This is a genomic window from uncultured Allobosea sp. (assembly GCF_945956895.1).
Lineage (GTDB): Bacteria > Pseudomonadota > Alphaproteobacteria > Rhizobiales > Beijerinckiaceae > Allobosea.
Genome location: NZ_CAMFJF010000001.1, coordinates 110,475 through 166,357, shown reverse-complemented (window position 1 = coordinate 166,357; position 55,883 = coordinate 110,475). Strand labels below are relative to the sequence as shown.

The window sequence follows — 55,883 nt, the reverse complement described above, 5'->3', positions numbered from 1 at the left end:
CGCTCTCATGGACGCGCAGCACCAGATGCGGCGCCGTTCGGGCGTGGCTCAGGCACTCGCGGATGGCCCCTTCCAGAGCCGCCAGCGGCTTCTCGGCGAGCGCCGCCCCGGCCAGCGCCTTCGCCGTCGCGATCGCGACATGCGCCGCATGTTCCTCGATTGCGGCGGCGCGAGCCGCCTCCTGCGCGAACAGCCGCTCGGCCGAACGCGCGAGCTGTCCGGTCAGGCCAGCGAGCTGGCCTTGCGCCTCGCGATGCGCCTGCTCGACCCCGGCATGAAAGCCCTCCGCGCGGGCGGCAGCGAGTTCGGCCTCGCCGGCCGCCTTGCGGCTGCCTTCGCGAAAATCCGTGCCGAACATGAATTTTGTCGCGGAAGCCATCTCAGTACACCAACTCGTCGTCGGCGCTGCCCTTGGACAGCACGATCTCGCCCCTGTCGGCCAGGTCCTTGGTCAGTTGCACGAGCTTGGTCTGCGCCTCGTCGACTTCCTTGAGCCGCAAGGGGCCAAGGCCTTCCATATCGTCCTGCATGACCTTGGAGGCGCGCTGCGACATCGCCCCGAAGAAGAACTCCCGCATCGACTGGCTGGCGCCCTTGAGCGCGCGCGCCAGCGTGTCCTTGTCGGCCTGGCTCACCAGCGTCTGGAGGCCAGCCGGATCGAGCTTGGCAAGGTCCTCGAAGGTGAACATCAGGGCGCGGATGCGCTCGGCCGACTCCTGGTTCGAGGCATCCAGCGCCGAAAGGAAGCGTATCTCGGTTTGCCGGTCGAAGCCGTTGAAGATCTCGGCCATCATCTCGTGCGGGTCGCGCCGGCGCGTCTGGGTCAGCGTCGAGACGAATTCGGTACGCAGCGTGTTCTCGATATGGTCGAGCGCTTCCTTCTGCACCGATTCCAGCCGCAGCATGCGCCCGACGACCTCGATCGAGAGCTCGTTCGGCAGGTTGCGCAAAACGTTGGCGGCATGCTCGGCCCGGATCTTCGACAGGATGACCGCGATGGTTTGCGGATACTCGTTCTTGAGGAAGTTCGCGAGCACGACAGCGTCGATATTGCCGAGCTTCTGCCACATGTTGCGGCCGGCAGGCCCGCGGATCTCCTCCATGATCAGCGCGACCTGATCGGTCGGCAGGATCTTCTCGAGCAGCGAGATCGTGCGGTCGAACGAACCCGTGATCGCGCCGGCGCTGGAAAGCTTGCCGACGAAATCGAGCATCAGGCGTTCGACCTCGTCGGCATCGACGGTGCCGAGCTCGGCCATGGCGCGCGTGATGATGCGGATCTCGTCGTCGTCGAATTCCTTCCAGATCGCGCGGCCGTGATCTTCGCCCAGCACGAGCAGGATGACGGCAGCGCGCTGCGGGCCAGTCATCTCGGCGACACTGGTCACGCCGAAGCCGCCGCCCTCGATGGCATCCGGCAAGCCAGGGTTCCGCGTCGCGATGGATCGGGTCTCGGCCATGTCTCAGCGCCCCGTCACGCGGCGGACTTCTCGTGGATCCAGCTCCGCAGCACCGCGACCGAGTCGGCCGGATTCTGTGAGACCAGAGCCCCGATCTTTTCCACGGACTGCGCCTTGAGCTGCCCCTTGACCTGCGCGATTGCCAGCATCCGCTCGGAAGCGGGGGCGTCCACATCGACAGGTAGCGGCTCGCCATCGGGACCGACCGTCAACGCCCGCGTGCTGCCGGCCGGGTCGCCGGTCGCACCAGCGGGACCGGCCAAGGCAACGCCGCCGTTGAGCATGAAGGAGGGGATCGCCCGGATATTGCTGTTGTCGGAAGCCAGAACCTGCTTCAGCAGCGGGCGCACCACCGTCATCAGCACGATCACGGTCAGCAGCGAGATGACGGCGAGCTCGGCGAAGCGAACGAGGTCCTCCCTGGTGAAGGAGGTGAGCTGCTGCAGCAGCGTCTGCTCGGCGAGATCGGCCGGCGGCGGCGGCGCCTCGGCGAAGCGCAGGTTGACGACCTCGACCTTGTCGCCACGGCCCTGGTCGAAGCCGACGGCGGTGCGCACGAGCTCGCCGATGCGCTCCAGTTCCTCGTTGTTACGCGGCTGATAGGACAATTCGCCGGCCGGGCTGCGGGTATAGTTGCCGTCGACGAGGACCGCGACCGAGAGCTTCTTGACCCGCCCGCCCTCCAGCACCTCGGTGCGGGTGGTGCGCGAGATCTCGTAATTGGCGACCTCCTCGTTCTTCGAGGAGTTCTCGCGCTGGTTCTGCTGGGCGCCTTGCGTCTGCTGGGCGCCCGGCAGTTCGTTGCCGACGGTGACCGTGCCGTTGCCGCCTTCGGTCGTGGTCGAAGCCTCCGTGCGGTTCTGGCTGGAGCGCAGGACCCGGCTTTCCGGATCGTAGCTCTCGGAACGGCTCTCGACGCGGTTGGTGTCGAGCGCGGCCGAGACCTGCACCCGCGCCCGGCCATAGCCGACGACGCTGGCGACGATATCCTCGACCTGAGACTTGATGCGCTTCTCGATCGCGGTCTGGCGCTCCTCGATGCCGAGCCCGATCAAGCCCTGGTCGCTCTGCGCGCCGTCCGCCAGGAGCCGGCCGCGCTCGTCGACGATCGAGACCCGCTCCGGCTTCAGTCCGTCGACGGCCGAGGCGACGAGATGGCGCACGGCCCGGACCTGCGCGGCATCGAGATCGCCGGCGAGCTTGAGCGCGATCGAGGCGCGCGGCGGCTCGCGGTCGCGCTCGAACAGGCGCCGCTCGGGAATGACGAGATGGACGCGCGCCGACTGCACCCGGCCGATCGAGCGGATGGTGCGCGACAGTTCGCCCTCGAGCGCGCGGAGATGATTGATGTTCTGGACGAAGCTGGTCGAGGAGAAGGCGTCGCCCTTGTCGAAGATCTCGTAGCCGACGCCTCCGCCGGCCGGGATGCCCTTGCCCGCGAGGTCGAGGCGCAACCGCGGCACATCGGCCTTCGGCACCAGGACCGTCTGGCCGTCGCCGCGCAATTCGTACTTGATGCCGCGCGCGTCGAGATCCTTGAGGATGGCGCTGACGTCCTGGCTGCCCAGATCCGAGAACAGCACGCTCATCGCCGGCTGGGACATCCGCAGCATCACGAAGCCGAAGAAGCCGACGAGCACCAGTGTGACGGCCAGCATGGCCGCCAGGCGCGCCGCTCCGAATTTGGCAAACTGCTCGATCAGGCCGTTCACGCCGCCATCCGTCCCACAGAATCGCAGGGGGCGGCACACCTGCCCGCCCCACTAGGCAAGTTTTTCCCAGTCCATGGTTAGCGGCTGGTTAATTTTTGGGGACGCTTCGTTAAACTTTCTGGCCGACCCTGCCGCGCAAACGCCAAAGGCGCCGGCCCTGTTCGGGCCGACGCCTTTGAAAAGAAACGAGAATATCTGCTTCTTACTGGCGGTAGTGCTGGATCCGGGTCGTCCGCAGGCCGGCGAGGCCGTGCTGGTCGATCGACATCTGCCAGCTCAGGAACTCGTCGACGGTCAGCGTATAGCGCTGGCACGCCTCTTCGAGGCTGAGCAGCCCGCCGCGCACGGCAGCCACCACCTCGGCCTTCCGCCGGATGACCCAGCGCCTGGTATTCATCGGGGGCAGGTCCGCGATCGTCAGCGGACTTCCGTCCGGTCCGATCACGTACTTCACCCGCGGTCGCAATGGCTCGGTCATGGTACTCTCACACAACTCAACAGAGCTACTGAGGGCAGCATAGGCGGGCGGCTTTAAGAATTGGCTAAAAAGATCGCCTCGGATGTCCACGACTGATTCGCCCGCGCTCAATCGCTGCGCACCACGCTCTTGACCTTGTCGATCGGCACCGTGATCGAGCCGATCTTGAGCATCGGGATCGACGAGGTGAAATCGACGCCGTCGACCACGCCGCTGACCTGCGTCTTTGCCGTGATGCTCTCGCCCAGGACGTTCTTGGCATCGATCGAAATGCTGTACTCGCCATCCGGCGCCGCGGTGCCGAGCGAGGTCGAGCCGTCCCAGCTGAAGGTCTGGTCGCCAGCGGTCAGCGTCCGGGTCATCGTCTGGACGACGCTGCCGCTGGAATTCTTGATGGTGATCGTGGCGGTGCCGGCCGAGGCCATGCTGACCTTCCAGTCGGCCTTGCCGTTGGCGAGCCGGGTCGTGGTGCCGTCGGCCGTGATCGTGGAGCCGATGAAGCCGACCGCGTTCGTCGCCGTCCCCGCCGCGCTGAGGCTGAGCAGGGAGCCCAGCGTCTCATTGGTCTTGAGCTGCTGCTCGACGCCGGCGAACTGCACGAGCTGCTGGGTGAACTGGTTGGTGTCGAGCGGGTCCAGCGGCGACTGGTTCTTGAGCTGCGTCGTCAGCAGCGTCAGGAACTGGTCGAAATTGTTGGCAATGCCGCTCGTGGAGCCTGTCACCGTACTGTTGCTGGTGCCGGATGTGCCGGAAGTGCCTGATGTGCCGGAAACCGCCATGGCGCTTGTCCTCGTTCAGATGCTGAGATCGACGCCGCCGAGCCGGATGAGGCGGCGCTGCGGCACGGGGTCGATCGAAAGGGGGGCGTCTTCGGTGAGCTCGATACCGCCCGGTTGGCGCGGGCGCTGCGGCGCCTCGTCCTGCTGGCGGTTCTGGCGGAAGGCCGATTGATCGGACGGGTCGCGCAGGGTGATGTCCACGCCGCCGTCGGACGGCTTCAAGCCCGCCTGCTCGAAGGCGCGCTCCAGCGTGCGCGCATCGCGCTGGAGGAGATGCAGGGTTTCGACGCGGTCCACCACCAGCTTGGCGCTGACCTCGCCCTTGTCGGAGATCGACAGATTGACGTCGACACGGCCGAGTTCCTCGGGGTCGAGCCGGATGTCGAACTGCCGCGAGCCCGACATAGCGCGCAGGCCGATCTCGATCGGCACGACATGGATCGGCGTCGGCTGGCCACTCGCCGTACCTTGCCCCGGGGCGCCGGGAGCGCCGCCCGTCGCCGCATTTAGGTCGAGCGGCTGGAGCAAACGGTCATGCCCGGCCTTCCCGGAGACCTGTTGCAGCAAGGTCGACAGGTCGAACGGCGTCGTCGGCTGCTGGAGGGCGTCGAGCGCCTTTGCGTCGGCGGGAGCCGGCGCGCCGCTGGCCGCAGCCGACTGGTCGGCCTTCGCCACGATATCCGCGAAGTCCTGCCCGGCTGCCCCGACAGCATGGACGCCGCCTTGCCCCCCCTTGCCGTCGGCAGCCAGGGCGGTTTCCGGCCGCGGCTGCTCCGGCGCCGACGTCGTGATGAGCGGTAGCCCTGCGGTCGCAGCGGCAAGCGCCGGCTTCGCGGCTTCCTTCTTGGCTCCGCCCTCGGCCGACACGGTGCCGACGGCCTCACCGGCAGCCGCATCGACCGCCAGCAGCGGCCCCTGCGACAAGACCACCGGAGGCACGAGCACGACTGGCACCGGTGTCGTCACAACCTGATTTTCAGCCCCGGGAGCGGATACCGCCGCGGCGGCCTCGCCTTTGTCCTCTGAGGTTGTCTTGCCGTCTTTCTTCGCCGCGCCCTCGCGGACCTCGCCTGCGACCTCTCCCGACTCCGTCGCCTTCCCCTCGCCGGTCACTTCGGCCTGGGTGCCAGTCTGGGCAGCGGCCATTGCGATCAGGAAGGCGATCCCGGTCGCATCCGGAGCAGGCTTGCCACTCGCAGCGGGCGCCGCGACGGGCACAGCCGCCACGATGGCCGTTTGAGATGCATTCCCTTGCGCCTGAATCTTGGCGGGATCGGCAACCGGCTCGGCAGCGTCCTTGGCCGCCCCGGCCTCGCCCGAAGCAGCCACCTTCCCCGCCGTGCCAGCCTTGTTCGCTCCGGCGGCAGAGGTCTCGGTCTCGGGCAGCGTGAAGACTTCCCCGCCCTCGCGCTGCTCGGTTTGAGCGGCGCGCGACCGGGCGGCCGGTGCGTCGGCAGTGGCCTGACTGGTGAACGCAGACTGAATCGACATGAACGGTCCCGTGACGCGGGCAGCAACGCGCCCGGCCCTGTCCAGCAAGTTGCAAGCCAGACACGACCCTTTCTGAATCAATGCTTTAGCGCTTGCAGCACCTGAACGACGGGCAATATAAGCCCGGTTCGGCAGCCCAGGCCGGCAGGATTTGCCGATCCTGCTGGCGGCATCGGAGCAAAGCCGGTATAGAGCCGGCAGACGCGCCGACGCCGCCTTTCGAACCTCCAGAGCCAGCCACGACACAGCCGAGAATGACCGCGCCCTTCCGCAATTCCCTCGACATCGCCAAGCCGCCCGCGGCGACACGCGTCGTCGCGGCGATGTCCGGCGGCGTCGATTCCTCGGTGGTCGCGGCCCTGCTGAAGCGCGAAGGCTACGATGTCGTCGGCGTCACGCTCCAGCTCTACGACCATGGCGCGGCCGTGCATCGTGCCGGCGCCTGCTGTGCCGGGCAGGATATCCACGACGCCCGCCGCGTCGCGGAAACCATCGGCATCCCGCATTACGTGCTGGATTACGAAAGCCGCTTTCGCGATGCCGTGATCGAGCGCTTCGCCGAGAGCTATCTCGCCGGCGAGACGCCGATCCCCTGCGTCGAGTGCAACCGGACCGTAAAGTTCCGCGACCTGCTCGATCTTGCCAAGGAGCTCGGCGCCGACGCGCTGGCGACCGGCCATTACGTGCTCAGCCGCGATCTCGGCAACGGCCATCGTGGCCTGTTCCGCGCGGCCGACATGAGCCGCGACCAGAGCTATTTCCTCTATGCCACGACGCAGGAGCAACTCGACCTGTTGCGCTTCCCGCTCGGCCATATCGACAAGTCGCAGACCCGCGCGCTCGCGGCCGAACTCGGCCTCGCCATTGCCGACAAGCCGGACAGCCAGGATATCTGCTTCGTGCCGAACGGCCGCTATGCCGACGTCATCGAGCGGCTCAAGCCCGGCGCGGCCCGGCCCGGCGATATCGTCCATCTCGATGGCCGCATCCTCGGCCATCATGATGGCGTGCTCCATTACACGATCGGCCAGCGCAAGGGTCTCGGCATCAGCGCGAGCGAGCCGCTCTATGTGCTCCGGCTCGATGCCGACGCCGCCCGCGTCATCGTCGGCCCGCGCGAGGCGCTCAGCGTCCGCGAGATCCGCCTGCGCGACCTCAACTGGCTCGGCGAGATGTCGCTCGATGCCCTGCCGCCCGAAGGGCTCGACGTCGCCGTGCGCGTCCGTTCGACCCGCGCCCCGCGCGAGGCCCGGCTCTTCCGCGACGCGGACGACCTGCGCATCGAGCTCGCCAGCGACGAGGAAGGCGTTTCGCCCGGCCAGGCCTGCGCGATCTATGCCGATGCCGGCCCGGGCTCCCGCGTGCTGGGCGGCGGCACCATCCTGCGGCGCCCGCTCGCCCTGCCGGCCGCGTCCGCGCCGGCCGCCCTCGCCCTGTCCTGACCGCTCAGGCTCAAGACCTCCCGCTCGGACCCAGACCATGTCGGTGACCTACGACCTCGACGGCCAGAAGCGCGTCTACGCGACCTGGGCCAAGTTCTACGACCGGATCTATCAGCGCATGCTGGCGCGCCCGCAGCGCGAGGCGGTGGAAGCGGCCTGCGCCTGTGGACCCGACATCCTTGAGATCGGCGTCGGCACCGGGCTCACCCTGCCCTATTTCACGCGGGAGTCGCGCGTCTTCGGCGCCGACCTCTCGCTCGACATGCTCAGGGTCGCCCATCGTAAGGTCGAGAGCCAGAAGCTCGACCATGTCCACGGGTTGATGGTGATGGATGCCTGCCGCCTCGGCTTCGGCGACGAGCGCTTCGACGCGGTGACCGCGCAATTCGTGATCACGCTCGTGCCGAATCCCGAGCAGGCGCTGGCCGAGATGGACCGTGTCCTGAAGCCCGGCGGCGAGATCGTCATCTCCAGCCGCCTCGTCGACGATGGCGGCCTGCTGGCGCCGTTCTGGAGCGCGGTCGCGCCGCTGTCGAAGGCGATCGGCTGGAGCTCCGACTTCAAGGTCAGCCGCCTGACGGACTGGGCGAAGGCGACCGGCCGCTACGAGACCGTCCATATCGGGCGCGGCTATTTCAAGGTCGTCCGGCTGCGCAAGCGCGCTTCTGCCGATAACGCGCAATCCAAGGCTTGACGGCCCCCCGCTGCGCCGCCTATATCGCGCCTCGAAGACGAGCCGGCTTGCCGGCTCCGACCCTGTGGCGGGGTAGCTCAGCTGGTTAGAGCAGCGGAATCATAATCCGCGTGTCGGGGGTTCAAGTCCCTCTCCCGCTACCACTTTACCCCCCAAGCTTTGCGCGCGGGGAAATGGTCGCCACCAATCATCTTCGTCAGGTGGCCTTCGATCGAAATCTCTGGAGCTGATCCGGTTTCCGCCGGGTGAACCGTCATTGTCGCGACCAGATCGCGCAGGGCGGTTTTTGATTCCGCGCCGAATTCATCGCCGGCCTTGACGGTCTGCACGAGAACCTCGACCGTCGCGAGGGCGTGGTTCACAGCGGCCGGGTGCAGCGCGACCAGCTTCAGCGTCGCGTCCAGCACGACGAGCGTGTTCCCAGGCAAGAAAGTCGAACTGCCCGGTTTTCTCAGGTCCGCCCGGAGGCGTTACAGGTCCGAACAGTCATAGCGGAACTGCACCGGGTCAACGCCTCGGTTCAAGGTGCCCTCGGCGCTCGCGGCACACGTCTCACCAGCGGCGGTGGACCTCTTCGGCCCAACCGAAGATGCGCTCGACCTTGTAGCGTTTGCCGCTTTCGCTGACGACGGAGCCGTCAAAATAGCCGAAGCATTGATGCTCCTTGCTGCAAACGATGAGCCGGTCGAAATTCGAGTAGCGATCGTAGACCGGCGTGAACACGAGGTCGACGCGATCTCCACGGATGCGCCACGGCTTCATCCAGTCGTCGCGGTCATAGATCCACTCGTGTTCCTGGCTGATCTTCTCGATCCGCCCATCGAGCCGCAGCGCATTCTCGGTGGATGGTGTCCCGTCCGTCCATTTGGCGCCGAATTGCAGTCCGATCTCATGGCCGTCGCTGCGGCCGCTCCCCGAGGCCCAGTTCCAGGTGATCCAGTAGGGCCAGCGCCCGCGACCATGATCGAGCGTCGCGTAGGCGGTCGCCGTATCGACCTCGTAGGCGACGCCGTCCGCGACGACCCGCCCGCGCACGGGCAGGCAGTTGTCCTTTCGTGTGTATTGGAAGCGGCGATCGTCCCAGGGCACGACGACACCCATCGACTCGTGCCCGTCCGGCTCGATGACCTCGAGATCGACGGTGAGGCGCGGCGTGGTCGCGCGCAATCTGGTCCCGGTCGCGGTCGGAAGCATCTCGATCAGCATCGCGTCGCCCCGCCCGATCGTGGCGCCGCTGCCCGACCGCTCCGGCATGGCATCGATGCGCCCGCGCGGCAGCCAATGGATTTCCGCCTGCGAAAAGGCCTGGACGGTCGTCAGGTCGAGAAAGAAGGTCGCCAGCGTCACCCGGTAGTCGCTATGCGACACGTTGATGGCGACCGTGATCTCCGGCGTCGTGATGCACCAGTATTCGAACCGTTTGTTGCGTCCCCAGCCCCGCAGATTGGCGCGATGCAAGGGTCGCCGCGTCCATCCGACGGCAGCGGGATTGAGCCGTCCGTTGGGCAGGCACAGGTCGACCTCGGCGGTCAGCTCGGGCTCGGTCTTGTTCACGCCGCCTACCATCTGCGATGTACCTCTTCCGCCAGTCCGAACACATTGGCGACGCGCACCCTCTCGCCCGCGTCGGAAACGATTTCACCGTCGAAATGCCCGAAACATTGATCGGCATGCGCGCTGATCACCCAGCGGTCGAAGGCATGGCGGTGATAGAGCGTCGGGGTGAACATGAGATCGACCCGCTCGCCGCGGATCGACCAGGGCGCCATCCAGTCCGAGCGATCATAGGTCCAGATCAGCTCCTGGCTGATCTTGTGCAGCCGGCCATCGATGCGCACCGCGTTTTCGGTCGACGGCGTTCCGGCCGTCCATTTGGCGCCGAACTGCAAACCGATCTGGCGGCCGTCGGTGTCGCCGCTGGCCGCGGCCCAGTTCCAGCGCGTATCGTAGGGCCAGCGCCCTCGGCCATGATCGTGAATGGCGTAGCCGCGTCCACGCGTGATGCGTCGCTCGACGCCGTCGACGACGACGCTGCCCTGGACCTGCATGCAATTGTTCTTGCATGTGTACTGGAACAGCCGATCGCTCCAGGGAACGAGCACGCCCATCGACTCGCGACCGGGCTCGTCGAATACCTGTAGCGCGACGGTCGATCGCCGTGTGGTGACGTCGATCGCGACGCCAGCCGCATTCGGCGTCAGCCTGACCGTGATCGTCTGTCCGACTGCCTCCATCGCAGCACGCCTGTCGAGGCCTGACAGGATTCCGCGCGGGGGGAGCCATCGGTTCTCGCGCGTCGCACAGACGTCCCCGGTCTTGAGGTCGATGAAGGTCGACGCGATCATCGCGCGATAATCGTGATGAGAAATATTGGCGGTCAGCACGAAATCATCCGTGATGATGCACCAGAACTCGAAGCGCTTGTTGCGCCCCCAGCCCCGCAGATTAGCCCGGTGCAGCGGCTGCCGGCTCCATCCGACCGCCGCAGGATTCAGGCGCCCGCTTGGCAGGCAGAGATCGACAGGGGTGGTGAGCTCACGTTCGGTTCGTGTCGCGGTGTCGCGATTGAGCTTGGCCAGGTCCAGCATCAGTCGTTACGTCCGCTTGTCGTCGCCGCGCTCGCGGCTCAGTTCCGCGATCAGCGCGTCCCCCGCGATGCGCTCGTGCTCGATCACCAGCTCGGCGCCGCGCTCGAAGTCGCCCATGCCGATCGCTTCACGGATCGCCTTGTGCTCATCGAGCGAGCCCCGCAATCGGGCCGGCACCGCCTCGAAACCACGATGCATCGCCGAAGTCTGCGCCCACAGGTTGTTCAGGAGCTTGAACGTCCATTCCGTGGCCGGCGTATCGGCCAGGATGCAATGGAATTCGCGATTGAGACGCCCGTAGCGAACCGCATCATTGGCGGCGACGGCAGTCTCGGAGGAGGCGATATTGCGATCTATCTCGGCCAGTGTCTTCGCCGTGTAGGCGGGGCCGCCCAGCCTGATCGCAATCGCCTCCAGCGCACCGCGGATGGCATAGACCTCCACGAGTTGCTCGCGCTTGATCGAGGCGACGACGACCCCGAGATGAGCGTGGAAATCGAGCCAACCCTCGGCCGAGAGGCTGCGGATCGCTTCCCGGATTGGCGTTTCGCTGATGCCGAGTGCTTCCGACACCTCGCGCGAAGTGATGCGGTCGCCGGCCCGCGCGCTGCCCGACAGGATCATCTCCTGGATATGCTGGCGCGCCAGATCCGACTTCGTCAGATAGACGGCGACCGGGCCGGGTTCTTCCCCCCGCCCCCGGCCACCGATCCGCTGCAACCGCGCGTCAGCCCTTGGTCGCGCCATCGGCCAGCCCCTTGATCAGCCATTTCTGAACGAGCAACGCGAAGATCACGACGGGAATGACGGTCAGCGTTCCGACGGCCGTCAGCGCCCCCCAATTCGCCCCGTTGACGCTATCGCCGGCAATGCCGGCGATCGCCACCGGGATCGTGGTCGCGAAGCGGTTCGTGAGCACCAGCGCGAACAGCAGCTCTTCCCAGGCGAGGATGATGCTGAAGATCAAGGTCGACAGCAGCCCCGGCATCGAGATCGGCACGATGATCCTCACAAAGGCGCCGAAGCGCGTGCAACCGTCCAGCATCGCGGATTCCTCGAGCTCCGGCGGCAGGGACTTGAAGAAGCTGCGCATCAGCCACATCACGTAGGGGATCAGGAAGGTGCAGTAGGCGAGGATCAGCGTGATGTGCTGGTCGGCGATGCCGAGCCGCCGCGCGACGAGAAACATCGGCACGGCCAGCGCGATCGGCGGCACGCCGCGCGACAGCAGGATCAGCGCACCGATCGTTGCCGCGCCGCGCAGCTTCACCCGCGCCAGCGCATAGCCCGCCATCGAGCCCGCGACGATCGAGAGCAGCCCGGCACCGCAGGCGACGATGACCGTGTTCAGCATGCGGCGCGGCACGTCCGCATGCCAGATATAGCTTGTGTAGGTCTCGATCGTCGGCGTGAAGAAGAGGGTCGGCGGGGTCGTGAAGATATCGCGCGGCATCTTGAACGATGTCAGCACCATCCAGAACACCGGGAACAGGAAGAAGGCGCAGGCGATGACGCCGCCAGCGATGCGCAGATAGTGGCCCGTCGGGAACTTCCCGCGGCGAACGGCCGTGGAGGAGGCGGCGGTCAATACATGTCCTCCAGCTTCTTCGCCCCGCGCAGGAAGATCGCGGTCAATGCCATGGTGAGGATGAGGACGATCACGGCCATCGCCGAGGATTCCGCGAATTTCAGCGAGCGGAACGCTTCCTCGTAGATGAAGAGATTGATCACGCTGGTCGCATGGCCCGGGCCGCCATTGGTCGTCGCCAGCGCGATATCGAACATCTTCACGGCGCCCAGCCAGCGCACGATGAAGGTCGCCGCGATGACCGGCATGAGAAGCGGAATGGCGATCGACTTGAACTTGATCCACCAATTGGCGCCATCGATCTCCGCCGCCTCGAACACGTCCTGCGGCAGGGCGAGCAGCGCCGCGGTGGCGATCAGCGTCACGAAAGGCGTCCAGCGCCAGGTGTCGACCAGAACCAGCGTCACCATCGCGAGCACGGGATCGCCGAGCCAGTCCACAGGGCCTGCCCCGATCAGGCCGAGCAGATAATTGACGACGCCCCAGAGCGGGTCGAGCAGCATGCGCCACACGCCGCCGGCGACAACCGGCGCCACGACCATCGGAATGATGAAAAGTGCGCGCACGACGCCGCGCCAGCGCCACTCGGCATTGATGAGATAGGCGATGCCGAAGCCGAGGGCCATCTGCAACGGCAGCGCCAGCACGAGATAGATGCCGGTCACCCGCAGCGCATTCCAGAAGCGATCGTCCTCGAGCACCGTCAGATAATTGTCCCAGCCGACGAAGCCGGACGGCGTGAACGAACCCAGATCGAGCTCCGAGAAGCTGATCTGGATCGTGTAGAGGATCGGGTAGGCCAGCGTCGCCAGCAGCAGGAGGGCCGCCGGCGTCATGAACGTCCACCGGCTGAGAAAATCCTTGATCCCCAGCCACATCCGCGACGTCTTCGGTCTCGCGGCCTCGTCCGTCGACATCGCGCGGGTGCGTGTCATCGCAGCAGGCGTTCGATGCGGGTCGCGGCGTTCTTCAGCGCCTGGTCCGCGGGAATCTGGCCGGAGACGGCCCGCGCGGTCTCGTCCGCCAGCACCTGCTGCACCGCGTCGGACTTCGGCATGCGCGGGCGCCACATCTCGCCGGCCTGTGCCGCATCGTAACCCTGCTGGAGTGCGACATAGACGGGGGTAAGCCAGGCACTCTCGGGCTTTGTCGCCAGCGTCGACTTGCGCGCCGGGAACACGCCGAGCGCATTCGCCTGCCACACTTCGCCCTCTTTCGAGCTCAGCCATTGCAGCAGCGCCCAGGCGGCACGCTGCTGCTTGCTCTTGTTGGTCACCGCGCCGCTCCAGATGCCGCGATGGGCACCCGGGCCGCTCGATCCAACCGGCATGACCTGTATGCCGACCTGCTCGGGTGTCAGCGTCGTGGTTGCCGCGTCGACCGCCGTTCCCCTGAAAACGCTGCCCCACATGAACATGGTCGCGACCTGGCCCTGGCGGAACGCCTGCAGCGACTCGTTGAAGCCGTGACTGATCGCTCCGGGCGGCGCGTATTTCAGCAGATCGATATGCATCTGCAGGGCCTTCACGCCCTTTTCGTTGTTGAAGGCCGGCTTGTTGTTTTGGTCGAGCAGCGCGCCGCCATTCGAATTCAGGATCGTCTGCCAGATGGTCGGCGTCAGCGCATCGCGCGCGAAATAGGTATCGATCGCCCAGGCACTGGGCTTGCCGCCATTGTTGGTGTCCTGGACCAGCTTGGGTGCCTGCGCGAAATATTCGTCCCAGGTCAGCTTCGGTGTCGGCTCGGGCAGCCCGGCCTTCTTGTAGAGCGTCTTGTTGACGAACATCAGCAGCAGGTTCGAGCGCAACGGCACGCCATATTGCGCGCCGCGCCATTCGCCGGCTGCGAGCGGCGCCGTGTTGAAATCGCTCCAGTCGTAGTCCTTCGCCGTCCAGGCGGCCGCGTCCTTCTTGAGATCGAGCAGCGCGCCGGTTTGCGCAAGCTGGGGAATCCAGGGGTCGTCGGCGATGATGATGTCATAGGTCGGGCTCGGCCCGGTGACGTCGAGCAGGCTCTTCGCGAGCAGTTCCGCGTAAGGCACGCCGTCGATGGTGACCTTGATATGCGGGAAGCGCTTGTTGAATTCCGGCACCATATTGGTCTGCCATTGCTTGGCGAAGGCCTCGTTGGCGATCATCCGCACATTCACGGGCGCGGCCGCGGTTCCGAGAGCCGCATCGGCCTCTTGCGCCCAGGCGCCGCCCGTCACGGCAAGAGCCGCCAGGACCGTTGCACCGCCGATCGCCAACGCCCGGCGCGTCGAACCCATGCCATCTTCGTCGCGTGTCATCCCTGCCTCCCGATCGCCGTGGTCGCTTGAAATTATCGCGCCGCTACCTTGCGAAGCATCGGCCCCCACGGAGGCACTATTTCTCTACATTCTATAGAATGTCTAGATCGATATAATAAAAACAACGAGTTATGAGATTTATATCAAGGCAACTGAGGCAGAGGGTCGGTTTCCGGCCTGTTCGGCAGGAGGCGACACGCCGAAGGTTGCCCCTACGTCCCGCTTCGATCAGACCGCGTCGGGGCTAGCGACGAAGGGCGCGAGGCTCGCAAGCGTCCCTTATGCCTCCGGCGTCACTCCACCATGCCCCGGAACCGCGCCCCGTCGAACATCGCGTCCCCCGCGCTGCCCGCGACCAGTTGTGGAAGCAGCGCCTTCCAGGCCTCGATCATGTCGATGAAATAATCGGGGTCCTGGCGCAGCACGCTCTGCACGCCCATGCCGCGCACCAGGCAGACCGTCAGGTTCAGAATGATGCGGGCCTGGCGGGCCGAGCGCGTCTGCGGGTCGCAGAACTCGACCCAGGTCGCATCGAGCGCCTCGTGGAAGCGCTTGACGACGGGGATCATGCGCTGCCGCAGGTCGGCATCGTTGCGCGCCTCGGTGATCATCTCCAGCGACAGATAGAAGAAGCGGCCGGAAAACAGCTCCCAGAGGAAGCCGACGAAGCCTTCGAGCGACAATTCGCCCTTCTGCACGCGCAGGGCGACGGCGCGGATCTCGGCCGTGCCGTCGTCGAGCAGCCGCTCCATCGCGGCCAGGATGATGTCGGCCCGGGCGGGGAAGTGATAGAGCAGCGCCCCGCGCGAGACCTTGGCGCGCGCGGCGATCTCCTGCGTGGTGGCCGCGTGATAGCCGACATCGTGGATGACATCGAGCGTGGCCTCGATCAGCCGCTCATAGGTTGCGACGCTACGCGCCTGCTGCTGACGCTCGGAGCGTGAGACCTTCGTCATCCCTGTCCCACCTTGATGCTGCGCCAGCTCTGCCTGCTAAGTGAAGCCGGCTCTCCGGGCATCCGACGCACGAACCGGGAAACCGGCGCGCACTACGCCCTCACTCCTTATCGCCTCGCCCAGTCGGCGTGTCGACGCTATAAAAAACAATCTTGCCTGATTTTTTCGCGGAACTACCGTGCCCGGACCGCGACGATGTTCGCTCACGCAGGAGGGATGAGCCCATGACGGACGACGACTACAGGAACAGGAGCTATGGCGAGATCCCGGTCGGCTTCGGCATGAAGCCCGGCATCGTCGTCGTCGATTTCCAGACCGGCTTCACCGATGCCCAATATCCTCTCGGCGGGGCGCCGCTCGTCATGCGCGCCGTGGAGAACACGGCGAAATTGCTGGAGGTCGCGCGCCGCTACAACGTGCCGGTCGCGAACTGCAACACGGCCTATATGAACGAGCGCGAGATGCCGTATTGGAAGATCACCGCCGTGCGCGAGACCTTCCGGCACGACCATCCGAGCGCCGCCTTCGACCCGCGCATCTACGACCCCGACTACGATCTCACGATCTGCAAGAAGGCTCCGTCGATCTTCTTCAACACCGGCGTCAGCGACTATTTCAACAAGGAGCGCGTCGACACGGTGATCGTCACCGGCTGCAACACCTCGGGCTGTATCCGCGCAACCTCGATCGACAGCTTCAGCTACCGCTACCGGACCATCGTTCCCGAGGATTGCGTCGGCGATATCGAGGAGCAGCCGCATCGCGACAACCTCCGCGATCTCGGCCGCCGCTATGTCGACATCTCCGACCTGAAGACCGTGCTGGCCTATCTGGAAGACTGGCACCAGCAGAACGCCGCCTGAGGCACCAGCCGCGCACCGCAACGCAGCCGCTTGCGGCGGTGCGCGGTATCCAAGGACGCGCGACGGCCCCGCCATCGGCCGTCGCCCTGCGGCGCAAGCCGCGCCGCTGCGCGATACTTCGACAACGCGAATCAGTCCGCTGATCCCCTGCGGCAGAAACGCCGCGCCTTCGGGGCGCAAGCGCCACTTAAGTCATTCGAACTTCATCGAAATTGGCGAGCGCTTGCCGTACCCCGATCTCCGGCTATGCTGAAAAACCGCATAAATTCGGGAGGGACGATGATTATCTGGTCGATGATTATCTGGCTGGCCTGCGCCGCCATCTTTCTCGAACTGGTCGAGCGGGCTCCGTCCATCGACAATTGACCGACAGGCCGGCACTGGTCGTCGCCAATGCCGGTCCACCGCACTTCAAGCCGCCCCGGCAGCCGTGAGAGCCTGCCCGACGATGCGGCGTGCCTCCTCCTGGATCGCGGCGAGATGTGCCTCGTCCCGGAAGCTCTCCGCATAGATCTTGTAGACTTCCTCGGTGCCGGAAGGCCGTGCCGCGAACCAGCCATCCGCCGCCGTCACCTTGAGGCCGCCGATCGGTGCGCCATTCCCCGGAGCATTGCTCAGGACCGCCGTGATCGGCTGGCCCGCCAGTTCCTTCGTCGCGATCTGTTCGGCCGAGAGATTCTTCAGGACCGCCTTCTGGCTGGCGCTCGCCGGCGCATCGACGCGCGCATAGCAGGGCTCGCCGAGTTCAGCCGTGAGCTGGCGATAGAGCACGCCGGGATCGCTGCCGGTCTTGGCGGTGATCTCGGCGGCGAGCAGGCCGAGAATGATGCCGTCCTTGTCGGTGGTCCAGGCCGTCCCATCCATGCGCAGGAAGGAGGCGCCTGCGCTCTCCTCGCCCGCGAAGCCGAAGCTGCCCGAGATCAGCCCGTCGACGAACCATTTAAAGCCGACCGGCACCTCGACGAGGCGCCGCCCGAGCTTGGCGGCGACGCGGTCGATGATCGCGCTTGAGACTGCCGTCTTGCCGATCGCCGCATCCGCCCGCCAGCCCGGCCGGTTGGCGAAGAGGTAGGCGCTGGCCGTCGCGAGATAATGGTTCGGGTTCATCAGCCCGCTGCTGCGCGTCACGATGCCGTGCCGGTCGGCATCGGTATCGTTGGCGAAGGCGACGTCGAAGCGGTCGCGCATGCCGATCAGGCTCGCCATCGCATAGGGCGAGGAGCAATCCATCCGGATCTTGCCGTCCCAGTCCGCCGTCATGAAGCCGAAGGTCGGGTCGACCTCCTTGCTGACGATCGTCGCGTTGAGCCCATAGCGGTCGATGATCGGCTGGTAGTAGTCGAGCCCGGCCCCGCCGAGCGGATCGATGCCGATGACGACGCCGGCCTGCCGGATCGCCTCCATGTCCACGACACTGGCGAGGTCGGAGACATAACCGGTGATGTAATCGTGGCGGTGGACATGCTCGCTCTTCAACGCGCGCTCGTAGGGCACCCGCTGGATGCCGGCGAGCTTATCGGCGAGGAAGGCATTGGCGCGCTTCTCGATCCAGCCGGTTGCGTCGGTATCGGCCGGCCCGCCATGGGGGGGATTATATTTCAGGCCGCCATCGGCCGGCGGATTATGCGAGGGCGAGATCACAACGCCATCGGCGAGCCCGGCCGTCCGGCCGCGATTATGCGCGATGATGGCATGCGAGATCACCGGGGTCGGCGTGAAGCCGAGCTTCTCGTCGATGATTGTGGCGACGCCATTGGCGGCGAAGACCTCCAGCACGGTCTCGAAGGCATTGCGCGACAGCGCATGGGTATCGATGCCGAGGAAAAGCGGCCCGTCGATGCCCTGCTCGCGGCGATAGAGGCAGAGCGCCTGCGCGATCGCCAGGATATGCGCCTCGTTGAAAGAACGCAGCAGCGCCGAGCCGCGATGACCGGAGGTGCCGAAGGCGACCTGCTGCGAACGCTGCGCGGGATCGGGTTGCTCGTAATAGGCTTTGGTGAGGGCCGCCACATCGACAAGTTGGCCGGGCTCAAGTCGCTTGCCGGCCAGGGGACTCACGGAATCGCTCATGAAGGGTCTCGTTGTAGGCAAGTCAGGATGCGACATCCCTTATAGACGCCGGCATGAACAGAGTTGCAACGGAATGCGACAGGGTCGCGGCACGTCACGTCACGATCGCAGAAGCTCCCCGCATCGATTCACGCGCCCCCTGAAAAAGCCGCTTTTTTCTCGCGCTTGTTGCAAAGGCGGGCTAGTACGCGCCCCTGCATTATCGTCTCGCGGACGGGAGCTATCGATGAAGATCGTGATGGTGGGCTCGGGCTATGTCGGGCTTGTCTCCGGCGCCTGCTTTGCCGATTTCGGCCACGAGGTCGTCTGCGTCGACAAGGTCGAGGCCAAGGTCGCGGCGCTGAAGCGTGGCGAGATCCCAATCTTCGAGCCCGGCCTGTCGGAGTTGGTGCGGACGAATGCGGCAGCGGGCCGGCTGTCCTTCACCACCGATCTCGCCGGCCCTGTCGCCGAGGCCGATGCGGTCTTCATCGCGGTCGGCACGCCCTCGCGCCGCGGCGACGGCTTCGCCGACCTGTCCTATGTCTATGCCGCGACCCGCGAGATCGCCCGGGCGCTCGACGGCTACACGGTGATCGTGACCAAGTCGACGGTCCCGGTCGGCACCGGCGACGAGGTCGAACGCATCATCCGGGAACTACGGCCCGATGCCGATTTCGCCGTCGTCTCCAACCCCGAGTTCCTGCGCGAGGGCGCCGCGATCGAGGATTTCAAGCGGCCGGACCGTATCGTCGTCGGCACCGAGGACGAGCAGGCGCGCACCGTGATGGCCGATATCTACCGGCCGCTCTATCTCAACAACGCGCCGATCCTGAACACCGGCCGGCGCACGGCGGAGCTGACGAAATACGCCGCCAACGCCTTCCTGGCGACGAAGATCACCTTCATCAACGAGATCGCCGATCTCTGCGAGCAGGTCGGCGCCAATGTCCAGGATGTCGCCCGCGGCATGGGTCTCGACAACCGCATCGGCTCGAAATTCCTGCATGCGGGGCCGGGCTATGGCGGCTCCTGCTTCCCGAAGGACACGCTCGCGCTGATCAAGACGGCGCAGGATTACGGCGCGCCGTCGCGCATCGTCGAGACGGTCGCGGCCGTGAACGACCAGCGCAAGCGGGCGATGGGGCGCAAGGTGATCGCGGCCTGCGGCGGCTCCGTGCGCAGCAAGACGATCGCGATACTCGGCCTCACCTTCAAGCCGAACACCGACGACATGCGTGACGCGCCCTCGATCGCCGTGGTCACGGCACTCATCGACGGCGGCGCCACGATCCGTGCCTATGATCCCGAGGGCATGGAGCAGGCCAAGGCCGTCCTGCCGGCCGGCGTCGCCTATTGCAGTGACGCCTATGAGTGCGTGACGGGCGCTGACGCCGCGGTGATCGTGACAGAGTGGAACATCTTCCGCGCGCTCGATCTCGACCGGGTCAAGGCGGCGATGACGGCTCCGATCCTCGTCGACCTGCGCAATGTCTACCGAGCCGAGCAGGTCCGGGCGAAGGGCTTCACCTATGCGGATGTCGGGCGCGGCCTCGCGGCGCCCGAAGGCAAGGAAGCCGATACGGCTGCCTGAGCAAAGGGCGCAAGGCTCGCGTCATGGGAGCGTGATTACGCAAGGAAACACGTCGTCATCCCGGGCTTGACCCGGGATCCATGCCGGAGCGTTTCCGATCAAGGTTCGGGAATGGATCCCGGATCTCCGCTTCGCTGCGTCCGGGATGACCGCGTTTCCATCAAGGCAGCATACCCTGACCCGCCGCGCGTTCTTTCGCCGCCCGCTCCCGCATCAGCGCCCGTTCCCGGGCGTTCTGCGTGAGAGCCACCGCGCTTTCGAAAGCCTCCGCCGCCTCCTGGTGGCGGCCGAGCTTGGCGAGCAGATCGCCGCGCACGCCCGGCAGCAGGTGATAGCGCTTGAGCGCGGGCTCGCCGGCCAGCGCTTCGACCAGGGCGAGCCCCGCCTCCGGCCCCTCCGCCATGCTGACCGCCACGGCGCGATTGAGCGCGACGACCGGCGACGGCGTCACATGCCCGAGCACCGTATAGAGCGCGACGATCCGCTTCCAGTCGGTCTCGTCGGCGGTTCGGGCACGCGCATGACAGGCGGCCAACGCCGCCTGCAGCAGATAGGGCCCCGGCGCCGCGCCGGCGAGCTGCTGCGCTCGCTCCAATCCCGTAAGGCCGCGCCCGATCAGCAATCGGTCCCAGCGGGCGCGGTTCTGATCGAGCAGCAGGATCGGCTCGCCATCAGGACCGACCCGCGCCCGGAGTCGCGACGCCTGCAATTCCATCAGCGCAACGAGGCCGTGGACCTCGGGCTCGTCAGGCGCCCGCGCCGCCAGGATGCGCCCCAACCGCAGCGCCTCTTCGCACAAGCCCGGCCTGACCCAGTCCTCGCCGGCGGTCGCGGAATACCCTTCGTTGAAGATCAGGTAGACGACCTCCAGCACCGAGGCGAGGCGCTCGCCGAGTTCGGCACCGGCCGGGACCTCATAAGGCACCTTCGCGTCGCTCAGCGTCTTCTTCGCCCGCACGATGCGCTGCGCCATCGTCGGTTCCGGCACCAGGAAGGCGCGCGCGATCTCGTCGGTCGTCAGCCCGCCGAGCAGCCTGAGCGTCAGCGCGATCCGCGCCTCCTTGGGCAGGACCGGATGGCAGGCGGTGAAGATCAGGCGCAACAGGTCGTCACCGACCTCGTCGTCGAGCGCCTCGTCGAGATCGGGCATCGCCGACCCTTCACTGTCGATATCGCGGCCGATCTCGTCCTGCTTGCGCCGGGCCATGATCTCGTGGCGAGCAGCGTCCGCGGCGCGATGCTTGGCGACCTGCATCAGCCAGGCCGCTGGATTGCGCGGAACGCCCTCTTCGGGCCATTGCTTCAGCGCGGCGACCAGCGCATCCTGCGCCAGCTCCTCGGCCCGGCCGACATCGCGGGTCAGACGCGCAAGCCCCGCGATCAGCCGGGGCGACTCCATGCGCCAGACCGTCTCGATGGTGCGGTGTGCATCGCTGCCCGACATGGGAAGCGATACACACCATCAGCCCACCGGCTGGCAAGCGGTGCCGCGATCGCTCAGCCCTGGCCCTCGGACTCGGCCTTGAGCCGGTCCCACTGCGCCGCGGTCTCCGGCCTGACGATCTCACCGAAATCGGCCAGCTCGAACAGTGGCCGGATCTCGATCTCGGACGGGCCGGGCATCGGGTTGGGGCAGCGCTTGACCCAGGCGATCGCCTCGTCGAGCGAGGCGCATTCCCAGAGCCAGTAGCCGGCGACCAGTTCCTTGGTCTCAGCGAAGGGCCCGTCGACGACGGAGCGCTTGGCGCCATCGAACTGGACGCGGGCGCCCTTCGAGCTGGGCTGCAGACCGTCGCCGCCCTTCATGATGCCGGCTTTCACCAGCTCTTCGTTATAGGCCATCATCGCCTCGAGCAGCTCCTGGGTCGGCGGAGCGCCGGCTTCGCTGTCCTTGGTCGCCTTGACCATCACCATGAAACGCATCGGTTTTCTCCTGTAAGAGACGGGCGCATCGCCTGCACCGTCCATTGAGTTGGATTTGGGGTATCGGGCCGGCTCAGCCGGGGCGCTTCTCGAATTCCGCGCGCAGCTGTTCCTTCCGTTCGCGCCGCTCCGGCGTCACCATTTCTCCGAAATCCTCCATCTCGAAGACGGGCCGGAGCTCGATCTCGGTGTTGCCGTCGAAGGGCGCGCGCTTCAGCCACTCGACCGCCTCGTCGAAGGACTTCACCTGCCAGAGCCAGAAACCGGCGAGCAGCTCCTTGGTCTCGGCGAAAGGGCCGTCCGTGATAGCCCGCTCGCTGCCAGAGAAGCGCATGCGGATGCCCTTCGACGTCGGGTGCAAGCCTTCCGCAGCCAGCAGGATGCCGGCCTTGATCAGCTCTTCGTTATAGACGCCCATCTTCGCGAAGACGTCCGGATCCGGCATCACGCCGGCTTCGCTGTCCTTGCTGGCCTTGACCAGAACCATCACGCGCATCGGTCTTCTCCTCGGGTTTGGGAGAACCGGGCGGCTCCGGCGCGGACCGCCGAAACCCGTTCTCTGACTGCACGTCGAACGGGCGCGACCGGAATCGACAACGCCGGGAATCTTTTTTCGTTTTTTTGCGGAGCCGCCCGCGCCTCCACGGATCAAGCAGGAACGCACGCGGCTCCAGCGGGTTTCGACATCCCCGTGATCGATCCTTCAGCCCTCATCCTGAGGAGGCCCGCAAGGGCCGTCTCGAAGGATGGTCCAGATTGCCCTCGAACCTCCTGGAGCATCCTTCGAGACGCAGCCTTCGGCCGCTCCTCAGGATGAGGGCTGGTCAAGACAAGGCGGCGTCAGGCGCCGCGCGGCAGAGCCTCCAGGAAGCGCGCCGGCTCGCCCTGCGAAGGGGACGTCAGTTCGCCCTCCCACATCACCTTGAGGCCGCGCACGAAGGTGCCGACTGGCCAGCCGGTGACAGTGACGCCGTCATAGGGCGTCCAGCCGCATTTCGAGGCGCTCCATTCCTTGGTGATCGTCTCGCGGCGCTTGAGGTCGACGATGGTGAAATCCGCATCGTAGCCGACCGCGATCCGGCCCTTGCCCTCCAGCCCGAAGATGCGCTGCGGCCCGGCGCTGCTGAGATCGACGAAGCGCTCCAGCGTCAGCCGGCCGGCATTCACATGGTCGAGCATGATCGGCACCAGCGTCTGCACGCCCGGCATGCCGGAGTGGCTCGCCGGATAGGGGTGGTGCTTCTCTTCATGGGTATGCGGCGCGTGATCGGAGCCGAGCACGTCGACGATGCCCTGCTCGACGCCCCACCAGATGCGCCGGCGGTGGCTGTCGTCGCGGATCGGCGGGTTCATCTGGGCATAGGTGCCAAGCCGCTCGTAGCAATCGGGCGCGACCAGCGTCAGATGGTTCGGCAGCACCTCGACGGTGGCGACATCCTTGTGGTCCTTCAGGAAGACCATCTCCTCGCCGGTCGAGATATGCAGGATATGGACGCGCGCGCCGGTCTCGCGCGCGATCCGCACCAGCCGCTTCGTGCAGGTCAGCGCCACCTCTGGCGAGCGCCAGACCGGGTGGCTCGACGGATCGCCCTCGACCCGCAGCGGCATGCGCTCGCGCAGCATCATCTCGTCTTCGGAATGGAAGGCGGCGCGCCGGCGCGTGCGCTTCAGGATCTCGGCGACGCCCCGGTCGTCCTCGACCAGCAGGTCGCCGGTGGAGGAGCCCATGAACACCTTGATGCCGGCCGCGCCCGGCAGGCGCTCCAGTTCCGGTACGTCATGGGCATTCTCATGCGTGCCGCCGACCCAGAAGGCGAAGTCGCAATGCATGCGGTGCCGGCCGCGCCTGACCTTGTCGGCCAGCGCCTCCGGCGTCACCGTCTGCGGGATCGTGTTCGGCATCTCGAAGACGCAGGTCACGCCGCCAAGCGCGGCCGAGCGCGATCCGCTCTCCAGGTCTTCCTTGTGGTCGAGCCCCGGCTCGCGGAAATGCACCTGGCTGTCGATCACGCCCGGCAGGATGTGCAGGCCGGTGCAATCGACGACCTCGCCGGCCGAGGCCTGCGAGAGATCGCCCAGCGCCATGATCTTGCCGCCGGTGACGCCGACATCGCGCACGACGCGGCCATCCTGGTTCACCACCGTGCCGCCCTTGAGGATGACGTCGTAAGTCTGGGGCATGGCATGTCTCCGGGAGGTTGAGCAAAGGCGGGATGCAGCCTACCTATCGGCCAACGCGCCGTCCCGGAAGCCCAAACAGTTTTCGGGTGGCGCCATCATCCCCATTCGGCTGACGAGCTTCGGCCCGACATCAGAACTGGAACGGCTGTCCATGTCCGCAACCCGATTGATCGATCGCGGCGTCATCCGCGTCAGCGGCGATGACGCGCGCGATTTCCTGCAGAACCTCGTGACCAACGATCTCGACCCGGTCGTGCCCGGACAGGCCGGCTACGGCGCGCTGCTGACGCCGCAAGGCAAGATGATCTGCGATTTCTTCATCCTCGCGCTGACGCCGGAGGATGGCGGCGGCTTCCTGCTCGAGACGCCCCTGCTCCAGACCGCAGACCTGATGAAACGCCTGAAGCTCTACAAGCTGCGCGCCAAGGTCGCGCTCGAGGATCTCACCGAGAAGAGCGCCGTGCTGGCCTCGGTCGATGGCGCCCCCCTGCCCGCGGATGCCGGCTTCGTCTATGACGACCCGCGCCTGCCGGCGCTCGGCCAGCGCGCCATTGCCGATCGTGAGGGCATCGAGGCGCTCGTCACCGCCGAGCCGGAGGCCTATCACGCACGTCGCATCACGCTCGGCGTGCCCGCAGGTGGACGCGACTTCGCCTATGGCGACACCTTCCCGCATGAGGCGCTGCTCGACCAGCTCGGCGGCGTCTCCTTCAAGAAGGGCTGCTATATCGGGCAGGAGGTCGTCTCCCGCATGCAGCATCGCGGCACGGCCCGCACCCGCGTCGTGCCGATCGTCTTCGACGATGGCATCGCGACCGAGACCGGCGCCGAGGCCACGGCCGGCGGCAAGCCGCTCGGCACCGTCGGCTCGGGCGCGAATGGCCGGGCGCTCGCCCTGCTCCGCCTCGACCGGCTGGCTGACGCGCTCGCCGCCGGCATAACCCCGCTTGGCGGCGGGCTCGCCTTCCATCTCGCGGAAAAACCCGACTTCATCCGCTTCCCCTTCCCCGGCGAGGCTGGCTTTGGAGTCACCGCAGGAGCTGCCCTATGAGTGGCGCCGACATCCTGACCGAAGAGCGCGTCGCCATCCAAGGCCCGGATGGCAAGTTCCGCTGCCGCTGGCCGGGCACCGACCCGCTCTATCTCGCCTATCACGACACCGAATGGGGCGTGCCGGAATACGATTCCCGCGCGCTCTGGGAGAAGCTGATCCTCGACGGCTTCCAGGCCGGCCTCTCCTGGATCACCATCCTGAGGAAGCGCGACGCGTTCCGTGCCGGCTTCGCCGATTTCGAGCCGGAAAAGGTCGCGCGCTTCACCGAAGCCGATATCCAGCGCCTGCTCGCCGATCCCGGCATCATCCGCCATCGCGGTAAGATCGAGGGCACGGTCAAGAGCGCGCAGGCCTATCTCAGGCTCAGCGAGCGCGAGCCCTTCGCGGACTTCCTCTGGAAGCACCTCGACGGCCGCGTCCTGCAGAACAGCTATCGCACGCAGGGCGAGGTGCCGACCCAGACCAATGTTTCGGAGACGATATCGAAGGAGTTGAAGAGGGCCGGCTTCACCTTCTGCGGTCCCACCATCGTCTACGCCTTCATGGAGGCCTGCGGGTTGGTGAACGACCACCTGACCGGCTGCTTTCGCTGGAGCGAATGCGCCGCGCTGGCGCGTGACAGCCGCGCGGCATGACGACGAATATCGCCCTCGTGCCCCACCTCGTCATTGCGAGCGTAGCGAAGCAATCCAGGGAGGACTGGGTGAAACGATTCAGCCCGGTCCCCCTGGATTGCTTCGTCGCTTCTCTCCTCGCAATGACGGGAAAAGCCTGACCATGGCCCGTAGCTCCGCCCCGCCGCGCGCCTGGCAGCGCATGCTCTCGGGCCGAAGGCTCGATCTGCTCGATCCCTCGCCGCTCGACATCGAGATCGAGGACATCGCCCACGGGCTTGCCCGCGTCGCCCGCTGGAACGGGCAGACCCACGGCGCTCATTCCTTCTCGGTCGCGCAGCATTCGCTGCTGGTCGAGGCGATCGCGAGCCATCTCAACCCGGATTGGAGCGAGGGCTGGCGCCTGATGGCGCTGCTGCATGACGCGCCTGAATATGTGATCGGCGACATGATCTCGCCGTTCAAGGTGGTGATGGGCGACGCCTACAAGAGCGTGGAACTGCGCCTGCTGGCAGCGATCCATCTGCGCTTCGGCCTGCCGGCGGCGACGCCGGCCGCCCTGAAGCGCAGGATCAAGGAGGCCGATACCATCGCCGCCTTCTTCGAGGCCACGCGCCTCGCCGGCTTCGGCCGCGAGGAGGCGCTGAAATTCTTCGGCCGGCCGCAGGCGCTGCCGGCCGAGGTCCTGGCCTGGCTCGATCCGCTCGACACCGAGGCGGCGCAAGCGCGCTTCCTGGCGCGCTTCGCTGCGCTCGGCGGGGGCGGGCTTACAGGGTCAGACGCACCGCGCTGATCTCGTTGGCGATCGCCTTGAAGATCGGGTCGAGCTGCGAGGCATTCGTCACGTCGTAATACATGCTGGGATCGCTGGCGCAGCCTTTGAGCAGGTCGGCGTCACCATCGATGACGCGGATCGTGTAGATTTTGATGCCGGCCGCCTTGGCATTCGTGCAGGCGAGCCTGGTGCGTGCGTCGATATCGCTGCCTGTGGCGGTAAAGCGGTTTTCCGTGTTGTCGCCGTCCGTCAGCAGGATCATGTACTTCTTGAGGTTCGGCTCGGTCGCAGGCTTCGCCTCGGTGAAGGGCGCGGCCGGCGTCAAGGTCGCCCAGCCCCACATGGCGCCGATCGTGACGTTCGTGTTGCCAGCCGGCGTCATCGTGTCGACCCGCGCGGACAGGGCCGTCCAGTCGGAGCTCAGCGGCATGATTTCCGCGAGCGACGTCTGGCTGCACCAGAATGCCGGATATTGCTGTTCACTTGCCGAATACGACCCACCATCCGTGGTATCGTAGTTCTTGTCGCGGTCTGTGATGCAACCCTGGCTGGAAGCCGACCAAGTCGATTTCGTGACCGTTTTGTACGTACATGTAATTCCACTTGAATCGCAGCTTAGATTACCTGTATCGTATACTCTGATATTTGTATTATTTACGTAATAAGCACGATTGTTTGTGTTGTAAGTTACATTTCGTACCAGTCCATAGCGCATCCACGTCTCGTCCTTGAAGCTGCGTGAGATGCGGACCTGCGTGTTGAATGGTACGATCGAGACGCGGATCTGATCCGTCGTGATGGCGGCGTTCTTCATGATGGTGAGAAGGCTCTTCGAAGCCGTCTTCAGGTTCGTCATCTTGTTGTTTTGAGCCATAGACCCGGTGTTATCGAGCACCAGCGCGAGCTCGATCGTGTTGGTTCCCCAGGTCGACTGGCTGGTGCTGCTGACCGGCAGCACGGTCTTGCCAAGCAGGTTGGTGATCGTCGTCGGCACATTGGCCTTGGCCGCGATCTTGATCGTCCGCGCCGTGCGGTCGATCGTGATCGTCGCGCTGTCGTATTCCCCCTTCACGTCGGGAGGCAGGTTATCCTTGATCCAGGCGTTGATACGGGTCCTGAGATCCGCGTCCGACAGCTTCTGGGCATCGCGCGCCGCCATCAGCGCCGCGGAGTCGATCGCCGAATTCAGGGCCTGGCGCGCGTTGCTGGCGCGGGAATAATCGATGGCGACGCCGACGACGCCCATCAGCGGAACCAGCGCGAGCCCGAACATCATCGCCACGTTGCCGCGCTGATCCCTACGGAAGCGCCTGACCATCCCAGGCAGGAAGCCGATCTTGATCATCTGTCTCATCCAGGGTCGGATTGCCGCATTCGACCCCGGAAGCGTTGGCAGTTGGAGCTTACGAATTGCTGAAGCCGATTTACGGAAGTCGAGCCTATCTGCACATTTTGAAGCGAAAGGCCCTGCCGTTGCATCATTTTGCGTTCACCGCAGCATAGGCACAACCATGAAGAGCATTCTCGTTTCCTGGCCTACAAACGAGATTATTCCCGATATTGAACAAGTGATCGTCATTTTTTCCGGATTTTGCAAAACGGTGTTTCGAGGAATGATCGCTCCAACCTGATCGGAGAACCTTCCATGTCGGACACCCCCACTCTCGCCCTGCCGGCCGGCGTCACCGTCAAGGGCGCCCTGCAGCCCGGCTTCGAGCAGATCCTCACCACCGAGGCGCTGGCCTTCGTCGCCGACCTGCACCGCCGCTTCAACGAGACGCGCAAGCGTCTGCTCGCCCTGCGGGCCGAGCGCCAGAAGCGCTTCGACGCCGGCGAGACGCCCGACTTCCTGGCCGAGACCAAGCATATCCGTGAAGGCGACTGGAGCGTCGCGCCGATCCCGGCCGACCTCCTCGACCGCCGCGTCGAGATCACCGGCCCGGTCGACCGCAAGATGATCGTCAACGCGCTGAATTCCGGCGCCAAGGTCTTCATGGCCGATTTCGAGGATGCCTCCTCGCCGGTCTGGGCCAACATGATCGAGGGCCAGATCAATCTCCGCGACCGCTGGGCGAACAAGATCGACTTCACCGATCCGACGAACGGCAAGGATTACAAGCTGAAGGACAAGCCGGCCGTCCTGATCATCCGCCCGCGCGGCTGGCATCTGCCGGAGCGCCATATCGAGATCGACGGCGAGGAAGCCTCCGGCTCCCTGGTCGATTTCGGCTTCTACATGTTCCACAACGCCAAGGCGGCGCTCAGCCAGGGCTCCGGCCCGTATTTCTACCTGCCGAAGCTGGAGAGCCATCTCGAGGCGCGGCTCTGGAACGATGTCTTCGTCGCCGCCCAGTCGGCGCTCGGCCTGAAGAACGGCACGATCAAGGCGACCGTCCTGATCGAGACCCTGCCCGCCGCCTTCGAGATGGACGAGATCCTCTACGAGCTGCGCGAGCACATGGCCGGGCTCAACTGCGGCCGTTGGGACTACATCTTCTCCTTCATCAAGAAGCTCGCCCGCAACAAGGCCTATGTCCTGCCGGATCGTTCGCAGGTCGTGATGTCCAAGGCCTTCCTGCGCGCCTATTCGCTGCTGCTGATCAAGACCTGCCACAAGCGCGGCGCCTTCGCGATGGGCGGCATGGCGGCGCAGATCCCGGTCAAGAACAACCCCGAGGCCAATGCCGCCGCCTTCGCCAAGGTCAAGGCGGACAAGGAGCGCGAGGCCGGCGACGGCCATGACGGCACCTGGGTCGCCCACCCGGACCTCGTCCCGGTCGCGATGGAGGTGTTCGACCGGCTGATGCCGCAGGCCAACCAGCTCGGGAAGAAGCGCGACGACGTGAGCATCGGCGCCAAGGACCTGCTGGAGGTCCATCAGGGCACGCGCACCGAGGAAGGCTTCCGCGAGAACATCCGCGTCGGCGTCCAGTATATCGAGGCCTGGCTGCGCGGCCGCGGTGCGGTTCCGATCTACAACATGATGGAGGACGCCGCGACCGCCGAGATCAGCCGCGCCCAGATCTGGCAGTTCGTCCAGTACGGCGTCGCTCTCGAAGGCGGGATCAAGGCCGATGCGGCCCTGTTCAAGCGCTGCCTGCCGGAAGAGATGGAGCGCGTGAAGGGCGAACTCGGCGCGGAGAACTATGCCAAGGGCCGTTTCCCGGAGGCGATCGCGCTGTTCGAGACGCTGTCGCTGGCACCGAATTTCGAGGACTTCCTCACCGTCCCGGCCTACGCCAAGCTGAACTGAGCTCGGCTCGGATCGATGAAATCGGAAGGGCGTCGCGGCATCGCGGCGCCCTTTTCGTTTACGTGGCTCAATGCAGATGCCACCAGACGCGCGCGCCGATCAGCGCGGCGAGCAGAACGACAGAGCCGAACAGATGCAGCAGGTCTGCCTTCCAGCCACCCGCCGATGACGTGCGGACATGCCGGTAGATCGTCTCTCGACGGCGGCGATAGGCCCCGATCGTGGCCATGGAAACCTCCATTCGGTTCGCGGCGGGCGATGCCACGCCGCTGCGGGGTCAGGCACGGCGCGCTGCAACCGCCGCGCCGTTGCGCGCTGCCTTCATCGCCATGTCGGCAAGCGGATGCGGCAGGTCCTCGATGGCATCGCAAAGCAGGGGCACGCATTCCGGGCGCGGCGGCACGAGCGGCGCGCGGCAGGCCGCGCCGACCTCGGGATGCAGCATCGACAGGGCAAGCTTGATCAGGACCGGGTCGGGCTCCCGCGCGAGCAGGTCGAGCAGCGGAACCAGTCGCCGCTGCAGGATCTGCGCCTGCCCATAGAATTCGGAGCGCGCCGCGCTCTCCAGCCGCGCCAGCCAATGCGGCGCGAGGTTGCCGACGCTGGTGATCGCCCCGCATCCGCCGGCAAGCAGATAGGCCGGAATGGTATCGGCCGCGCCGGTCAATCGCATGAAACGGCGGTCGCGCAAGCGGGCGATGCGGTCGCAGCGGGCGAGATCGCCGCGCCGCTCCAGGATGCCGACGATGTTGGCGGCACCTTCCAGCTGCACCAGCGTCTCCGCCGCGATCTCGACGCCGCAGCGATCCGGATCGTTGTCGAGGATGATCTCGAGGTTCGTCGCCTCGGCCGCCGCCAGGGCATGGGCCGCGAGGCCCGCCTGCGTCGGCCGGCTGTAATAGGGCATGCGCAACAGCAGGGCCGAGGCACCGGCCTTCTCGGCGGTGGCGATCTCGGCGATCGTCCCGGCGGTCGAATAGCTGCCGACGGCCGCGATCACAGGATAATGCCGGCCGGCGATGCGGCGGGCGGCGGCGCAAAGCGCCTCCCGCTCCGTTCCGCTCAATGTCGGGCTCTCGCCCGTCGCCGTGCCGACCACGATGCCGTCGGCGCCCTGCGCGATCTGCCAGAGAATGAGGCGTTCCAGCGCGCCATAGTCGATCGCGTCCTCGTCGAAGGGCGTGACCAGCGCGGTGAACATGCCGTGAAGCCAGTGATTCATGGCGCGCCTCAAAGCAGCGAGAGTGTTTTCGCGGTCATTCGGACCGCGCGCGCCCGATGCCCGGTCTCGAAGACGGCATAACGCAATGCGGCACCGCGATCCGCGAAGATGCCGCCGCCCCGGCCATGCGTCTCGACGGCGAGCCAATGGCCTTCCGCATCGCGCCCGACCAGGAACTGGAGCGGGCCGCCGAAGGATCTGCGAGGGATACTGAACATCATCTGTTTCCCGAGCGGTCTCCAGGGACCGCCCGGACAAGCTAGGGACGCCGCCATAGGGGTTCGAGACGAGGCAAGGGGCAGGATCATCAAGATCCCATAGGGATCGCACCGCCGCATCTTTGACATCGCCCGGCGGCTCACGCTCAATCCGCACCCCTTCTCCCGGATTCGCCTGATGCGGTATCGTCTGTTCGCTCCTCTCCTTGCTGCGGCCCTGCTCGGCGCTTCCATCGTCCAGGCGGCCACGCTCGCCCCGGAGCAGCGCTTCCGGACGCTCGGCGACTTCTCAGGCAGGAAGCCGGGCAAGCCGGCGCGGGACGTCAGCGGCCTTGCCTGCATGCCGGCCGCGAACGGCACGCAGCGCTGCCTGCTGATCAATGACGAGGGCTCCTTCGCCCAGTTCGCCCGCATCGCCGAGAACCGGATCACCCCGGAGGCGCCCCTCCCGATCATCGGCACGGATGCCGCGCCCGAGACGCTCGGCCAGCCGCCGCAAGGCATCTGCAAGGCGCCCGGCCGCTTCGCCGAACTCGACGGCGAAGCCGTCGCCTATGCCGACGGCGCCTTCTATGTCTCGGGCTCGCATGGCTGCTCGCGCAAGAAGGGCGAGTTCCGCCTCTCGGCCTTCCACCTCGCCCGGATCAAGGTCGATGCGGAAGGCTCTCCGGCCGGCAAGGTCGAATTGACCTATCGCCTGAGCGACATGCTGCGCGCGGCCGGCCCTGCCGGCGCCTTCTTCGGGCGCAGCCTGATGGACGATAACGGCCTGAATGTCGAAGGCCTCGCGGTCGTCGGCGACACGCTCTGGGTCGGCTTGCGCGCACCCTCGCTCGGCAATCGCGGCTTCCTCGTCGGCGCTTCGCTCAAGGCCCTGTTCGCGCCAGGTCATGCGCCCGCGACCGAAGCGCCACGCGTCTTCGAACTGCCTGCTGGCGGCAATCGCGGCATTCGCGATCTCGCGCCCCTCCCCGACGGCCGCCTGCTCGCCCTGCTGGGGCCGGCGCAGGAACAGGCCCTGCCCTATTCCCTGCTGCTGGTCGACCCCGCCAGGCCCGATGCTGCGACACCGCTCGGCGATCTCCCCGGCCGCGGCGACAAGGCGGAATCGGTGACCGTGCTCCCGCCGGACGGCAAGGGTCTCGCGGTCCTCATCGGCTATGACGGCCCGAAGAACGGGCATTTCGAATCCTACCGCCTACCGCTCGAACCCCGCTGACCTCATGAATTTCCGCAACGATCTCTCCCGCACCGTCGAGCGCTATCGCGCCGAGGTCGCGAGCCCGCGCGAGCATCTCGCGCTGCTGCGCTGGCAGATGACTGAGGGCCACGCGCTCGAGCGGCGCGACACCTTTCCCGGCCATCTCACGACCAGCGCCTTCGTGCTCTCGCCCGACCATGCGCAAGTCCTGCTGATCGACCATGTCGTGATCGGCCGCTGGCTCCAGCCCGGCGGCCATTGGGAGGAGGCCGAGCATTTCCATCTCTCGGCGGCCCGCGAGGCGATCGAGGAAACCGGCGTGCAGGGTCTTAGCCTGCATCCCTGGCATCGCGGCGGCGACCTGCCCTTCACCATCGACAGCCATGACGTGCCGGGCAAGCCGTCGCGCGGCGAGCCGGCCCATATCCACCACGACCTGCAATATCTCTTCCTGGCCGATCCGGCCCTGCCGCTCGTCGCGCAGGTCGAGGAGGTCCATGCCGCCGCGTGGAAACCGATCACCGCCCTGGCCGAGATCGCGCCGCGCGCCCTGGAACGGCTTTCGCACCTGCCCAAGCCCTGACTGTTGCAGCGCAACAACAGCGGGGCGGATTGCCGAAAACCCCTATGGCTCTTTTATCGCGGCGGGATCAGGCGCGCGACATGGTTCGTTCGGGGATGAATTAGTTATTGCAATCCATTCGCAATAACGTATTGATCCGAGACCTCTCCGGAGCACCATATGTCTTTGAAAGCCATTGCCCTCGCCCTGATCGCCGCAGCCGCGTCGCTCCCCGTCCTCGCCGCCGACCTGCCGTCCCGCAAGGGCGCGCCCGCAGCACCGGCCCCCGCCCTTTCGACCTGCACGGAAAGCGAGGCCATCCCGACCGACGCCTTCGGCTTCACCACCGGCTCGGATGTCGCGGATGTCGGCTCCTTCGGGCCGAGCCTGACCTATGGCGGCGCCTTCGGCACCCGCGGCGGCAGCTCGAACGGCCACGGCCTGGCCCTGCAGGGCTCCTACGGCCTCTTCCCCTGCTTCGAGGTCGGTCCCTATGTGCTGGGCAACATCACCAGTGCCTCGACGGGCGGCGTCAGCGCCGATTCCCGCGCCTACGGTGCCGGCGTCGAAATGAAGTACAAGCTGCTGGGCCGCGACATGCACGGGATCGGCCTGACGCTGGTTATCGATCCCAGCGTCAACCGCACCGATCCGGACGGCGCCGGCCGCTTCACCACCTACAATACCGGCATCCGCCTCTTCGCCGACAAGGCGCTGATCCCGAACACGCTCTATGCCGGGCTCAATCTCTCGCAGGACCTGACCTGGACCGGCCCCTCGCCCTATCAGCGCTCCTCCACCTTCACCGTCGCCGGCTCGCTCGCCTGGCAGGTGTCGGACGGGCTCTATCTCAGCGGCGAGGTCCGCCACTTGCGCGCGCATAACGAGCTCGGCTTCGGCAAGGAGGCGGGTTACGCCACCTTCGCCGGCCCCGGCGTGTTCTGGCAGGCGACGAAGCAGCTCGCGTTGTCCGCCGCCTATAACGTCCAGGTCTCCGGCAAGGCCAAGGGCCAGCCTGGCGATCTCGACCTGACCAATTTCAGCCAGCATCTCGTCAAGGTGAAGCTCGGCTACAGCTTCTAACGATCTCATTTGACCTCAGCCCTCATCCTGAGGAGCCGCGTGAGCGGCGTCTCGAAGGATGCTCCAGATGGTTCCCGAGCCTCCTAAACCATCCTTCGAGACGGCCCTTCGGGCCTCCTCAGGATGAGGGCTGAGGTCATGCGGAATTCTGGTTGAGGCCTTTCGGAAGAGCGGCAGCGGCGACGCTGCCGCTCTTTTCGTTTCGGCTCCGCCTTGCGCGTTGACATACTCCCCCTCAGTACCATAGCGTCGCGGCAATCGGAGCCTCGATGCCCATGCCCCACACACCGGAAGAGAAGAAGCGTGCCGTCACGCGGCTGCGCCGGATCAAGGGGCAGGCCGATGCCCTGATCGCCGCCGTCGAACGCGGCGAGGAATGCGGCGCCCTCCTCCAACAGCTCGCTGCCTTGCGCGGCGCGGCGACGGGATTGATGGCCGAGGTACTGGAAAGCCATCTGCGCGAGACCATGGCCGGCCCGGCCGAGGCCGCGCAGGCGGAAGCTACCGACAACGACGAGATCGCCGCGATCATGCGGGTCATTCGCCCCTATCTGAAATGAACATCCGCAAGGAAGGAAACACCCGATGAAGACCCGCGCCGCCGTCGCCTGGGAAGCCGGCAAGCCCCTCACCATCGAGACCATCGAGATCGGCGGCCCCAAGGCCGGCGAGGTCCTGGTCGAGGTCATGGCGACCGGCATCTGCCACACCGACGCCTACACGCTCTCGGGCCTGGATTCGGAGGGCAAGTTCCCGGCGATCCTCGGGCATGAGGGCGCCGGCATCGTGCGCGAGGTCGGCGCCGGCGTGACCTCGCTGAAGCCCGGCGACCATGTCATCCCGCTCTACACGCCGGAATGCCGCAGCTGTAAGTCCTGCCTGTCGCGCCGGACCAATCTCTGCACCTCGATCCGCGCCACGCAGGGCCAGGGCGTCATGCCGGACGGCACCTCGCGCTTCTCCTGCGACGGCGGCGAGGTGTTCCACTACATGGGCTGCTCGACCTTCGCGAACTTCACCGTGCTGCCCGAGATCGCGCTCGCCAAGGTCCGCGAGGACGCCCCCTTCGACAAGATCTGCTATATCGGCTGCGGCGTCACGACCGGCATCGGCGCGGTGATCTACACCGCCAAGGTCTGGCCGGGCGCGAATGTCGTGGTCTTCGGTCTCGGCGGCATCGGCCTCAACGTCATCCAGGGCGCCCGCATGGTCGGTGCCGACAAGATCATCGGCGTCGACATCAACCCGGCCAAGCAGGAGATGGCGCGCAAGTTCGGCATGACCGATTTCATCAACCCGGCCGAGATCGGCAACGACAAGGTCGTGCAGGCGATCGTCGACCTCACCGGCGGCGGCGCCGATTTCTCCTTCGACGCCACCGGCAACACCAATGTCATGCGCCAGGCGCTGGAATGCTGCCATCGCGGCTGGGGCGAGTCGATCGTCATCGGCGTGGCCGAGGCCGGCAAGGAGATCGCGACCCGTCCGTTCCAGCTCGTCACCGGCCGCGTCTGGAAGGGCACCGCCTTCGGTGGCGCGCGCGGGCGCACGGATGTGCCGAAGATCGTCGACTGGTACATGGAGGGCAAGATCAACATCGACGACCTGATCACCCACAAGCTCTCGCTCGACGAGATCAATACCGGCTTCGACCTGATGCATGAGGGCAAGTCGATCCGCTCGGTGGTGGTCTACTGAGGCGCCGCTTTCCCGCCTCATCTACCGGGCAAGGGAAACACCTCCGTCATTCCGGGGCTTCGCGCAGCGAAGAGCCCGGAACCCAGAACCGATGCGTTCACCACGTGAGATGAGCCGACACGGACCTATCGGTCCCGTCGTCGGTTCTGGATTCCGGGCTCGCCCTGCGGGCGCCCCGGAATGACGGCGGCGACTCCCTTGCCGAACCGCGATCAGAAAGGAACCGCCCATGGAACTCCTCTCCTCCTCCAAAGCCTTCGGCGGCTCGCAGCGCGTCTACCGGCATGACAGCGCGGCTTGCGCCTGTCCGATGACCTTCGCGATCTACCTGCCGCATCAGATCGAGGACGGGCCGGTTCCGCTGCTCTGGTATCTCTCGGGCCTGACCTGCACGCACCAGAACGTCATGGACAAGGGCGAGTACCGCGCCGCCGCCGCCGCCAACGGCATCGCCATCATCTGCCCGGATACGAGCCCTCGCGGCGAGGGCGTGCCGGACGAGCCGGATAACTGGCAGTTCGGCTCCGGCGCCGGTTTCTATCTCGACGCGACCGAGGCACCCTACGCCAGGAACTACCGTATGGAGACCTATATCCGCGACGAATTGCCGGAGCTGATCAGCAGGCATTTCCCGGTCGACATGAACCGGCAGGGCATCTTCGGCCATTCCATGGGTGGCCATGGCGCGATCACGCTCGCGCTCAAGAACCCCGACCGCTACCGCTCCGTCTCCGCTTTCGCGCCGATCGCACAGCCGTCGACCGCCGGCTGGTCGCGCCCGGCCTTCGAGAAATATCTCGGACCGGATGAAACGCGCTGGCGCGCCTATGACTCGACGTTGCTGATCGCCGACGGCCACCGTGTCCGCGACCTCCTGGTCGACCAGGGCACGGCCGATGGCTTCCTGGAGGAAGGCCTGCGTCCGCAGCTTCTCGATATCGCCTGCGCCGCCGCCGGCATCCCACTCCAACTCACGATGCGCGACGGCTACGACCACTCCTACAACTTCATCTCGACCTTCATGGCCCAGCACGTCGCCTGGCATGCGGAGCGGCTGACGGCGTAACCGCGCTCTGCGGGAGCGGCAGCCGCGGGCCAGTCGCCGGCCTGAGGAGAGTTCCCCTCGCCTCAGCCTGGCTGATGCCCATGCATCGAAGAGACCGAGTCCAGTCGTCGTTCAGTCCCCGGTAAGGTTAGCGCTTAAGGTTAAGTGTCATTTAAGAAATCGCTGCCATGGTCCTTCCCGTTGGTAACACGCGCGGGCTGCGTTCTTTGCGCCGCGCAAACGCGAAGGACACTGCCATGGGCAGCCTGAAAACACTCGCGCTGGCGGGCGGCCTGGCCCTCGGCGTCTCCGCCGCGGCACAGGCCGCCGATCTTGCCTACGCACCGCCTCCCCCGCCGCCGGAGCCGCTCGGCCTCAAGGGCACGATCTCGAGCGGCATCTATCTGCGCGGCGATATCGGCGTCGGCGTCCAGAGCGTCGGCAAATACCATCAGGACGACGTCGCCCAGTTCGGCGGAGCCTTCTTCGGCAAGAGCGACAACGCCGCCTTCTTCGGCGGGCTCGGCGTCGGCTACCGTTTCAACAACTGGCTGCGCTTCGACGTCACCGGCGAATATCGCGGCGCCGGCCAGATCGGCGTGAACGACATCGTCTTCAACCCGTTCAACAACGGCTTCCAGACCAACACCTACAAGGGCAACCTGACCTCGCTGGTCACGCTGTTCAACGGCTATTTCGACCTCGGCACCTGGAACTGCCTGACCCCCTATATCGGCGCCGGCATCGGCTTCGCGCAGAACCGCATCAGCGGGCTGACCGATCAGGGCGCCCTGACCGGCAATTTCAACGGCTCGACGCTCGGCTATGCCAATAGCGGCAGCAAGACCGACCTCGCCTGGGCCCTGATGGCCGGCGTCGGCTACGAGGTGAACAAGAACCTGACCCTCGAAGTCGGCTACCGCTACCTGAACCTGGGCGACGCCCAGTCCGGCCGCCTGATCAACGCCTTCACCGGCCAGATTCAGGCCCCGCTCAAGGCCAAGGACATCGAGAGCCACGATTTCCGCATCGGCATGCGCTGGAATTTCGGCGACCCGAACTGCTGCGGCACGCCGGAGCCGGTCGCCTACGCGCCGCCGCCGGTGGTGCGCAAGTACTGATCCCCGGCGGATCGAGACACGAAACGGCGCGGAGCAATCCGCGCCGTTTTGCTTTTGTCAGCGCAGCAGCGACTGCCCGGTCATCTCCGCTGGCTGCGCGAGCCCCATCAGCGCGAGCAGCGTCGGCGAGATATCGGCGAGGCGCCCGTCAGCGAGGCCCTTGCCCTGCCCGCCGACCAGCATCAGCGGCACCGGATTGGTGGTGTGCGCAGTATGCGGCTTGCCGGTTACGGGATCGACCATCAGCTCGGCATTGCCGTGGTCGGCCGTGACGAGCAGCGCCCCGCCCTGCCGCCCGATCGCATCGGCAATGGCGCCGAGCCCCGCATCGACCGTCTCGACCGCCTTGATCGCGGCAGCGAGCACGCCGGTATGGCCGACCATGTCCGGATTGGCGAAGTTGAGCACGACGAGATCGTAGCGGCCGGAATCGATCGCCTCGACCGCCTTCCGGGTCAATTCCGGCGCCGACATCTCCGGCTGCAGGTCATAGGTCGCGACCTTGGGCGACGGCACCATCACCCGGTCCTCGCCGGCATAGGGCGTCTCCTCGCCACCATTGAAGAAATAGGTGACGTGCGGATATTTCTCCGTCTCCGCCATCCGCACCTGCGTGCGCCCGGCCTTGGCGACGGTCTCGCCCAGGCCATTGGCCAGCGTCTGCGGCGCGAACAGCGTCGGCATCACCTTGTCGAGCTCGGCGCTGTAGGAGGTCATGCTGACCGCCTTGACGAGCGCCGGCCGGCGCGGCCGGGCGAAGCCGGCGAAATCCGGCTCCAGCACGGCGGCAAGGATTTCGCGGATACGATCCGAGCGGAAATTGAAGCTGAGCAACCCGTCGCCATCCTTCATCCCGGCATAGCCGCCGATGGCGGCCGGCAAGATGAACTCGTCAGTGACATTCTGCGCATAGGCCGCGGCGATCGCAGCCTGTGCATCGGCAAAGCGCTCGCCCTCCCCGAGCACCATCGCGCGCCAGGCCTTCTCGACCCGCTCCCAGCGATTGTCGCGGTCCATCGCGTAATAGCGGCCTGAAACGCTGGCTATGGTTGCGCCCTCCGGCAGCGCGGCGGCGAAAGCCTTGACGTACTCGGCAGCCGATTGCGGCGGCGTATCGCGCCCGTCGGTGAAGACATGGACATGCACGGTCACGTCCTGCGCGGTCAGGATGCGGGCGAGCGCGACCGCATGGTCCTGATGGGCATGGACGCCGCCAGGCGAGACCAGGCCGAGGAGATGGCAGGCCCCGCCGCTCGCCTTCAGCCCGGCGACGAGGCCGGTCGCTTCCAGGGCGTTGGCGATCGAGCCGTCGGCGATCGCCTGGTTGATGCGGGGCAGGTCCTGCATCACCACGCGGCCGGCGCCGAGATTGAGATGGCCAACCTCGGAATTGCCCATCTGCCCCGGGGGCAAACCGACATCGAGCCCGGAGGTGTGCAGGAAGGCATGCGGGTTCGCGGCCCAGAGCCGGTCGAAATTCGGGGTGTTCGCCAATTTGACGGCGTTGTTCTCAGCTTCCTCGCGCCAGCCCCAGCCATCGAGGATCATCAGCATCACGGGGCGAGGCGGCATCGGCTTGACCTGTCGGCATCTGGGAAAGGTGCTTGTGCGGATACCACGCGCCACGCCGCCGATGCGAGTGTTATGAGTCGATTCTGGAATTCGAGCCCTCATCCTGAGGAGCGCCGTCAGGCGCGTCTCGAAGGATGCTCCAGGAGGTTCCGGAACCATCTGGAACATCCTTCGAGACGCCGCTGACGCGGCTCCTCTGGATGAGGGCTGAGTTTCCGGCAAAGAGGCAGCAACGGAGGAGACGTATGTCGATCAAGGCGCTGGTTTTCGATGCCTACGGCACGCTCTTCGACGTCCAGTCGGTCGCCGCCGTCACCGACGCCGCCTTTCCCGGTCATGGTGCTACGATCACGCAGATCTGGCGGTTGAAGCAGCTCGAATACACCTGGCTGCGCGCCCTGATGGACCGTTACGAGGATTTCTGGACGGTCACCCGCGACTCGTTGGAGTTCACGCTGACGACGCTTGGCCTCGCCTCCTCGCCGGAACTCGTCGCCAGGATCGCCGCAGCCTATGACGCGCTGCTGCTCTATCCGGAGGCCCGCGCCGCGCTCGAAGGCCTTGCCTCCCACCGCCTCGCCATCTTCTCCAACGGCAGCCCGGACATGCTGAAGCGGCTCGTCGCCCATGCCGGCATCACCGATCTCCTTGAAACCGTGATCAGCGTCGACGAGATCGGTATCTACAAGCCCGATCCGCGCGGCTACACCCATGTCGAGAAGCGGCTCGGTCTCGCCCGCGACGAAATCCTCTTCGTCTCCTCGAACGGCTTCGACGTCGCCGGCGCCAAGGCGCATGGCTTCCATGTCGCCCGCATCGAGCGCGTGCCGGCCGGCAGGCTGCGGAACGAGCTCGCCGTCGCCACAACCATCGACCCCGCTTTGATGTTCAAGGCGCTCAGGATGCAGCCGGAGCAGCTCGGCTTCCAGGCCGATGCGACCATTGCCGCGTTGACCGATCTCGTCTCCTATGTCGCCGGACTGAGGCAGGCCTGACGCGCCTCACGAGGAGCCCCCCCGATGATCAAGCTCTACTACCACCCCTCGCCCAATCCGGCGAAGATCGCGCTCTTCCTCGAAGAAGCCGGCCTGCCCTACGAGATGGTGCCGGTCGACACCCGCAAGGGCGAGCAGTTCAAGCCGGAATTCCTCGCCATCAACCCCAATGCCAAGACGCCGGCATTGACCGATGGCGACGTCACCGTCTTCGATTCCAATGCGATCCTGCTCTATCTCGCCGAGAAGACCGGCCAGTTCCTGCCCGAGGACACGCCGAAGGCGCGCGGCGAGATGCTGTCCTGGCTGATGTTCGTGGCGACCGGCATCGGCCCCTATTGCGGCCAGGCCGTGCATTTCAGCCGCTTCGCGCCCGAGAAGCTGCCCTATGCCATCAACCGCTATGCCCGCGAGGCCGAGCGGCATTGGGGCATCGTCAACGACCTGCTCGCGAACCGCCGCTACATGCTCGGCGATCGCTACACCCTCGTCGACATGTCGATCTGGGGCTGGGCGACGCGGCTCTCCTTCGCCGTCGGCGAGGCCTGGCCGGAGATGTTCCCGCATGTGAAGCGCCACCTCGACGAGATCTCGGCCCGCCCCGCGGCGCAGCGCGCCGTCGCGCTGAAGGACCAATTCGCCTTCAAGACGGATTTCGACGCGGAAGCCCGCAAGTTCCTGTTCCCGCAGAACGCCCATCTCGCGAGCTGATCACGGCCAGCGCCGCCTGTGCATCATGGCCGCCCCGCCGGCAAAAGCGCTGGCGGCGGCGGAGTTTTCGGGCCAGTGTCCGCGCGGTTCCGCGCTCGGGAGACGCGGGAAGGAATAGCCTCCGAGAGGACGAATGCCGACCGATATCGAGATCGCGCGCGCCGCAACGCTTCAGCCTGTTGCCACCATTGCCGAGCAAGCCGGCATCCCCACGGAAGCGCTCCATCCCTACGGCAAGTTCATCGCCAAGATCGACACCGGCGCGGTTCCCGGCTTCGATGACAAGCCGGACGGCAAGCTGATCCTCGTCACCGCGATCAGCCCGACGCCGGCTGGCGAAGGCAAGACCACCACCACGGTCGGCCTCGGCGATGGGCTGAGGCGCATCGGCAAGAAGACGATGATCGCGCTGCGCGAGCCCTCGCTCGGCCCCAGCTTCGGCATGAAGGGCGGCGCGGCCGGCGGCGGCTATGCCCAGGTCGTGCCGATGGAGCAGATCAACCTGCATTTCACCGGTGATTTCCACGCCATCACCAGCGCGCACAACCTGCTCGCCGCGATGGTCGACAACCATGTCTATTGGGGCAACGGGCTCGGCTTCGACACCCGCTGGATCACCTGGCGCCGCGTGCTCGACATGAACGACCGCGCCTTGCGCTCGATCGTCTCCTCGCTCGGCGGCAACGGCAACGGCTTCCCGCGCGAGGACGGCTTCGACATCACCGTCGCCTCCGAGGTGATGGCGATCTTCTGTCTTGCCCGTGATTCCGCCGATCTGGAGGAACGGCTCGGCCGCATCGTCGTCGGCCGCACCCGCGACAAGCGCCTGATCACCGCGGCCGACCTCAAGGCGACCGGCGCGATGAGCGTGTTGCTCAAGGACGCGCTGATGCCGAACCTCGTGCAGACGCTGGAGGGCACGCCGGCCTTCGTCCATGGCGGCCCCTTCGCCAATATCGCCCATGGCTGCAATTCGGTGATCGCGACGCGCGCTGCGCTGAAGCTCGCCGATTACGTCGTCACAGAGGCCGGTTTCGGGGCCGATCTCGGCGCGGAAAAATTCTTCGACATCAAGTGCCGCGAGGCCGGGCTGAAGCCGTCCGTCGCCGTCGTCGTCGCCACCGTCCGCGCCCTCAAGATGCATGGCGGCGTGGCGAAGGACGCGCTCGGACAGGAGAACCTCAAGGCGCTCGAAGCCGGGCTTTCCAACCTCACCCGCCATGTCGGCAATATCCGCAAATTCGGCGTGCCGCCGATCGTCGCGATCAACCACTTCGCCACCGATACTGCGGCCGAGCACGATCTGATCCGCCACTATTGCCGCAACCATCTCGGCGTCGAAGCCGTGATCTGCCGGCATTGGGCTGAGGGCGGCGCCGGCACGGAAGAGCTCGCCCATAAGGTCGCAGCGCTCGCCGACGAGGGTGAGGCCGATTTCGCCCCGCTCTATCCCGATGCCATGCCGCTGCGCGAGAAACTGGAGACTGTGGCGCGCGAAATCTACGGCGCAGCCAGCGTCAGCGTCGATGCCAAACTGACGGCGCGCTTCGCCGATCTCGAAGCCGCCGGCTTCGGCGACCTGCCGATCTGCGTCGCCAAGACCCAGTATTCCTTCTCGGCCGACCCGACGCTCCGCGGCGCTCCCTCCGGCCACATCGTCCCCTTGCGGGAACTCAGGCTCTCGGCCGGCGCCGGCTTCGTCGTCGCGATCTGCGGGGACATCATGACCATGCCCGGCCTGCCGCGCGAGCCCGCCGCCGAACGCATCCATATCGACGCGCAGGGGCAGATCGAGGGCTTGTTCTGAAGCGCGTCATCCCGCACGCGCTGCGGCATGCAATGCCGCTGCGCAGATGCGGGACCGTCTCCCGGAAAAGGCGCCTTTCCTTCGCACGGTCCCGTGTCTGCGCAGCGGCACTACGCGCCGCAGCGCGCACGGGATGACAGCCCTGGCCAAGGCGGAATACCGCTAGTCCCTCAGCGAACTTCTTAAAGCTTACGCAACGGATAGGTCCCTACCTTGCGCCATCCCGCAAGGAAGCCGACCCGATGAGCCAGGCCGAAACCGGTCTGCCCCGCACGCATAGCCTGAAGGCCCGGGTCATGGGCTGGACGCTCGCCATCCTGGTGGCGATCGCGATTCCAGCTGGCGCGGCCTTTCTCTGGATCGTCGACGCGACGGTGGTGAAGCTCGGCACGCTCGTCGCCGAGAAGCAGATCCTGTTCGACCGCTATCGCGGGCTGGAAGCCCTGATGCGCGAGGTCTCGCTGGCCGAGACGGTCGCCCGCTCGCCCGCCATCGTCGACTGGGCCGAGAACGAGACCGATCCCGAGAAGGCGGAACGCGGCCTGGCCGAGCTGGAACACTACCGTCAGTCCTTCCGGGACCGCAGCTATTTCACCGTCCTCGCCGGCTCGGGCAATTACTACTTCAACGACAGGGACAACAACTACGAGCACGACCGCAAGCGCTATACGCTCTCGGCCGGCAATCCCCGTGACGGCTGGTACTACAAGACGGCGGCGCTGGGCTCGGGCTGCCATCTCAATGTCGATCGCGACGACAATCTCCGCGTCACCAAGGTCTGGATCAACTGCATCATCCGCAAGGACAGCCGCGTGCTGGGCATCATCGGTACCGGGCTCGACCTGACGCAATTCATCCGCGAGGTCGTCGACATCCCGCAGACCGGCGTCCAGAGCATGTTCGTCGACCGCAGCGGCGCCGTGCAGGCCCATCGCGACGCGAGCCTCGTCGACTTCCACAGCCTGACCAAGGACATCTCGTCCAAGAAGACGATCTACCAGCTCGTCGACAACGACCCGGACCGCAGCCTGCTCGGCGAGATGATCGCCCGCGTCGGTGCGGGCGACGATCTCGTGCAGTCCCGCTTCCTGCATGTCGACGGCAAGCGCGTACTCGTCGGCGTCGGCTATCTCGACCGTCTCGGCTGGTTCAACGTCACGGTGATGGATATCGACAGCATCATCGACCGCAGCCTGTTCCTGCCGCTCGGCCTCTTGTTCGGCGTCGTCCTGCTGGCGGCCGCGGCCCTGATGACCCTGCTGTTCAAGCGCGCCGTGCTCGACCGGCTGACCCGCGTCGAGCACGCGGCCAGCCATGTCCGCGCCCGCGAGTTCCGCGCCGTCGCGATCGATGCCGGGCGCGACGAGATCGGCCGGCTGTCGCAGGCCTTCGGCACGATGGCGCGCAGCGTCGAGGAGAACACCGCCCGGCTCGAGGAGGCCGTGCGCGAGCGCACCGAGCAGCTCGAGCGCCTCGCCCATGCCGATCCGCTGACCGGCGTCTTCAACCGGCGTGGCTTCGAACGCGCCTTCGCGAAGAGCCGCAGCCGCGCCGGACGCACCGGGCATCAGGCCGGCCTGCTGCTCGTCGATCTCGACAATCTCAAGCCGCTCAACGACCGCCATGGCCACCAGAGCGGCGACGAGGTCATCGCCGAGCTCGCCCGGCGCATGACGGCGCTCCTGCGCGACCGTGACATCTGCGCCCGCTGGGGCGGCGACGAATTCATCCTGCTTCTGGACAATGTCGACCGTGATGGGTTGTCGGCCATCGCGGCGGCGATCGTCACTGCCGCTGCGGAGCGCACGGTCATCCTCGACAGCGGCGTGTCCGTCATGGTGAGCACCAGCATCGGCGCGACCCTGCTGGACCCGCAGGACACGTTGACCGAGGCCACCCGCCGCGCCGACGAAGCGCTCTATGTCGCCAAGCGCAACGGCCGCAACGGCTTTGCCGTCAGCCTATCGGAAGAGCTTCCGCTGCGCCGGCGCAGCAGCGGCTGAAGCGTGTCATCCCGTGCGCGCTGCGGCCTGGAATGCCGCTGCGCAGACACCGGACCGTCTCCCGGAAAAGGCGCCTACTGGTCGCGCGGTCCCGTGTCTGCATCGCGGCACTTCGCGCCGCAATGCGCACGGGATGACACGCTTCAGGCGAAGTCGAGCTGGACCTTGATCGCCTTCGATTTGTCGGCGGCGAGGTCGAAGGCTTCCACCGCGCGGTCGACCGGGATCGACGCCGTCAGCAGCGGCGAGAGGTCGATATTGCCCGAACCGATCATCGCCACCGCCCAGTCGAATTCCTCATGGAAGCGGAAGGAACCGCGCAGGTCGAATTCCTTGGCGACGACGACATTCATCGGCAGCGTGAACTGGCCGCCGACGCCGATCTGGACGATGACGCCGCCCGGCCGCACCACATCGAAGGCGCCGGTCAGCGCGTGCTGGTTGCCGGAGGCCTCGAACATCACGTCGAAGGCCCCCTTCTCCGCGCCGTACTCGGCCTTGAGCCGCTCCGGCTCGGCCGCGACATTGACCGTCGCGGTCGCGCCCATCTGGCGCGCCACCGGCAACGGCCCATCGACCACGTCGGTCGCGACGATCTCGGAAGCACCCGCAGCCTTGGCCGCAAGGATGGTCAGCGCGCCGATCGGCCCCGCCCCGGTCACCAGCACGCGCTTGCCGAGCAGCGGCCCCGCGCGCTTGGCGGCATGAAGGCAGACCGAGAGCGGCTCGGCGAAAGCGGCTTCGGCCGCCGTGACGCGCGGCGCCACCTTCACGGCCTGCCGCTCCTCGACGACCAGCACGTCGCGGAAGCCACCCTGCACATGCGGGAAGCGCATCGCCGAGCCGTAGAACAGCATGTCGGTGCAGTGCTGCTGCTGCCCCATCTGGCAATAGCGGCAATGGCCGCAGGCGCGGCTCGGATTGACCGCGACGCGATCACCCGGCTTCACCCGCGAGACCTCGCCGCCGATCGCCTCGACCCGGCCGGCGATCTCATGGCCGAGAATCATCGGCTCACGCACGCGGATCGTGCCGAAGCCGCCATGCAGGTAGTAGTGCAGGTCCGAGCCGCAGATACCGCCCGCCTCGATCCGCACGCGCACATCGCGCGGCCCGAGCTCCGGCGCGGTCGTCGGCTCGACCCGCAGATCCTTCTCGGCATGGATGACGACGGCACGCATGGTGGTTCTCCCTGATCAGAAAGGCCGGTTTTCCTGAGCCCTCATCCTGAGGAGCCGCGGCACGCGGCGTCTCGAAGGATGCTTCAAAGCGCGCTGGAACATCCTTCGAGACGCAAGGCATCCGCCTTGCTCCTCAGGATGAGGGCTGAGAGGATGAAAGGCCTTTCCATGGTTGTCTAATCGATTGAAACCTGCTTACCCAAAGCAGCGCCCGGGGCGCAAACCGAAATCGCCGCATCCGGCATTTTGCGAGGATATGCCATGTCGCTGTCGCTGTTCAGTCTCGCCGGCAAGATCGCGCTCGTCACCGGTTCGGGCCAGGGCATCGGGCTCGCGCTCGCCGAAGGGCTCTCGGATGCCGGCGCCCATGTCGTGCTGAACGGCCGCGACCGGGCAAAGCTGGAGCGGGCGCAACAGACCCTCACTGCCGCCGGCCGCAAGGCCTCGATCGCTCCCTTCGATGTCACCGATCATAAGGCCGTCGAGGCCGGCATCGCCATGATCGAGGCCGAGATCGGCCCGATCGATATCCTCATCAACAATGCCGGGATGCAGAAGCGCGCGCCGATCACCGAATTCCCGATCGAGGGCTGGCACGAGGTGATGAACACCAACCTCCATTCGGTGTTCTACGTCACCCAGGCGGTGGCGAAGCGGATGGTGCCGCGCAAACGCGGCAAGATCATCAGCATCGGCTCGGTGATGAGCGAACTCGGCCGCGCCACCATCATCCCCTATACGGCGTCCAAGGGCGCGGTGAAGATGATGACGCGGGGCCTCGCCGCCGAGCTCGGCAAGCACAACATCCAGGCCAACGCGATCGGTCCCGGCTATTTCGCCACCGAGATCAATGCCGCCCTGATCGCCGACGAAGCCTTCTCGAACTGGGTCCGCACTCGCACGCCGGCCGGGCGCTGGGGTGAGACCAAGGAATTGGCCGGCGCCGCGATCTTCCTGTCCTCCGCGGCATCGGACTACGTCAACGGCCACCTGCTGATGGTCGATGGCGGGCTCACCACGGTGGTGTGAGGCCGGACGCAGCCGTCATTCTCGGGCGAAGCGAAGCGCAGACCCGAGAATCTCATGACGAGAGCGCACCGGAGCCCCCTCCGGCGAGAGATGCTCGGGTCAGGCCCGAGCATGACGCCTCAGGTCAGGCCGCAGCCTTCGTCACCGCCTCGACGACATCGTCGACCGCGCGCTCGACCAGGTCGCGGTCGTCGCCCTCGGCCATGACGCGGATCACCGGCTCGGTGCCGGAGGGGCGGATCACCAGCCGGCCGCTCTCGCCGAGAAGCTGCTTCGCCGCCTCGATCGCGCTGATCACCGCCTCCTCCTCGAGCGGGCGCCCGGTCTTGTAGCGGACGTTCTTGAGGATCTGCGGCAGCGGCTCGAAGCAGTGGCAGACCTCGGAAACCGGCTTGTCCATCCGCTTGACGACGGCCAGCAATTGCAGCGCCGCGACGAGCCCGTCGCCGGTCGTGCCGAAATCCGAGAGGATGATATGGCCGGACTGCTCGCCGCCGAGATTGAAGCCGTGGTTGCGCATGTGCTCCAGCACATAGCGGTCGCCGACCGCGGTGCGCGCCAGCGACAGGCCCAGGCCCGCGAGATAACGCTCGAGCCCGAGATTGGACATCACTGTCGCGACGATGCCCGGCGCCGAGAGCCGGCCATCCTCCAGCCAGGAGCGCGCGATCACCGCCATCAATTGGTCGCCGTCGACGATCTGCCCCTGCTCGTCGACAACCAGCACGCGGTCGGCGTCGCCGTCGAGCGCGATGCCGACATCGGCCCGCAATTCCCGAACCTTCGCCACCAGCGTCGCGGGATGGGTCGAGCCGACATCGCGGTTGATGTTGAAGCCGTCGGGCTCATCGCCGACGATGATGACCTCGGCGCCCAGTTCCCAAAGCGCCTGCGGCGCCACCTTGTAACCGGCGCCATTGGCGCAATCGAGCACGATGCGCAGGCCTTCCAGGCTCATGTTGCGCGGCATGGTGCGCTTGGCGAATTCGACATAGCGCGCATCGGCGCTGTCGATGCGCTTGGCCCGGCCGAGCTTCGGCGAGCCGGAGAGGCGGGGCGTCAGATCGCCGTCGATCAGTTCCTCGATCTCGCGCTCGACCTCATCGTTCAGCTTGTAGCCGTCCGGCCCGAACAGCTTGATGCCGTTATCCTCGTAAGCGTTGTGCGAGGCGGAGATCATCACGCCGAGATCGGCCCGCATCGAGCGCGTCAGCATCGCCACCGCCGGCGTCGGCATCGGGCCGAGCAGCATCACGTCCATGCCGACCGAGGTGAAGCCCGCGACCATGGCGTATTCGATCATGTAGCCGGAGAGGCGGGTATCCTTGCCGATCACCACCCGGTGGCGGTGCTCGCCGCGGCGGAAGGCGAGGCCCGTGGCCTGGCCGACCTTCAGGGCGAGGTCCGGCGTGATGACGCCGTTCGCCCGCCCGCGAATGCCGTCCGTTCCGAAATATTTGCGCGTCATATGATTCGATTCCAAGGGGCGATCAGCGCCCGATTTTGCGCGTTTCTATAATCAAAAAACCTTTCCGCCTTCTCACAAATTGTGACGGTGCGTGAAAGCGAGCCGGGAACAACCCGCTCACGCGCGTCATTCTCGGGCGAAGCGAAGCGCAGACCCGAGAATCTCCGGCAAGACGACGAACGGGAGCCTCTCCGCTATGAGATGCTCGGGTCAAGCCCGAGCATGACGCGCTGGAATAACGAAAAGGGCGGCCTTTCGGCCGCCCTTTCGCAATCCACTCGATCCGCCTCAAGCCTGCGGCTGCGGCTCCATGCCGGCATCCGGCTCGCCGCGCTTGCGGCCCTTGCCGGCGCTCGGCACGGCCGAGCCGCGCGGGGCGTGAGGCGTGTCATCGAGATCGCGCGACGGCCGCTTTCCGGCGATCAGGTCGCGGATTTCCTCGCCGGTCAGCGTCTCGAACTCGAGCAGCGCCTCGGCCACCGCGACAAACTCGTCATGGTGCTCGGTCAGGATCTTCTTGGCGTCCTGATAGCCGGTGTCGACCAGCTTCTTCACCTCGGCGTCAATCTTCTGCGCCGTGGCCTCGGAAACGCTCTGGCTACGGCCCATCGACATGCCCAGGAAGACTTCTTCCTGGTTGTCGCCATAGGCGACCATACCGAGTTCGTCCGAATAGCCCATCTGCGTGACCATGGCCTTGGCCATCTTGGTCGCCTGCTGGATGTCGCCGGTCGCGCCGGAGGTGATGTTCTCCCGACCGAAGGTGATCTCCTCCGCCACGCGCCCGCCCATGGCGACCGCGAGCTGCGAGGTGAACTCCTTGTACTTCATCGAGTAGCGATCACCTTCGGGCAGGAACTTGACCATGCCGAGCGCACGGCCGCGCGGGATGATCGTCGCCTTGTGGACCGGAATGCCGGCCGGGACATAGAGGCCGACGATGGCGTGACCGGCCTCGTGATAGGCGGTCAGCTTCTTCTCTTCCTCGGACATGGCCATCGACTTGCGCTCGGCGCCCATCATGACCTTGTCCTTGGCGTCCTCGAACTCGGCATGGGTGACCATGCGCTTGCCGCGGCGGGCCGCGAGCAGCGCCGCCTCGTTGACGAGGTTCATCAGGTCCGCGCCGGAGAAGCCGGGCGTGCCGCGAGCCAGGATCTTGAGGTCGACATCCGGCGCCATCGGCACCTTGCGGACATGGACGCGCAGAATCTTCTCGCGGCCGGCGACATCCGGGTTCGGCACGACGATCTGGCGGTCGAAGCGGCCCGGACGCAGCAGCGCGGGGTCGAGCACGTCCGGACGGTTCGTCGCGGCGATGATGATGACGCCCTCGTTCGGCTCGAAGCCGTCCATCTCGACGAGGAGCTGGTTCAGCGTCTGCTCGCGCTCGTCATTGCCGCCGCCGAGACCGGCGCCGCGATGACGGCCGACCGCGTCGATCTCGTCGATGAAGATGATGCAGGGCGCGTTCTTCTTGGCCTGCTCGAACATGTCGCGGACGCGGCTCGCGCCGACGCCGACGAACATCTCGACGAAGTCGGAACCCGAGATGGTGAAGAACGGCACATTGGCCTCGCCCGCGACGGCACGCGCCGTCAGGGTCTTACCCGTACCGGGAGGGCCGACGAGCAGCACGCCGCGCGGGATGCGCCCGCCCAGCCGCTGGAACTTCTGCGGGTCGCGCAGAAATTCGACGATCTCCTGCAGGTCTTCCTTGGCCTCGTCGATACCGGCGACATCCTCGAAGGTGACGCGGCCATGGGCCTCGGTGAGGAGCTTGGCTTTCGACTTGCCGAAGCCCATCGCCCGGCCGGCGCCGTTCTGCATCTGGCGGGACATGAAGATCCACAGGCCGATGAAGATGACGAAGGGCAGCGAGTTGACCAGCAGCGCCATGAACCAGGGCGTGCCTTCCGACGGCGCCTTGGCCGAGACCTGCACGCCCTTCTGGGCCATGGTCTTCAGCAGGTTCGGGTCGCCATAGGGCGCATAGGTCACGAAGCTGCGACCATCCGAGAAGGAGCCGGAAATCTCCTGGCCGGCCACGACGACGTTCGACACGCGTCCGGCCTCGGCCTCGTTGATCAGCTGGCTATAGGGGATTTCATTGGTGCTGGTGCGCTGGCTCGGGCTCTGGAACAGAGTGACGAGCGCCAGGACCAGCAGGAAGATCACCACCCAGAGGGCGAAATTTCGAAAATTCGGATTCATTCCCAGTCCGATCGGGCCTGCCGGACCAACCGGATGAGGCCTTGAGTTTCCCGTTTGCCAATTTAGGTGTCGCACGCGCCCTTGCCAAGGGAAAGCAATGACGTGGCGGCACTATGACGCCGAAGAGTGAACGCCCCGTCTGCGCGGCGGCTCCTTTTGCAGCGTCAGGATGCCATCGCGGCCAAGCGAGAGAACGCAGCCCGACAAGGTCCGCCGCAAGGCCGAACCGGCACGGATTGCTTCCATCAGAGCCGCCCCGCATGCCTCCAGCCGCTCAAGCCGGCCATGTCTCTCTCCGTCCGGCACAACCGCGTCGAGCGCCAGCGCCAGAACCCGCAGCACGATCTCTTCCGGCTCCGAGATCAGCGTGGAAAAGCGCAGGCGCAGGCCGTCATCCGCTGTTCCGACCGGCAACTCCACCTCTGCCAGCACCTTGCAGGCGCGATGTGCGGCAGCCTCGTCCAGCCGCACCATTCGCTCGGCCAGTCGTCCGAGCCGTTCGGCCGTCAGCCCCTGATCCGCGAGGATCGGCATCGTCTCGCGCCAGCGCACGCGCTCGAAGCGCAAGTCGCTGTTGCTGGGATCACGGATGAAAGGCAGTCCGCGCGCCTGCGCTGTCGCAATGAGCCGCGCTTTCGGAATGCCGAGCAGGGGCCTGACCAGCGCAACACCGTTGACCTCGGTCCGGGCCCGCATCCCGGCGAGCCCTGACGGCCCGGAGCCATGGGAGAGCCGCATCAGCACGGTCTCGGCCTGATCGTCGAGCGTATGGGCGGTGACCAGCGTCGCGTTGCCGAGCCGCCTCGCCTCGTTCGCCAGCAGGGCATAACGGGCGCGCCGCGCTTCCGCTTGCACGCCGCTGGCCGGCTTCGGCCCCTCCCAGCGCAGGGTCGCATGAGCGACGCCGAGTTTTGAACAGAGCTGCGCCACGGCGGCAGCCTCATCGGCCGATTCCGGGCGCAGGCCATGATCGACCGTCGCGGCATGAAGAGGCGGCCGGCCCGGCATCTCAGCCCACGCAGCGAGAAGCGCCAGCAGCGCTACCGAATCCGGTCCGCCCGAGACGGCGACCAGCAGGGCCGTCTCATGCGGCAGCCCCTCGAAAGCAGCGCCGGCCTCGACGAGCGAGACCGGCGCTGCATCGCTTTCGATCGGTGCCGCGCTCAAGCGCAGCCGGAGCGGCGGCGTTCGCGGGCGATGCCCTGGCGTACGGAATTGGAGGCGGAGGGATAGTCGACGCCGACCTTGGCATAGGTGGCGCAGGCCTGTTCCTTGGCGCCGAGCCCGTTCAGCGACATGCCGAGCTTGAGCAGGCTGTCCGGCGCCTTGGCGGCCTTCGGCGATTCCCGCGAGATCTTCAAGAACTGCTCGGCCGCCTCGCGATAGCGCTGGCGCTGGAGATAGCTCTCGCCGAGCCAGTAGGTCGCATCGACCGCCTGCCGGTCGCGCGGATAGCTCTGCAGGAACTGGCGGAAGCCCATCTCGGCCTGCTCGTATTCCTTGCGCTGGAGCGAAGCGAAGGCGAGGTCATAGGCGTCCTTGGCGCTCTGCGGGCCGCTCGCGGCAGCGACGCTCGCGCCACGCGGCCTGTCCTGCGGCAGCCCGCCTTGCGACACCGGGCGCCCGACGCCCTGCAGGTCGAGCGGCTGCCCCGTGGACGAGCCCCCAGCGTGTTCATCCTCGATGATGCCGGCGATCGCCCCACCGCCACCGAGCTGTTGGGGAGCCCCCGCCGCGCCCTGCTGCATCGTCGGATCGAAGGCGTCACCGCGGCGCTGGCGCTGCGGCGCTCCACCGGCAGGCGGTGCCCCCGTCGGGCCGGGAGCAGCCGTATTCGGGCGTCCGCCGCCACCCTTCTCGTTCAGGCGGAAATCGACGTCTTCCTGGAATTTGCGGAGCTGCTCGGAGAACCTGCGGTTCTCGAACTGGAGCTGCTCGATCTGGCCGGACATCTGGCGCAGCTGGTTCTCCAGCCGCGTCGTGCGGACCAGCAGATCGGCGGCATCCTGCGCCGAAGCCGGCACGGCACCGCCGGCGAGCGCGGCGGAGAGCGCCAAGGCGGCCAGTCCCGGGCGGGAGAGATGGCGGGCTAGGAGAGAACGAAGCATCGCTGAAACCGGTTTCCGTACATGTCGCGTGCGTCTCTATAACACCAGCGCACCACGGCCAAAATATGAACGTTTTCATGGTCGCCCCGATCGCAGGGCGCGTCAGGGGCAAAGAAACGCCGCCCGACCTCCTCAGCCCTCATCCTGAGGAGCCGCGATAGCGGCGTCTCGAAGGATGCTCCAGATGTCTCCGGAGCCTCCTGGAACATCCTTCGAGACGCCATTTCTCACGAAATGGCTCCTCAGGATGAGGGCTCGGACAATTTCCAGCCGGACGCTCAGGCCGAGGGCTGAGGCGAGACAGGAATTCGCGGGGCATCCCATAAAGAACCACTGGCGCTTTGCCGGCGTGTTCCCTACATTGTCGGAGCGGGGCTGCCTGGTGCGTGAGAGACAGCATTCCCCGGGCCCATACGACTCCCTAGGGAGCTGTCCCTGACCGGATCCATCGGAACCGGACACACGGCGCCCACCTACTTTAGTAGGTGTCCCGGGATTCAAAACTCCACGGCCGAGGTGGCTCCGCAGCCCTTATGACGATGACGTCCGACACGCAGGTCATACCCTCCCCGCGCAAGGCGGTCCTCCGCGCCGAAGCGCTGGCCCGCCGCGACGCGCTCGATCTCGACAACCGGCTGGAATGGGATCCCGAAATCGCCGCGCACGCGCTGGCCCTCCCCGTCTGGAAGGGCAGCACCGGCCCGGTTTCGGCCTATTGGCCGATGCGCTCGGAGGCCGATCCCCGTCCGATCCTCGAAGCCCTGCATGAGCGCGGATTGCCGCTCTGCCTGCCCGCGATCGTCGACAGGCGCATGATCTTCCGGCGCTGGGCGCCTTACGAGCCGATCGTACCGGGCGGCTTCGGCACCCTCGTTCCTGCCACCGACCAGACGGAGGTGAAGCCCACGATCCTGCTCGTCCCGCTCGCTGCCTTCGACCGGCGCGGCTACCGCATCGGCTACGGCAAGGGCTATTACGACCGGGCGCTCAGCGAGCTCGGCCCCACCATCAGCATCGGCATCGGCTATGGCGCGCAGGAGATCGACGCCGTGCCGAACGAGCCGCATGACCGGCGCCTCGACTGGATCGTGACCGAGCGCGAAACCCTTCGCTGCGGTTGATTCCCGCCCGCCTTCGCGCGAGGGAGAAAGCCTTCGCAGTTTTCGAGTCGGTTTCATGCGTCTTCTCTTCCTCGGTGACATCGTCGGCCGCCCCGGCCGGATTGCGGTTCAGGAGCGGTTGCCCGCCCTGCGTGAAGCCTGGAAGCTCGACTGCGTCATCATCAATGGCGAGAATTCCGCCGGCGGCTTCGGCATCACCGAGGCGATCTGCGACGAGATCCTTGCTGCCGGCGCCGATGTCGTCACGCTGGGCAACCATTCCTGGGACCAGCGCGAGGCTCTCGTCTTCATTGCCCGGCAGGACCGCCTGATCCGCCCGGCGAACTATCCGCCCGGCACGCCCGGCCGCGGCGCGGCCGTGATCGAGGCCCGCAACGGCGCCCGCGTCCTCGTCGTCAACGTCATGGGCCGGCTGTTCATGGACCCGCTCGACGATCCCTTCGCCGCGGTCGAGCGCGAGCTCTCCGCCTGCCCGCTCGGCGAGGTGGCGGACGCCGTCATCGTCGATGTCCATGCCGAGGCAACCAGCGAGAAACAGGCGATGGGCTATTTCCTCGACGGCCGCGCCAGCCTCGTCGTCGGCACGCATACCCATGCACCGACCTCCGACACCCGCATCCTACCCGGCGGCACCGCCTATCAATCCGATGCCGGCATGTGCGGCGACTACGATTCCGTACTCGGCATGCAGAAGGACGAGCCGGTGCGCCGCTTCCTGCAGAAGGTGCCGGGCGCCCGCCTGGAGCCGGCGACCGGCGAAGGCACGCTCTCCGGCGTCGCGGTCGATATCGACGATGCGACCGGCCTGGCCAGGGCGGTCTGGGCCGTGCGCGTCGGCCCGCATCTCAGCCAGGCCGTGCCGGACGCCTGGATTTCCTGACGCATTCGACCGCGCGCAGCGCTTGCACGCGGGCGGAGCCGGCGCCTATAAGGCCGGCTTCCAGCGCTTTCCGCCGCAACCTCCGAAGGTAACGAGCTCCCATGGCCGGCCATTCACAGTTCAAGAACATCATGCACCGCAAGGGCAAGCAGGATGCCGTGCGCTCCAAGCTGTTCTCGAAGCTGGCCCGCGAAATCACCGTCGCCGCCAAGATGGGCATGCCGGACATCAACATGAATCCGCGCCTGCGCATGGCGGTGCTTGCCGCGCGCGCCGAGAACATGCCGAAGGACAACATCCAGCGTGCCATCAACAAGGCCGCCGGCGGCGAAGGCGAGAACTATGACGAGGTCCGCTACGAGGGCTACGGCCCGGGCGGCGCGGCCGTCATCGTCGAGGCCCTGACCGACAACCGCAACCGCACAGCCTCCGCCGTGCGCTCCTACTTCACCAAGTCGGGCGGCGCGCTGGGCGAGAGCAACTCGGTCTCCTTCATGTTCAACCGCGTCGGCGAGATCTCCTATCCGCCGGAGGCCGGCGACGCCGACAAGGTGATGGAAGCGGCGATCGAAGCCGGCGCCGACGACGTGATCTCGGACGAGAACGGCCACACCATCCTCTGCGCCTTCGATGCGTTGAACGAAGTCTCCAAGGCGCTCGAAGCCTCGCTGGGCGCGCCGGCTTCGGCCAAGCCGGTCTGGCGGCCGACGACGTCGGCACCGCTCGACGAGGACAAGGCAGCCTCGATGATGAAGTTGATGGAGGCCCTCGACAACGACGACGACGTCCAGAACGTCTTCGCCAATTTCGAGATCGCCGACGACATCATGGCCAAGCTCAGCGCCTGAGCCGGCGCATTC

Annotated in this window: 53 protein-coding genes, 1 tRNA gene and 1 other RNA gene (1 of these 55 only partly in view); 26 read left to right on the top strand and 29 right to left on the bottom strand. The window is 66.4% G+C overall.

All coding sequences use genetic code 11. The features are described 5' to 3' along the window. The 6 genes from Q0Q02_RS00835 to Q0Q02_RS00810 all read right to left on the bottom strand — a co-directional run. A protein-coding gene (locus Q0Q02_RS00835) for a FliH/SctL family protein (RefSeq protein WP_293806150.1) crosses the window boundary here: on the bottom strand, window positions 1-379 show its 5' portion. Its footprint begins 206 nt before the window's first position; only the first 379 of its 585 coding nucleotides appear in the window; its start codon is at window positions 377-379; its stop codon lies beyond the left edge, outside the window. A gap of 1 nt (window position 380) precedes the next feature. Continuing rightward, window positions 381-1,460, bottom strand: coding sequence for a flagellar motor switch protein FliG (gene fliG, locus Q0Q02_RS00830; protein WP_293806149.1), 1,080 nt, complete (start codon window positions 1,458-1,460; stop codon window positions 381-383). Window positions 1,461-1,474: 14 nt separating this feature from the next. Continuing rightward, the gene (gene fliF, locus Q0Q02_RS00825; protein ID WP_293806148.1) at window positions 1,475-3,172 is read right to left on the bottom strand and encodes a flagellar basal-body MS-ring/collar protein FliF; all 1,698 of its coding nucleotides are present in this window, start codon (window positions 3,170-3,172) and stop codon (window positions 1,475-1,477) included. Between the two features lie 202 nt (window positions 3,173-3,374). Beyond that, window positions 3,375-3,650 (bottom strand): DUF1153 domain-containing protein, encoded by a 276-nt coding sequence (locus Q0Q02_RS00820; RefSeq protein WP_038359348.1) that lies wholly within the window; start codon window positions 3,648-3,650, stop codon window positions 3,375-3,377. Between the two features lie 107 nt (window positions 3,651-3,757). Further along, window positions 3,758-4,429 (bottom strand): flagellar hook capping FlgD N-terminal domain-containing protein, encoded by a 672-nt coding sequence (locus Q0Q02_RS00815; RefSeq protein WP_293806147.1) that lies wholly within the window; start codon window positions 4,427-4,429, stop codon window positions 3,758-3,760. 15 nt (window positions 4,430-4,444) lie between these two features. After that, a complete protein-coding gene (locus Q0Q02_RS00810; RefSeq protein WP_293806146.1) occupies window positions 4,445-6,166 on the bottom strand; it encodes a flagellar hook-length control protein FliK in 1,722 nt (573 codons plus the stop codon). An 8-nt stretch (window positions 6,167-6,174) separates the two neighbouring features. Between Q0Q02_RS00810 and mnmA the strand changes: the two genes are divergently transcribed. The 3 genes from mnmA to Q0Q02_RS00795 all read left to right on the top strand — a co-directional run bounded on the left by mnmA (window position 6,175) and on the right by Q0Q02_RS00795 (window position 8,199). Further along, window positions 6,175-7,362, top strand: coding sequence for a tRNA 2-thiouridine(34) synthase MnmA (mnmA, locus tag Q0Q02_RS00805; RefSeq protein ID WP_293806145.1), 1,188 nt, complete (start codon window positions 6,175-6,177; stop codon window positions 7,360-7,362). Between the two features lie 37 nt (window positions 7,363-7,399). Beyond that, window positions 7,400-8,056 (top strand): class I SAM-dependent methyltransferase, encoded by a 657-nt coding sequence (locus tag Q0Q02_RS00800; protein ID WP_293806144.1) that lies wholly within the window; start codon window positions 7,400-7,402, stop codon window positions 8,054-8,056. Between the two features lie 66 nt (window positions 8,057-8,122). Then, a tRNA-Met gene (locus tag Q0Q02_RS00795) sits at window positions 8,123-8,199 on the top strand. Here Q0Q02_RS00795 and Q0Q02_RS00790 read toward each other — a convergent pair. From Q0Q02_RS00790 to Q0Q02_RS00755, 8 genes are all read right to left on the bottom strand, one after another. Further along, the gene (locus Q0Q02_RS00790) at window positions 8,194-8,463 is read right to left on the bottom strand and encodes a hypothetical protein (RefSeq protein ID WP_293806143.1); all 270 of its coding nucleotides are present in this window, start codon (window positions 8,461-8,463) and stop codon (window positions 8,194-8,196) included. The two genes, Q0Q02_RS00795 and Q0Q02_RS00790, sit on opposite strands and share 6 nt — an antisense overlap. 145 nt (window positions 8,464-8,608) lie before the next feature. After that, a complete protein-coding gene (locus tag Q0Q02_RS00785) occupies window positions 8,609-9,610 on the bottom strand; it encodes a DUF2804 domain-containing protein (RefSeq protein ID WP_293806142.1) in 1,002 nt (333 codons plus the stop codon). A gap of 5 nt (window positions 9,611-9,615) precedes the next feature. Next, window positions 9,616-10,644, bottom strand: coding sequence for a DUF2804 domain-containing protein (locus Q0Q02_RS00780; protein ID WP_293806141.1), 1,029 nt, complete (start codon window positions 10,642-10,644; stop codon window positions 9,616-9,618). A 6-nt stretch (window positions 10,645-10,650) separates the two neighbouring features. Then, entirely contained in the window at window positions 10,651-11,391 is a 741-nt protein-coding gene (locus Q0Q02_RS00775) for a GntR family transcriptional regulator (RefSeq protein WP_293806140.1), read from the bottom strand. Continuing rightward, complete coding sequence (locus tag Q0Q02_RS00770; protein WP_293806139.1) at window positions 11,372-12,232, bottom strand: carbohydrate ABC transporter permease; 861 nt, start codon at window positions 12,230-12,232, stop codon at window positions 11,372-11,374. The genes Q0Q02_RS00775 and Q0Q02_RS00770 overlap by 20 nt, the downstream gene beginning before the upstream one ends. After that, complete coding sequence (locus Q0Q02_RS00765) at window positions 12,229-13,068, bottom strand: sugar ABC transporter permease (RefSeq protein ID WP_293806138.1); 840 nt, start codon at window positions 13,066-13,068, stop codon at window positions 12,229-12,231. Before Q0Q02_RS00765 ends, Q0Q02_RS00770 begins: the two co-directional genes overlap by 4 nt. A gap of 95 nt (window positions 13,069-13,163) precedes the next feature. Next, a complete protein-coding gene (locus tag Q0Q02_RS00760) occupies window positions 13,164-14,522 on the bottom strand; it encodes a sugar ABC transporter substrate-binding protein (protein WP_293806137.1) in 1,359 nt (452 codons plus the stop codon). 293 nt (window positions 14,523-14,815) lie between these two features. Then, a complete protein-coding gene (locus tag Q0Q02_RS00755; RefSeq protein WP_293806136.1) occupies window positions 14,816-15,478 on the bottom strand; it encodes a TetR/AcrR family transcriptional regulator in 663 nt (220 codons plus the stop codon). A gap of 224 nt (window positions 15,479-15,702) precedes the next feature. Between Q0Q02_RS00755 and Q0Q02_RS00750 the strand changes: the two genes are divergently transcribed. After that, complete coding sequence (locus Q0Q02_RS00750; protein ID WP_293806135.1) at window positions 15,703-16,341, top strand: isochorismatase family protein; 639 nt, start codon at window positions 15,703-15,705, stop codon at window positions 16,339-16,341. 411 nt (window positions 16,342-16,752) lie between these two features. On the opposite strand, the gene pgm is transcribed toward Q0Q02_RS00750, so the two are convergent. Next, window positions 16,753-18,411, bottom strand: coding sequence for a phosphoglucomutase (alpha-D-glucose-1,6-bisphosphate-dependent) (gene pgm, locus Q0Q02_RS00745; RefSeq protein WP_293806134.1), 1,659 nt, complete (start codon window positions 18,409-18,411; stop codon window positions 16,753-16,755). 226 nt (window positions 18,412-18,637) lie between these two features. On the opposite strand from pgm, the gene Q0Q02_RS00740 reads away from it, so the two are divergent. Beyond that, a complete protein-coding gene (locus Q0Q02_RS00740; protein WP_293806133.1) occupies window positions 18,638-19,984 on the top strand; it encodes a UDP-glucose/GDP-mannose dehydrogenase family protein in 1,347 nt (448 codons plus the stop codon). 160 nt (window positions 19,985-20,144) lie between these two features. Here the strand turns inward: Q0Q02_RS00740 and Q0Q02_RS00735 are convergent, their stop codons facing one another. The 4 genes from Q0Q02_RS00735 to Q0Q02_RS00720 form a co-directional block, all read right to left on the bottom strand. Then, window positions 20,145-21,428: an RNA polymerase sigma factor gene (locus tag Q0Q02_RS00735; protein WP_293806132.1), complete on the bottom strand. Its 1,284-nt coding sequence runs from the start codon at window positions 21,426-21,428 to the stop codon at window positions 20,145-20,147. 53 nt (window positions 21,429-21,481) lie between these two features. Beyond that, window positions 21,482-21,907, bottom strand: coding sequence for a YciI family protein (locus Q0Q02_RS00730; protein ID WP_293806131.1), 426 nt, complete (start codon window positions 21,905-21,907; stop codon window positions 21,482-21,484). 73 nt (window positions 21,908-21,980) lie between these two features. Continuing rightward, window positions 21,981-22,403, bottom strand: coding sequence for a YciI family protein (locus Q0Q02_RS00725; protein ID WP_293806130.1), 423 nt, complete (start codon window positions 22,401-22,403; stop codon window positions 21,981-21,983). A gap of 344 nt (window positions 22,404-22,747) precedes the next feature. Beyond that, window positions 22,748-24,088 (bottom strand): dihydroorotase, encoded by a 1,341-nt coding sequence (locus tag Q0Q02_RS00720; protein ID WP_293806129.1) that lies wholly within the window; start codon window positions 24,086-24,088, stop codon window positions 22,748-22,750. A 151-nt stretch (window positions 24,089-24,239) separates the two neighbouring features. Between Q0Q02_RS00720 and Q0Q02_RS00715 the strand changes: the two genes are divergently transcribed. The 3 genes from Q0Q02_RS00715 to Q0Q02_RS00705 all read left to right on the top strand — a co-directional run bounded on the left by Q0Q02_RS00715 (window position 24,240) and on the right by Q0Q02_RS00705 (window position 26,549). Beyond that, window positions 24,240-25,139 (top strand): folate-binding protein, encoded by a 900-nt coding sequence (locus Q0Q02_RS00715; protein WP_293806128.1) that lies wholly within the window; start codon window positions 24,240-24,242, stop codon window positions 25,137-25,139. Next, window positions 25,136-25,777 (top strand): DNA-3-methyladenine glycosylase I, encoded by a 642-nt coding sequence (locus Q0Q02_RS00710; RefSeq protein ID WP_293806127.1) that lies wholly within the window; start codon window positions 25,136-25,138, stop codon window positions 25,775-25,777. Before Q0Q02_RS00715 ends, Q0Q02_RS00710 begins: the two co-directional genes overlap by 4 nt. A gap of 142 nt (window positions 25,778-25,919) precedes the next feature. After that, entirely contained in the window at window positions 25,920-26,549 is a 630-nt protein-coding gene (locus Q0Q02_RS00705) for an HD family hydrolase (protein ID WP_293806126.1), read from the top strand. Here the strand turns inward: Q0Q02_RS00705 and Q0Q02_RS00700 are convergent. After that, complete coding sequence (locus tag Q0Q02_RS00700) at window positions 26,524-27,876, bottom strand: pilus assembly protein (RefSeq protein ID WP_293806125.1); 1,353 nt, start codon at window positions 27,874-27,876, stop codon at window positions 26,524-26,526. The two genes, Q0Q02_RS00705 and Q0Q02_RS00700, sit on opposite strands and share 26 nt — an antisense overlap. On the opposite strand from Q0Q02_RS00700, the gene Q0Q02_RS00695 reads away from it, so the two are divergent. Together Q0Q02_RS00695 and aceB are read left to right on the top strand one after the other, a co-directional pair. Beyond that, entirely contained in the window at window positions 27,869-28,162 is a 294-nt protein-coding gene (locus tag Q0Q02_RS00695) for a hypothetical protein (protein ID WP_293806124.1), read from the top strand. The genes Q0Q02_RS00700 and Q0Q02_RS00695 overlap by 8 nt on opposite strands. A gap of 14 nt (window positions 28,163-28,176) precedes the next feature. Beyond that, window positions 28,177-29,784, top strand: a complete 1,608-nt coding sequence (gene aceB / locus Q0Q02_RS00690; RefSeq protein ID WP_293806123.1) for a malate synthase A — start codon at window positions 28,177-28,179, stop codon at window positions 29,782-29,784. A 67-nt stretch (window positions 29,785-29,851) separates the two neighbouring features. On the opposite strand, the gene Q0Q02_RS00685 is transcribed toward aceB, so the two are convergent. The 3 genes from Q0Q02_RS00685 to Q0Q02_RS00675 are packed head-to-tail and all read right to left on the bottom strand — an operon-like array spanning window position 29,852 to window position 31,224. After that, window positions 29,852-30,013, bottom strand: coding sequence for a hypothetical protein (locus Q0Q02_RS00685; protein ID WP_293806122.1), 162 nt, complete (start codon window positions 30,011-30,013; stop codon window positions 29,852-29,854). Window positions 30,014-30,061: 48 nt separating this feature from the next. Then, a complete protein-coding gene (locus Q0Q02_RS00680) occupies window positions 30,062-31,006 on the bottom strand; it encodes a dihydrodipicolinate synthase family protein (RefSeq protein ID WP_293806121.1) in 945 nt (314 codons plus the stop codon). Between the two features lie 8 nt (window positions 31,007-31,014). Further along, a complete protein-coding gene (locus tag Q0Q02_RS00675) occupies window positions 31,015-31,224 on the bottom strand; it encodes a hypothetical protein (protein WP_293806120.1) in 210 nt (69 codons plus the stop codon). Window positions 31,225-31,402: 178 nt separating this feature from the next. Here Q0Q02_RS00675 and Q0Q02_RS00670 point away from each other — a divergent pair, with 178 nt between their 5' ends. The 7 genes from Q0Q02_RS00670 (at window position 31,403) to Q0Q02_RS00640 (ending at window position 37,934) form a co-directional block, all read left to right on the top strand. Continuing rightward, entirely contained in the window at window positions 31,403-32,443 is a 1,041-nt protein-coding gene (locus Q0Q02_RS00670; RefSeq protein ID WP_293806119.1) for a DUF3616 domain-containing protein, read from the top strand. A gap of 4 nt (window positions 32,444-32,447) precedes the next feature. Further along, complete coding sequence (locus Q0Q02_RS00665; RefSeq protein WP_293806118.1) at window positions 32,448-33,008, top strand: NUDIX domain-containing protein; 561 nt, start codon at window positions 32,448-32,450, stop codon at window positions 33,006-33,008. A gap of 159 nt (window positions 33,009-33,167) precedes the next feature. Beyond that, on the top strand, window positions 33,168-34,070 hold the full coding sequence (locus tag Q0Q02_RS00660) for a hypothetical protein (protein WP_293806117.1): 903 nt from the start codon (window positions 33,168-33,170) through the stop codon (window positions 34,068-34,070). 275 nt (window positions 34,071-34,345) lie between these two features. After that, on the top strand, window positions 34,346-34,630 hold the full coding sequence (locus Q0Q02_RS00655) for a metal/formaldehyde-sensitive transcriptional repressor (protein WP_293806265.1): 285 nt from the start codon (window positions 34,346-34,348) through the stop codon (window positions 34,628-34,630). A gap of 25 nt (window positions 34,631-34,655) precedes the next feature. Further along, the gene (locus tag Q0Q02_RS00650) at window positions 34,656-35,768 is read left to right on the top strand and encodes an S-(hydroxymethyl)glutathione dehydrogenase/class III alcohol dehydrogenase (protein WP_113587905.1); all 1,113 of its coding nucleotides are present in this window, start codon (window positions 34,656-34,658) and stop codon (window positions 35,766-35,768) included. Window positions 35,769-35,997: 229 nt separating this feature from the next. Continuing rightward, a complete protein-coding gene (gene fghA / locus Q0Q02_RS00645) occupies window positions 35,998-36,834 on the top strand; it encodes an S-formylglutathione hydrolase (RefSeq protein ID WP_293806116.1) in 837 nt (278 codons plus the stop codon). A 236-nt stretch (window positions 36,835-37,070) separates the two neighbouring features. Further along, window positions 37,071-37,934, top strand: a complete 864-nt coding sequence (locus Q0Q02_RS00640; RefSeq protein WP_293806115.1) for an outer membrane beta-barrel protein — start codon at window positions 37,071-37,073, stop codon at window positions 37,932-37,934. A gap of 57 nt (window positions 37,935-37,991) precedes the next feature. Here Q0Q02_RS00640 and gpmI read toward each other — a convergent pair whose 3' ends face one another. Then, entirely contained in the window at window positions 37,992-39,506 is a 1,515-nt protein-coding gene (gene gpmI / locus Q0Q02_RS00635) for a 2,3-bisphosphoglycerate-independent phosphoglycerate mutase (protein WP_293806114.1), read from the bottom strand. 245 nt (window positions 39,507-39,751) lie between these two features. Here gpmI and Q0Q02_RS00630 point away from each other — a divergent pair, with 245 nt between their 5' ends. The 4 genes from Q0Q02_RS00630 to Q0Q02_RS00615 all read left to right on the top strand — a co-directional run bounded on the left by Q0Q02_RS00630 (window position 39,752) and on the right by Q0Q02_RS00615 (window position 45,022). Beyond that, on the top strand, window positions 39,752-40,501 hold the full coding sequence (locus tag Q0Q02_RS00630; RefSeq protein WP_293806113.1) for a haloacid dehalogenase type II: 750 nt from the start codon (window positions 39,752-39,754) through the stop codon (window positions 40,499-40,501). Window positions 40,502-40,525: 24 nt separating this feature from the next. Then, complete coding sequence (locus Q0Q02_RS00625; protein WP_293806112.1) at window positions 40,526-41,212, top strand: glutathione S-transferase N-terminal domain-containing protein; 687 nt, start codon at window positions 40,526-40,528, stop codon at window positions 41,210-41,212. A gap of 133 nt (window positions 41,213-41,345) precedes the next feature. Beyond that, complete coding sequence (locus Q0Q02_RS00620) at window positions 41,346-43,019, top strand: formate--tetrahydrofolate ligase (RefSeq protein WP_293806111.1); 1,674 nt, start codon at window positions 41,346-41,348, stop codon at window positions 43,017-43,019. Window positions 43,020-43,261: 242 nt separating this feature from the next. Continuing rightward, window positions 43,262-45,022, top strand: coding sequence for a diguanylate cyclase (locus Q0Q02_RS00615; RefSeq protein WP_293806110.1), 1,761 nt, complete (start codon window positions 43,262-43,264; stop codon window positions 45,020-45,022). 143 nt (window positions 45,023-45,165) lie between these two features. On the opposite strand, the gene Q0Q02_RS00610 is transcribed toward Q0Q02_RS00615, so the two are convergent. Further along, window positions 45,166-46,203, bottom strand: coding sequence for an L-idonate 5-dehydrogenase (locus Q0Q02_RS00610; RefSeq protein WP_293806109.1), 1,038 nt, complete (start codon window positions 46,201-46,203; stop codon window positions 45,166-45,168). A gap of 261 nt (window positions 46,204-46,464) precedes the next feature. On the opposite strand from Q0Q02_RS00610, the gene Q0Q02_RS00605 reads away from it, so the two are divergent. Next, window positions 46,465-47,232 (top strand): SDR family oxidoreductase, encoded by a 768-nt coding sequence (locus tag Q0Q02_RS00605; RefSeq protein ID WP_293806108.1) that lies wholly within the window; start codon window positions 46,465-46,467, stop codon window positions 47,230-47,232. Between the two features lie 124 nt (window positions 47,233-47,356). Here the strand turns inward: Q0Q02_RS00605 and glmM are convergent, their stop codons facing one another. From glmM to ybgF, 4 genes are all read right to left on the bottom strand, one after another. Then, window positions 47,357-48,700, bottom strand: coding sequence for a phosphoglucosamine mutase (gene glmM / locus Q0Q02_RS00600; RefSeq protein ID WP_293806107.1), 1,344 nt, complete (start codon window positions 48,698-48,700; stop codon window positions 47,357-47,359). A gap of 288 nt (window positions 48,701-48,988) precedes the next feature. Continuing rightward, window positions 48,989-50,914, bottom strand: coding sequence for an ATP-dependent zinc metalloprotease FtsH (gene ftsH, locus Q0Q02_RS00595; protein WP_265055949.1), 1,926 nt, complete (start codon window positions 50,912-50,914; stop codon window positions 48,989-48,991). A 111-nt stretch (window positions 50,915-51,025) separates the two neighbouring features. After that, window positions 51,026-52,081 carry a tRNA lysidine(34) synthetase TilS gene (gene tilS, locus Q0Q02_RS00590; protein ID WP_293806106.1) on the bottom strand — a complete coding sequence of 352 codons (1,056 nt, stop codon included), beginning with the start codon at window positions 52,079-52,081 and terminating at the stop codon, window positions 51,026-51,028. Beyond that, window positions 52,078-53,022: a tol-pal system protein YbgF gene (gene ybgF / locus Q0Q02_RS00585; RefSeq protein ID WP_293806105.1), complete on the bottom strand. Its 945-nt coding sequence runs from the start codon at window positions 53,020-53,022 to the stop codon at window positions 52,078-52,080. The genes tilS and ybgF overlap by 4 nt, the downstream gene beginning before the upstream one ends. A 369-nt stretch (window positions 53,023-53,391) precedes the next feature. Here ybgF and ssrS point away from each other — a divergent pair. The 4 genes from ssrS (at window position 53,392) to Q0Q02_RS00565 (ending at window position 55,871) form a co-directional block, all read left to right on the top strand. Then, window positions 53,392-53,549: non-coding RNA, 6S RNA (gene ssrS, locus Q0Q02_RS00580), on the top strand. Between the two features lie 6 nt (window positions 53,550-53,555). After that, window positions 53,556-54,143, top strand: a complete 588-nt coding sequence (locus Q0Q02_RS00575) for a 5-formyltetrahydrofolate cyclo-ligase (RefSeq protein WP_367275004.1) — start codon at window positions 53,556-53,558, stop codon at window positions 54,141-54,143. Window positions 54,144-54,198: 55 nt separating this feature from the next. Next, the gene (locus Q0Q02_RS00570; protein WP_293806104.1) at window positions 54,199-55,023 is read left to right on the top strand and encodes a TIGR00282 family metallophosphoesterase; all 825 of its coding nucleotides are present in this window, start codon (window positions 54,199-54,201) and stop codon (window positions 55,021-55,023) included. Window positions 55,024-55,124: 101 nt separating this feature from the next. Continuing rightward, a complete protein-coding gene (locus Q0Q02_RS00565; RefSeq protein WP_293806103.1) occupies window positions 55,125-55,871 on the top strand; it encodes a YebC/PmpR family DNA-binding transcriptional regulator in 747 nt (248 codons plus the stop codon). The last annotated feature ends 12 nt before the right edge of the window (window positions 55,872-55,883 follow it).

Bases quoted from the DNA above. Each gene is read 5' to 3' on its own strand.
- fliG (WP_293806149.1), bottom strand. From the start codon at position 1,460: ATGGCCGAGACCCGATCCATCGCGACGCGGAACCCTGGCTTGCCGGAT.
- Q0Q02_RS00820 (WP_038359348.1), bottom strand. From the start codon at position 3,650: ATGACCGAGCCATTGCGACCGCGGGTGAAGTACGTGATCGGACCGGAC.
- Q0Q02_RS00815 (WP_293806147.1), bottom strand. From the start codon at position 4,429: ATGGCGGTTTCCGGCACATCAGGCACTTCCGGCACATCCGGCACCAGC.
- mnmA (WP_293806145.1), top strand. From the start codon at position 6,175: ATGACCGCGCCCTTCCGCAATTCCCTCGACATCGCCAAGCCGCCCGCG.
- Q0Q02_RS00800 (WP_293806144.1), top strand. From the start codon at position 7,400: ATGTCGGTGACCTACGACCTCGACGGCCAGAAGCGCGTCTACGCGACC.
- Q0Q02_RS00780 (WP_293806141.1), bottom strand. From the start codon at position 10,644: ATGCTGGACCTGGCCAAGCTCAATCGCGACACCGCGACACGAACCGAA.
- Q0Q02_RS00775 (WP_293806140.1), bottom strand. From the start codon at position 11,391: ATGGCGCGACCAAGGGCTGACGCGCGGTTGCAGCGGATCGGTGGCCGG.
- Q0Q02_RS00765 (WP_293806138.1), bottom strand. From the start codon at position 13,068: ATGACGCCGGCGGCCCTCCTGCTGCTGGCGACGCTGGCCTACCCGATC.
- Q0Q02_RS00760 (WP_293806137.1), bottom strand. From the start codon at position 14,522: ATGACACGCGACGAAGATGGCATGGGTTCGACGCGCCGGGCGTTGGCG.
- Q0Q02_RS00755 (WP_293806136.1), bottom strand. From the start codon at position 15,478: ATGACGAAGGTCTCACGCTCCGAGCGTCAGCAGCAGGCGCGTAGCGTC.
- Q0Q02_RS00750 (WP_293806135.1), top strand. From the start codon at position 15,703: ATGACGGACGACGACTACAGGAACAGGAGCTATGGCGAGATCCCGGTC.
- pgm (WP_293806134.1), bottom strand. From the start codon at position 18,411: ATGAGCGATTCCGTGAGTCCCCTGGCCGGCAAGCGACTTGAGCCCGGC.
- Q0Q02_RS00740 (WP_293806133.1), top strand. From the start codon at position 18,638: ATGAAGATCGTGATGGTGGGCTCGGGCTATGTCGGGCTTGTCTCCGGC.
- Q0Q02_RS00735 (WP_293806132.1), bottom strand. From the start codon at position 21,428: ATGTCGGGCAGCGATGCACACCGCACCATCGAGACGGTCTGGCGCATG.
- Q0Q02_RS00730 (WP_293806131.1), bottom strand. From the start codon at position 21,907: ATGCGTTTCATGGTGATGGTCAAGGCGACCAAGGACAGCGAAGCCGGC.
- Q0Q02_RS00725 (WP_293806130.1), bottom strand. From the start codon at position 22,403: ATGCGCGTGATGGTTCTGGTCAAGGCCAGCAAGGACAGCGAAGCCGGC.
- Q0Q02_RS00720 (WP_293806129.1), bottom strand. From the start codon at position 24,088: ATGCCCCAGACTTACGACGTCATCCTCAAGGGCGGCACGGTGGTGAAC.
- Q0Q02_RS00715 (WP_293806128.1), top strand. From the start codon at position 24,240: ATGTCCGCAACCCGATTGATCGATCGCGGCGTCATCCGCGTCAGCGGC.
- Q0Q02_RS00710 (WP_293806127.1), top strand. From the start codon at position 25,136: ATGAGTGGCGCCGACATCCTGACCGAAGAGCGCGTCGCCATCCAAGGC.
- Q0Q02_RS00705 (WP_293806126.1), top strand. From the start codon at position 25,920: ATGGCCCGTAGCTCCGCCCCGCCGCGCGCCTGGCAGCGCATGCTCTCG.
- Q0Q02_RS00700 (WP_293806125.1), bottom strand. From the start codon at position 27,876: ATGATCAAGATCGGCTTCCTGCCTGGGATGGTCAGGCGCTTCCGTAGG.
- aceB (WP_293806123.1), top strand. From the start codon at position 28,177: ATGTCGGACACCCCCACTCTCGCCCTGCCGGCCGGCGTCACCGTCAAG.
- Q0Q02_RS00685 (WP_293806122.1), bottom strand. From the start codon at position 30,013: ATGGCCACGATCGGGGCCTATCGCCGCCGTCGAGAGACGATCTACCGG.
- Q0Q02_RS00680 (WP_293806121.1), bottom strand. From the start codon at position 31,006: ATGAATCACTGGCTTCACGGCATGTTCACCGCGCTGGTCACGCCCTTC.
- Q0Q02_RS00675 (WP_293806120.1), bottom strand. From the start codon at position 31,224: ATGTTCAGTATCCCTCGCAGATCCTTCGGCGGCCCGCTCCAGTTCCTG.
- Q0Q02_RS00670 (WP_293806119.1), top strand. From the start codon at position 31,403: ATGCGGTATCGTCTGTTCGCTCCTCTCCTTGCTGCGGCCCTGCTCGGC.
- Q0Q02_RS00665 (WP_293806118.1), top strand. From the start codon at position 32,448: ATGAATTTCCGCAACGATCTCTCCCGCACCGTCGAGCGCTATCGCGCC.
- Q0Q02_RS00660 (WP_293806117.1), top strand. From the start codon at position 33,168: ATGTCTTTGAAAGCCATTGCCCTCGCCCTGATCGCCGCAGCCGCGTCG.
- Q0Q02_RS00655 (WP_293806265.1), top strand. From the start codon at position 34,346: ATGCCCCACACACCGGAAGAGAAGAAGCGTGCCGTCACGCGGCTGCGC.
- Q0Q02_RS00650 (WP_113587905.1), top strand. From the start codon at position 34,656: ATGAAGACCCGCGCCGCCGTCGCCTGGGAAGCCGGCAAGCCCCTCACC.
- fghA (WP_293806116.1), top strand. From the start codon at position 35,998: ATGGAACTCCTCTCCTCCTCCAAAGCCTTCGGCGGCTCGCAGCGCGTC.
- Q0Q02_RS00640 (WP_293806115.1), top strand. From the start codon at position 37,071: ATGGGCAGCCTGAAAACACTCGCGCTGGCGGGCGGCCTGGCCCTCGGC.
- gpmI (WP_293806114.1), bottom strand. From the start codon at position 39,506: ATGCCGCCTCGCCCCGTGATGCTGATGATCCTCGATGGCTGGGGCTGG.
- Q0Q02_RS00630 (WP_293806113.1), top strand. From the start codon at position 39,752: ATGTCGATCAAGGCGCTGGTTTTCGATGCCTACGGCACGCTCTTCGAC.
- Q0Q02_RS00625 (WP_293806112.1), top strand. From the start codon at position 40,526: ATGATCAAGCTCTACTACCACCCCTCGCCCAATCCGGCGAAGATCGCG.
- Q0Q02_RS00620 (WP_293806111.1), top strand. From the start codon at position 41,346: ATGCCGACCGATATCGAGATCGCGCGCGCCGCAACGCTTCAGCCTGTT.
- Q0Q02_RS00615 (WP_293806110.1), top strand. From the start codon at position 43,262: ATGAGCCAGGCCGAAACCGGTCTGCCCCGCACGCATAGCCTGAAGGCC.
- Q0Q02_RS00610 (WP_293806109.1), bottom strand. From the start codon at position 46,203: ATGCGTGCCGTCGTCATCCATGCCGAGAAGGATCTGCGGGTCGAGCCG.
- Q0Q02_RS00605 (WP_293806108.1), top strand. From the start codon at position 46,465: ATGTCGCTGTCGCTGTTCAGTCTCGCCGGCAAGATCGCGCTCGTCACC.
- glmM (WP_293806107.1), bottom strand. From the start codon at position 48,700: ATGACGCGCAAATATTTCGGAACGGACGGCATTCGCGGGCGGGCGAAC.
- ftsH (WP_265055949.1), bottom strand. From the start codon at position 50,914: ATGAATCCGAATTTTCGAAATTTCGCCCTCTGGGTGGTGATCTTCCTG.
- ybgF (WP_293806105.1), bottom strand. From the start codon at position 53,022: ATGCTTCGTTCTCTCCTAGCCCGCCATCTCTCCCGCCCGGGACTGGCC.
- Q0Q02_RS00575 (WP_367275004.1), top strand. From the start codon at position 53,556: ATGACGATGACGTCCGACACGCAGGTCATACCCTCCCCGCGCAAGGCG.
- Q0Q02_RS00570 (WP_293806104.1), top strand. From the start codon at position 54,199: ATGCGTCTTCTCTTCCTCGGTGACATCGTCGGCCGCCCCGGCCGGATT.
- Q0Q02_RS00565 (WP_293806103.1), top strand. From the start codon at position 55,125: ATGGCCGGCCATTCACAGTTCAAGAACATCATGCACCGCAAGGGCAAG.